55 protein-coding genes and 1 tRNA gene (2 of these 56 cut by a window edge) are annotated in these 56,129 nt (G+C 58.1%); 28 read left to right on the forward strand and 28 right to left on the reverse strand.

The genetic code is table 11. The features are described 5' to 3' along the window. The 8 genes from obgE to Q1A34_RS02550 all read right to left on the reverse strand — a co-directional run. On the reverse strand, positions 1–384 hold the 5' end (the start) of the coding sequence (obgE, locus tag Q1A34_RS02515; protein WP_300030290.1) for a GTPase ObgE. It extends 651 nt beyond the left edge of the window; 384 of the gene's 1,035 nt are visible here — the first part of the coding sequence; its start codon is at positions 382–384; the stop codon falls past the left edge of the window. A 35-nt stretch (positions 385–419) separates the two neighbouring features. After that, entirely contained in the window at positions 420–956 is a 537-nt protein-coding gene (locus tag Q1A34_RS02520) for a GNAT family N-acetyltransferase (RefSeq protein WP_300030293.1), read from the reverse strand. Between the two features lie 2 nt (positions 957–958). Next, positions 959–1,561, reverse strand: a complete 603-nt coding sequence (locus Q1A34_RS02525) for a LysE family translocator (RefSeq protein ID WP_300030296.1) — start codon at positions 1,559–1,561, stop codon at positions 959–961. After that, the gene (locus tag Q1A34_RS02530; RefSeq protein ID WP_300030299.1) at positions 1,558–2,058 is read right to left on the reverse strand and encodes a GNAT family N-acetyltransferase; all 501 of its coding nucleotides are present in this window, start codon (positions 2,056–2,058) and stop codon (positions 1,558–1,560) included. Before Q1A34_RS02530 ends, Q1A34_RS02525 begins: the two co-directional genes overlap by 4 nt. A gap of 90 nt (positions 2,059–2,148) precedes the next feature. Further along, complete coding sequence (gene rpmA, locus Q1A34_RS02535) at positions 2,149–2,418, reverse strand: 50S ribosomal protein L27 (RefSeq protein WP_300030302.1); 270 nt, start codon at positions 2,416–2,418, stop codon at positions 2,149–2,151. An 11-nt stretch (positions 2,419–2,429) separates the two neighbouring features. Then, a complete protein-coding gene (locus Q1A34_RS02540; RefSeq protein ID WP_300030305.1) occupies positions 2,430–3,095 on the reverse strand; it encodes a 50S ribosomal protein L21 in 666 nt (221 codons plus the stop codon). Between the two features lie 187 nt (positions 3,096–3,282). Next, positions 3,283–4,095: a DUF2059 domain-containing protein gene (locus Q1A34_RS02545; protein WP_300030308.1), complete on the reverse strand. Its 813-nt coding sequence runs from the start codon at positions 4,093–4,095 to the stop codon at positions 3,283–3,285. 1 nt (position 4,096) lies between these two features. Next, positions 4,097–4,936, reverse strand: a complete 840-nt coding sequence (locus tag Q1A34_RS02550) for a DUF2059 domain-containing protein (protein ID WP_300030311.1) — start codon at positions 4,934–4,936, stop codon at positions 4,097–4,099. A gap of 147 nt (positions 4,937–5,083) precedes the next feature. Here Q1A34_RS02550 and Q1A34_RS02555 point away from each other — a divergent pair. Beyond that, a tRNA-Ser gene (locus Q1A34_RS02555) sits at positions 5,084–5,173 on the forward strand. Between the two features lie 543 nt (positions 5,174–5,716). Then, positions 5,717–5,953 (forward strand): serine hydrolase, encoded by a 237-nt coding sequence (locus tag Q1A34_RS22025; protein ID WP_366942797.1) that lies wholly within the window; start codon positions 5,717–5,719, stop codon positions 5,951–5,953. Between the two features lie 116 nt (positions 5,954–6,069). On the opposite strand, the gene Q1A34_RS02560 is transcribed toward Q1A34_RS22025, so the two are convergent. The 3 genes from Q1A34_RS02560 to Q1A34_RS02570 are packed head-to-tail and all read right to left on the reverse strand — an operon-like array spanning position 6,070 to position 8,200. Further along, positions 6,070–6,654 carry a uracil-DNA glycosylase family protein gene (locus Q1A34_RS02560; RefSeq protein WP_300030314.1) on the reverse strand — a complete coding sequence of 195 codons (585 nt, stop codon included), beginning with the start codon at positions 6,652–6,654 and terminating at the stop codon, positions 6,070–6,072. A gap of 57 nt (positions 6,655–6,711) precedes the next feature. After that, the gene (locus Q1A34_RS02565) at positions 6,712–7,158 is read right to left on the reverse strand and encodes a hypothetical protein (protein WP_366942798.1); all 447 of its coding nucleotides are present in this window, start codon (positions 7,156–7,158) and stop codon (positions 6,712–6,714) included. Positions 7,159–7,189: 31 nt separating this feature from the next. Further along, positions 7,190–8,200, reverse strand: coding sequence for an AraC family transcriptional regulator (locus Q1A34_RS02570; protein WP_366942799.1), 1,011 nt, complete (start codon positions 8,198–8,200; stop codon positions 7,190–7,192). Positions 8,201–8,284: 84 nt separating this feature from the next. On the opposite strand from Q1A34_RS02570, the gene Q1A34_RS02575 reads away from it, so the two are divergent. The 5 genes from Q1A34_RS02575 to Q1A34_RS02595 all read left to right on the forward strand — a co-directional run bounded on the left by Q1A34_RS02575 (position 8,285) and on the right by Q1A34_RS02595 (position 11,761). Continuing rightward, entirely contained in the window at positions 8,285–8,809 is a 525-nt protein-coding gene (locus Q1A34_RS02575) for a DUF4142 domain-containing protein (protein ID WP_300030317.1), read from the forward strand. Beyond that, entirely contained in the window at positions 8,809–9,174 is a 366-nt protein-coding gene (locus Q1A34_RS02580; protein WP_300030320.1) for a cupredoxin domain-containing protein, read from the forward strand. The genes Q1A34_RS02575 and Q1A34_RS02580 overlap by 1 nt, the downstream gene beginning before the upstream one ends. Before the next feature lie 588 nt (positions 9,175–9,762). Beyond that, positions 9,763–10,347: a YceI family protein gene (locus tag Q1A34_RS02585; protein ID WP_300030323.1), complete on the forward strand. Its 585-nt coding sequence runs from the start codon at positions 9,763–9,765 to the stop codon at positions 10,345–10,347. Positions 10,348–10,509: 162 nt separating this feature from the next. Further along, positions 10,510–11,040, forward strand: coding sequence for an RNA polymerase sigma factor (locus Q1A34_RS02590; RefSeq protein ID WP_300030325.1), 531 nt, complete (start codon positions 10,510–10,512; stop codon positions 11,038–11,040). After that, positions 11,030–11,761: a hypothetical protein gene (locus Q1A34_RS02595; RefSeq protein ID WP_300030328.1), complete on the forward strand. Its 732-nt coding sequence runs from the start codon at positions 11,030–11,032 to the stop codon at positions 11,759–11,761. Before Q1A34_RS02590 ends, Q1A34_RS02595 begins: the two co-directional genes overlap by 11 nt. A gap of 52 nt (positions 11,762–11,813) precedes the next feature. On the opposite strand, the gene Q1A34_RS02600 is transcribed toward Q1A34_RS02595, so the two are convergent. From Q1A34_RS02600 to Q1A34_RS02610, 3 genes are all read right to left on the reverse strand, one after another. Beyond that, the gene (locus Q1A34_RS02600; RefSeq protein WP_300030330.1) at positions 11,814–14,426 is read right to left on the reverse strand and encodes a bifunctional diguanylate cyclase/phosphodiesterase; all 2,613 of its coding nucleotides are present in this window, start codon (positions 14,424–14,426) and stop codon (positions 11,814–11,816) included. After that, the gene (locus tag Q1A34_RS02605) at positions 14,423–15,673 is read right to left on the reverse strand and encodes an ABC transporter substrate-binding protein (RefSeq protein WP_300030333.1); all 1,251 of its coding nucleotides are present in this window, start codon (positions 15,671–15,673) and stop codon (positions 14,423–14,425) included. The genes Q1A34_RS02600 and Q1A34_RS02605 overlap by 4 nt, the downstream gene beginning before the upstream one ends. A 152-nt stretch (positions 15,674–15,825) precedes the next feature. Beyond that, a complete protein-coding gene (locus tag Q1A34_RS02610; RefSeq protein WP_300030336.1) occupies positions 15,826–18,876 on the reverse strand; it encodes an ABC transporter transmembrane domain-containing protein in 3,051 nt (1,016 codons plus the stop codon). A 284-nt stretch (positions 18,877–19,160) separates the two neighbouring features. Between Q1A34_RS02610 and Q1A34_RS02615 the strand changes: the two genes are divergently transcribed. Then, a complete protein-coding gene (locus tag Q1A34_RS02615; RefSeq protein WP_300030339.1) occupies positions 19,161–19,343 on the forward strand; it encodes a hypothetical protein in 183 nt (60 codons plus the stop codon). Positions 19,344–19,386: 43 nt separating this feature from the next. On the opposite strand, the gene Q1A34_RS02620 is transcribed toward Q1A34_RS02615, so the two are convergent. The 3 genes from Q1A34_RS02620 to Q1A34_RS02630 all read right to left on the reverse strand — a co-directional run bounded on the left by Q1A34_RS02620 (position 19,387) and on the right by Q1A34_RS02630 (position 21,903). Then, the gene (locus Q1A34_RS02620; RefSeq protein ID WP_300030342.1) at positions 19,387–19,959 is read right to left on the reverse strand and encodes a hypothetical protein; all 573 of its coding nucleotides are present in this window, start codon (positions 19,957–19,959) and stop codon (positions 19,387–19,389) included. Positions 19,960–20,056: 97 nt separating this feature from the next. Continuing rightward, positions 20,057–20,788, reverse strand: a complete 732-nt coding sequence (locus tag Q1A34_RS02625) for an RlmE family RNA methyltransferase (protein ID WP_300030345.1) — start codon at positions 20,786–20,788, stop codon at positions 20,057–20,059. Further along, entirely contained in the window at positions 20,788–21,903 is a 1,116-nt protein-coding gene (locus tag Q1A34_RS02630) for a Ppx/GppA phosphatase family protein (protein WP_300030348.1), read from the reverse strand. The genes Q1A34_RS02625 and Q1A34_RS02630 overlap by 1 nt, the downstream gene beginning before the upstream one ends. 267 nt (positions 21,904–22,170) lie before the next feature. Between Q1A34_RS02630 and Q1A34_RS02635 the strand changes: the two genes are divergently transcribed. From Q1A34_RS02635 to Q1A34_RS02680, 10 genes are all read left to right on the forward strand, one after another. After that, positions 22,171–22,467, forward strand: coding sequence for a virulence factor (locus Q1A34_RS02635; protein ID WP_300030351.1), 297 nt, complete (start codon positions 22,171–22,173; stop codon positions 22,465–22,467). A 47-nt stretch (positions 22,468–22,514) separates the two neighbouring features. Next, positions 22,515–23,441, forward strand: coding sequence for a methylenetetrahydrofolate reductase (locus tag Q1A34_RS02640; RefSeq protein ID WP_300030354.1), 927 nt, complete (start codon positions 22,515–22,517; stop codon positions 23,439–23,441). 16 nt (positions 23,442–23,457) lie between these two features. Beyond that, the gene (locus Q1A34_RS02645; protein WP_300030357.1) at positions 23,458–24,537 is read left to right on the forward strand and encodes a methyltetrahydrofolate cobalamin methyltransferase; all 1,080 of its coding nucleotides are present in this window, start codon (positions 23,458–23,460) and stop codon (positions 24,535–24,537) included. 232 nt (positions 24,538–24,769) lie between these two features. Beyond that, positions 24,770–25,045: an STAS domain-containing protein gene (locus tag Q1A34_RS02650; RefSeq protein WP_300030360.1), complete on the forward strand. Its 276-nt coding sequence runs from the start codon at positions 24,770–24,772 to the stop codon at positions 25,043–25,045. After that, on the forward strand, positions 25,042–25,407 hold the full coding sequence (locus tag Q1A34_RS02655) for a response regulator (RefSeq protein WP_300030362.1): 366 nt from the start codon (positions 25,042–25,044) through the stop codon (positions 25,405–25,407). The genes Q1A34_RS02650 and Q1A34_RS02655 overlap by 4 nt, the downstream gene beginning before the upstream one ends. A gap of 10 nt (positions 25,408–25,417) precedes the next feature. Further along, complete coding sequence (locus Q1A34_RS02660; protein WP_300030365.1) at positions 25,418–27,709, forward strand: chemotaxis protein CheA; 2,292 nt, start codon at positions 25,418–25,420, stop codon at positions 27,707–27,709. Then, positions 27,706–28,164 (forward strand): chemotaxis protein CheW, encoded by a 459-nt coding sequence (locus Q1A34_RS02665; RefSeq protein WP_300030369.1) that lies wholly within the window; start codon positions 27,706–27,708, stop codon positions 28,162–28,164. Before Q1A34_RS02660 ends, Q1A34_RS02665 begins: the two co-directional genes overlap by 4 nt. Next, positions 28,164–29,012 carry a protein-glutamate O-methyltransferase CheR gene (locus tag Q1A34_RS02670; protein WP_300030372.1) on the forward strand — a complete coding sequence of 283 codons (849 nt, stop codon included), beginning with the start codon at positions 28,164–28,166 and terminating at the stop codon, positions 29,010–29,012. The genes Q1A34_RS02665 and Q1A34_RS02670 overlap by 1 nt, the downstream gene beginning before the upstream one ends. A 28-nt stretch (positions 29,013–29,040) precedes the next feature. Then, complete coding sequence (locus tag Q1A34_RS02675) at positions 29,041–29,427, forward strand: response regulator (protein WP_298835784.1); 387 nt, start codon at positions 29,041–29,043, stop codon at positions 29,425–29,427. Beyond that, positions 29,428–29,805: a hypothetical protein gene (locus Q1A34_RS02680; RefSeq protein ID WP_300030376.1), complete on the forward strand. Its 378-nt coding sequence runs from the start codon at positions 29,428–29,430 to the stop codon at positions 29,803–29,805. Positions 29,806–29,962: 157 nt separating this feature from the next. Here the strand turns inward: Q1A34_RS02680 and Q1A34_RS02685 are convergent, their stop codons facing one another. The 7 genes from Q1A34_RS02685 to Q1A34_RS02715 all read right to left on the reverse strand — a co-directional run bounded on the left by Q1A34_RS02685 (position 29,963) and on the right by Q1A34_RS02715 (position 39,396). Further along, the gene (locus Q1A34_RS02685; protein WP_300030379.1) at positions 29,963–30,481 is read right to left on the reverse strand and encodes a chemotaxis protein CheD; all 519 of its coding nucleotides are present in this window, start codon (positions 30,479–30,481) and stop codon (positions 29,963–29,965) included. Then, on the reverse strand, positions 30,478–31,608 hold the full coding sequence (gene cheB / locus Q1A34_RS02690; RefSeq protein ID WP_300030382.1) for a chemotaxis-specific protein-glutamate methyltransferase CheB: 1,131 nt from the start codon (positions 31,606–31,608) through the stop codon (positions 30,478–30,480). The genes Q1A34_RS02685 and cheB overlap by 4 nt, the downstream gene beginning before the upstream one ends. A gap of 133 nt (positions 31,609–31,741) precedes the next feature. Next, on the reverse strand, positions 31,742–32,896 hold the full coding sequence (locus tag Q1A34_RS02695; protein WP_300030385.1) for an acyl-CoA dehydrogenase family protein: 1,155 nt from the start codon (positions 32,894–32,896) through the stop codon (positions 31,742–31,744). Positions 32,897–32,969: 73 nt separating this feature from the next. Next, positions 32,970–35,228, reverse strand: coding sequence for a molybdopterin cofactor-binding domain-containing protein (locus Q1A34_RS02700; RefSeq protein ID WP_366942800.1), 2,259 nt, complete (start codon positions 35,226–35,228; stop codon positions 32,970–32,972). A gap of 43 nt (positions 35,229–35,271) precedes the next feature. After that, positions 35,272–36,282: a lipocalin-like domain-containing protein gene (locus Q1A34_RS02705; RefSeq protein WP_300030389.1), complete on the reverse strand. Its 1,011-nt coding sequence runs from the start codon at positions 36,280–36,282 to the stop codon at positions 35,272–35,274. A gap of 52 nt (positions 36,283–36,334) precedes the next feature. Next, on the reverse strand, positions 36,335–38,713 hold the full coding sequence (locus Q1A34_RS02710; protein WP_300030392.1) for an FtsX-like permease family protein: 2,379 nt from the start codon (positions 38,711–38,713) through the stop codon (positions 36,335–36,337). Next, positions 38,710–39,396: an ABC transporter ATP-binding protein gene (locus tag Q1A34_RS02715; protein WP_300030394.1), complete on the reverse strand. Its 687-nt coding sequence runs from the start codon at positions 39,394–39,396 to the stop codon at positions 38,710–38,712. The genes Q1A34_RS02710 and Q1A34_RS02715 overlap by 4 nt, the downstream gene beginning before the upstream one ends. 434 nt (positions 39,397–39,830) lie before the next feature. Here Q1A34_RS02715 and Q1A34_RS02720 point away from each other — a divergent pair, with 434 nt between their 5' ends. Next, positions 39,831–40,517 carry a fumarylacetoacetate hydrolase family protein gene (locus Q1A34_RS02720; protein ID WP_300030397.1) on the forward strand — a complete coding sequence of 229 codons (687 nt, stop codon included), beginning with the start codon at positions 39,831–39,833 and terminating at the stop codon, positions 40,515–40,517. Positions 40,518–40,527: 10 nt separating this feature from the next. On the opposite strand, the gene Q1A34_RS02725 is transcribed toward Q1A34_RS02720, so the two are convergent. Continuing rightward, entirely contained in the window at positions 40,528–41,517 is a 990-nt protein-coding gene (locus tag Q1A34_RS02725) for an NAD(P)-binding protein (protein ID WP_300030400.1), read from the reverse strand. A gap of 61 nt (positions 41,518–41,578) precedes the next feature. Next, positions 41,579–42,985 carry a glucuronate isomerase gene (gene uxaC / locus Q1A34_RS02730; protein WP_300030403.1) on the reverse strand — a complete coding sequence of 469 codons (1,407 nt, stop codon included), beginning with the start codon at positions 42,983–42,985 and terminating at the stop codon, positions 41,579–41,581. A gap of 236 nt (positions 42,986–43,221) precedes the next feature. Between uxaC and Q1A34_RS02735 the strand changes: the two genes are divergently transcribed. The 9 genes from Q1A34_RS02735 to Q1A34_RS02775 all read left to right on the forward strand — a co-directional run bounded on the left by Q1A34_RS02735 (position 43,222) and on the right by Q1A34_RS02775 (position 52,992). Beyond that, positions 43,222–44,028 carry an enoyl-CoA hydratase gene (locus tag Q1A34_RS02735; protein WP_300030406.1) on the forward strand — a complete coding sequence of 269 codons (807 nt, stop codon included), beginning with the start codon at positions 43,222–43,224 and terminating at the stop codon, positions 44,026–44,028. A 239-nt stretch (positions 44,029–44,267) separates the two neighbouring features. Then, entirely contained in the window at positions 44,268–45,533 is a 1,266-nt protein-coding gene (locus tag Q1A34_RS02740) for a serine/threonine-protein kinase (RefSeq protein WP_300030410.1), read from the forward strand. A 37-nt stretch (positions 45,534–45,570) separates the two neighbouring features. Next, positions 45,571–46,719, forward strand: a complete 1,149-nt coding sequence (locus Q1A34_RS02745) for an FHA domain-containing protein (RefSeq protein ID WP_300030413.1) — start codon at positions 45,571–45,573, stop codon at positions 46,717–46,719. Then, positions 46,712–47,611 carry a protein phosphatase 2C domain-containing protein gene (locus tag Q1A34_RS02750; protein WP_300030416.1) on the forward strand — a complete coding sequence of 300 codons (900 nt, stop codon included), beginning with the start codon at positions 46,712–46,714 and terminating at the stop codon, positions 47,609–47,611. The genes Q1A34_RS02745 and Q1A34_RS02750 overlap by 8 nt, the downstream gene beginning before the upstream one ends. 10 nt (positions 47,612–47,621) lie before the next feature. Then, positions 47,622–48,752 carry a hypothetical protein gene (locus Q1A34_RS02755; RefSeq protein ID WP_300030419.1) on the forward strand — a complete coding sequence of 377 codons (1,131 nt, stop codon included), beginning with the start codon at positions 47,622–47,624 and terminating at the stop codon, positions 48,750–48,752. A 146-nt stretch (positions 48,753–48,898) separates the two neighbouring features. Beyond that, positions 48,899–50,968: a dynamin family protein gene (locus Q1A34_RS02760; RefSeq protein WP_300030422.1), complete on the forward strand. Its 2,070-nt coding sequence runs from the start codon at positions 48,899–48,901 to the stop codon at positions 50,966–50,968. After that, positions 50,965–51,885: a dynamin family protein gene (locus tag Q1A34_RS02765; RefSeq protein ID WP_300030425.1), complete on the forward strand. Its 921-nt coding sequence runs from the start codon at positions 50,965–50,967 to the stop codon at positions 51,883–51,885. Before Q1A34_RS02760 ends, Q1A34_RS02765 begins: the two co-directional genes overlap by 4 nt. Position 51,886: 1 nt before the next feature. Continuing rightward, positions 51,887–52,276 carry a hypothetical protein gene (locus Q1A34_RS02770; protein WP_300030428.1) on the forward strand — a complete coding sequence of 130 codons (390 nt, stop codon included), beginning with the start codon at positions 51,887–51,889 and terminating at the stop codon, positions 52,274–52,276. Then, positions 52,273–52,992, forward strand: a complete 720-nt coding sequence (locus Q1A34_RS02775) for a hypothetical protein (protein ID WP_300030431.1) — start codon at positions 52,273–52,275, stop codon at positions 52,990–52,992. The genes Q1A34_RS02770 and Q1A34_RS02775 overlap by 4 nt, the downstream gene beginning before the upstream one ends. Before the next feature lie 12 nt (positions 52,993–53,004). Here the strand turns inward: Q1A34_RS02775 and Q1A34_RS02780 are convergent, their stop codons facing one another. Together Q1A34_RS02780 and Q1A34_RS02785 are read right to left on the reverse strand one after the other, a co-directional pair. Further along, entirely contained in the window at positions 53,005–56,052 is a 3,048-nt protein-coding gene (locus Q1A34_RS02780; protein ID WP_300030434.1) for an efflux RND transporter permease subunit, read from the reverse strand. Positions 56,053–56,055: 3 nt separating this feature from the next. Further along, a protein-coding gene (locus Q1A34_RS02785) for an efflux RND transporter periplasmic adaptor subunit (RefSeq protein ID WP_300030437.1) crosses the window boundary here: on the reverse strand, positions 56,056–56,129 show its end. 1,171 nt of this gene lie beyond the right edge of the window; 74 of the gene's 1,245 nt are visible here — the last part of the coding sequence; its start codon lies beyond the right edge, outside the window; the stop codon is at positions 56,056–56,058.

A 56,129-nucleotide genomic window follows, 5' to 3' on the forward strand; every position in this document is an offset into this window, starting at 1 on the left:
CAGGTTGCCAAAACCGCCGTTACCACCGCGGGCAAGCTGCACACGCTGGCCCACTTCGGTCAGATCGCAGACAACAGTTTCCTGATCCTCATCCAGGATCTCTGTCCCTACGGGGACGCGCAGAACAATACCTTCACCGTCCTTGCCCGTGCGCTGGCGCCCCATGCCCGGCTGCCCGTTTTTCGCAAAGAAGTGCTGCTGGTAGCGGAAGTCTATCAGTGTATTGAGCCCTTCGACGGCCTCCGCCCAGACAGACCCGCCTGTCCCGCCGTCGCCTCCATCCGGGCCACCGTATTCGATATACTTCTCGCGGCGAAAGCTGACACAGCCACCCCCACCGGCGCCGGACCGGATATAGACTTTGCAAAGATCGAGAAACTTCATGGCTGTTTCCTAGCGTGACAGGGTCCTGGCCTCAATCACAGTTTTTTCAGGTATGTCCAGGTGGGCACGGTGGTATCCCGGGCCACACAAAAGCTTTCAGCATCCCCGAGATATTCAAATCCGCAATGCGTCAGCACACGTGCCGACGCTGGATTATCCTGAAACACACTGGCGAACATGGTCTTGTTTTTCATCGGATTGGCCCCGACAAGCGCCTGCACCGCATCGGACGCCAGCCCGGTATTCCAGTAGGGCGGCGCGACCCAGTACCCAACCTCGGACTGCTCGCGGTCCATCCGCTCCAGAGATATCAGCCCCATCAGTTCCGAGGCGCCGCCTTTTGTGCCATCCATCGCCCAGATGTCTTCTTCGCGCGCGTCAGCAAGCGCGCGATCAACAAACGCCTCTGTCATACCGGGTGGTACCGGATGCGGGATCGAGGTGGTCATGCGGGCAACCCGTTCGTCGCTCCAATAAAGCTGGATCAGCCCCATGTCAGAACGGCGCAGCGGACGCAGATCAAACCGCTCCGTCTCGATGACAGCCTGAACAGGTATTTTCTTCATTTCCATCGTCATGTTCCTCCTCCGAACAGTACGAAAAGCACCGATGCAACCGTAAGGGCAGCAAGGGTCCACATCAGATAAGGTTCCGCGCGCGTTCCCGCTACGGTGCGCGCGATGCCCTCACCAGCAAGTGTCCACATGGGATGCAAAAGCAGCTGGCAGGCGAGCAATATCGCAGCAATAGTTGCTGTTGCCTCAAGAGTGGGCGTGCCCGGGGCAACAAATGCGGTAAAACCGCCGACAATCATCGCCCAGGCTTTGGGGTTCAGCGGATGCACAATCAGTCCCGCGGCGAATCCGGGTGCGGCCCCCTGCCCTGTGTCGGTTCCCAGACGCAGGTTTGCCACCTTCCACGCAAGCCAGATGATATATGCGGCCGAGAGGTATTTGAGCATTTCGAACACCCAGGGGGCCCTGTCCGCCAGCTCCATCAGTCCGAAACCCACAGGCCAGATGACCAGCTGTTTGCCCAGTGCGACGCCAGCGACAAAAGGCAGCGCAGGCCTGAAACCAAAACGTGCACCGGTCGCCATCAGCGCCATATTCGCGGGGCCCGGAGTGCCGATCTGACTGGCGGCAAAAACCGCAAAACTCGCGACTGCGACACTCATTGAACTGCCGCCCACCGATCCGCAGGAAGCATCATATGCTGGACCTCAATCTCTGCATCTTCCAGAAGGCTGTGGTGCCACGCACGGTCCGTATCCGTGAAGCCAAGCCCGCAGAGCACCCGGCGCGAGGCCGCATTGCCGATCCGGTGCCCTGACATCAGCGGCGCCTGCGTCTGTTCAAAGTATCTGTCGATCAGTGCGCGGGCAGCCTCGCTGGCGTATCCCTGACCCCAATATGGCTCGCCCAGCCAATAGCCAAGCTCCTCATCAATCCCGCAACCGCCAATCAGCACGCCGTCCAGGGTGATGGCAAGGGCCTCATCCCGCTCACGACGCCGGGCAAAAAATGCCTGCGCGTCAGCCTCGGTGTAGGGATGCGGCACATGCGGCAACCAGCGCGCCACATTGCGATTGCCAATGAGCGCTACCAAAGCCGCCGCATCCCCTGCCTGATGGGGACGCAGCACGAGGCGTTTGGTCTGGATGCATTCTGACATCGTCTTGGCCTAACACTTGGGTGTGGCAGAAATAAAAAAAGGACCGGCGGTTCCGCCGATCCCGTGATTTTCAAACCTTGTGGGTGCGGCTTACTCTGCGGCCTCCGCCGCTGGCAGAACCGAAATAAATGTGCGGTTTTTCAGACCTTTGTGAAAGGTCACTGCGCCATCAACGGTTGCAAAGATTGTATGGTCTTTGCCCATACCAACACCTTCGCCCGGCCAGAACTTTGTCCCGCGCTGACGGACAATGATGTTGCCGGGGATCGCTTGCTGACCACCGTAGAGTTTCACGCCAAGACGGCGACCCGCTGAGTCGCGGCCGTTACGGGATGAACCACCTGCTTTTTTATGTGCCATCTGGTCTCTCCTTAGCCTTTAGCCAGTTCTTTGGCCTGTTCGATCCAGCCTTCGCGCTCGATCCGGCCTTTGAACGACAGTTTCTCGTCCATAGCAGCAACGTCCTCTTCGGTCCATGCTGCAATCTGAGCAAAGGTGGTCACGCCGCCTTCGATCAGCTTTTTCTCAAGCGCCGGGCCAACGCCGGACAGCTTTTTCAGATCATCCGCACCTGCAGCCGCCTTGGGCTCTGCTTTGGCTTTCGGAGCCTCCGATTTGGCTTCGGCTTTCTTCGGCGCTGCTTTCTTCGGTGCAGCCGCTGCAACAGCAGATGCCGACACGGAGCCTGCGCCCATAGCAGCTTTCACGCCCGACTTGTCAGCGCCGGATGCCAGGATGTCTGTGACTTTGATCAGTGTCAGCTTCTGACGGTGACCTTTCGTGCGCTTGGAAGAGTGCTTCCGGCGGCGCTTGACGAAGTTGATAACCTTTTCGCCTTTGACCTGGTCCACGACCTCGGCCTGAACACCTGCGTCTTTCACGAAAGGTGCGCCCACAACGGTTTTGTCGCCGCCGAGCATCAGAACTTCGTTGAATTGTATTGTTTCGCCTGCGTCAGCTGCCAGTTTCTCGACACGGAGCATATCTCCGGCCTGAACTTTGTACTGCTTGCCGCCGGTCTTGAGAACCGCAAACATGCGTCTTTCCTTTTCTCTGCCGCGTCCTGTGGTCCCCGGAACCGGGTGTTTCGGCCTGATGGCCACCTCGGACTGCGCATCCCGTCTGGGGATGTACGTTGAAAACAGACCTGCCGGTTTTATCCGCCCGGCCTGAGTGAAGCCGCCAGATGCACCAGTCGGCCCGCTTTGTCAAGCGCCGCATCGTTCAGATGTCGTTGCCAGCCGCACTGAGCGCAACGGCCCTGCCCAGAGCATAGGAAATCTCGCTGAACATACCGTCAAAACCTTCGAAAAGCGCGGCATTCAGGGCCCGACCGCTGTCTGAGACAGAGAACTGCATATAGGCGTCCAGATCCTCTGCGCTCACCGGCTGATAGGCCATCAGCAGAAAGGCCCCCAGCCAGCTTTCTGTGTCAGCCTGAATTTCGTCGCGCTGGGAATAGACCTCGGCCAGCATCTGGTCTTCGGTCTGCTCAAAAAGCCCACCATCTGACAATCCAAGAAGAAACTGGTAGTTTGACGTCATGGTGCCCGACACATTGCGCGTGATCAGATCGAGGTCTTCCATGTATCCCACGACCAGTGCCGCATTACCGTCATCTGTGTCGATGTTCTGCTCCCATGCTGCGCGCGCGGCTTCCTCAACCGCCGGATCAGACATTGCGCGCCTGGCTGCGTTCTCCAGTGCCACGATGCGACTGCCTGTGTCAGACCCGAACCACTCAATCGCCGCATCGGCCTGCGCAGAGGTCATTCCGACACTCAGCGATGCATAAATGTGCTCGTCCATGCGCGACTGGCTGTAGATCTGCCCGACATGCTGGTTCAGAAAACCACCACCGTGGCCATTCAGCATTTCCGCATCAATTTCGCCCGCATAGTCCAACCCTTCACTGCGCAGAATTGCCGTGACCTCGCTGACGCGGAGCAGATCCATCAGAACCGTGATACGGGCGTCTGCGAGAACAGCTGTGCCCGGCCAGACCAGCGTTACCGCGAGCAGGACGGCGCGCAGCATCTCACAGCTCCTGATCGGGCTGCAGATTTCGCATCCGCTTTGCCAGCGCCTCATAACGGCCCGCCATGATCTCGAACTGAACCGCATTCATCAGTTCATAGACCGTTTGCATCGTGGGATGTTCCAGCGCATCGGCATAAGCAGAAATATCTTCGTCGGGAAAGGCCTGGTAGGTATAGGCAGACCCTGACAGCGCGGACATCTGCAGACTGCGCCGCAACTCGCCCTCCTGACGCTCAAGGTTCTCACGCAGATCGGCCTCGTCCATCTGCAACTCGATCACGCCGGCCACAGCTGCGGCCATGAGAAACCTGACCTGAACCTCGTGGATTGCGTGTACCGATGCATCCTCCGATCCGATTGCCGCGTTCAGTCGCTTGATTTCAGCAAGGCGGGGCGATCCCAGCCGTACCAGGCCCGCAACAATCGCTTCACCTGCTTCTTTTTTCAATTCATCATCATCCTTGAGATGAGACGCGTTTTCGACCTCGACCAGCCTGCGCCCGAGATCTGAGGCATAAAAGCTGACCGCATGCTCCAGCATTTCCTCGTCAAGGGTCTGCGACAGCATGCTGATCGCCTCTTCATGCATGATTTCTGTATCGAACACCTCGTCAGCGAGGCGGGTCCAGCGGGTGCCAAACGCATCCGCTTCCAGCCCCAGCATCAATGGCGCGCTTTCCGCAGAAAGCCGGATACTCTCAAGCGCCACGTCAAACCCGGTCACTTCCAGAAACGCCTCCAGACGATCGGTATCACTGACAGCGGCGACACCCGGGCCCGTCACCATACCGCTCATCATCACCAGCGCCGCAAAACAGGCGCGCAAACTGAATGTCATGTTTTTTTCCTCACTGGCTCGTTGCCCCGGAAGGTAGTTGTTTAAGGATAAGGAGCAATGAAAATTCCCGTGTGGCGCCCGAAATGGCCATTCTTCCCTTGCCAGCGGCAGGAAAGGCGCATAAATCCGCCTGCACCAGACCCCCGCGGAGAGGTGCCGGAGTGGTCGAACGGGGCGGTCTCGAAAACCGTTGTGGGTGCAAGCCTACCCAGGGTTCGAATCCCTGTCTCTCCGCCACAGGCTTTTCTGAATCAGAAACGCCAGCTCCCTTCAGATCGGAGAACTGATCGGCAGTAGCATCGCAGATGCAATGAGAGCGTCCAGGGTTGGAACGATATCACGTTTGCTGCGCCGCACCATCTCTTCAAGCGATCATGTGGGTACGGGTATTGAATTCTCAAAGACTGTTTGCTGAAGTCGCCTGCCCTGCGCGAGCGAATAAATTTGTGGTCTATTTGCGGCCTTTTGCCTGGCTTCCATCGCGTCCGGCTTGGTCGATCATCCTCCTTCGTGTCCGTCCCACCGTTTTGTGACAAATCAGCCGATAACGCCTTTGGGAGCACCTCTGCTCTCAGGCGTTCCTGTACTCCAGCACAACGCGCCAGAATGTTTCTCCGAAGGGTTTTCAAATGCCTTTCCGTTTCCTTCCGGCGGCCCCCCACTCTGCGGTGCTATTCTTGTACAGGTCTATCCGTGTGAAGCGCCCGTCCTTGCGCAGACTGCGGATTTCGATTGCGTAGCCGTTGTGAAAATATCCTGTGAACGATTGAGCGTGATCAGATGCCGCGTGCCGCCGTTGCGATTTTCCGGCGCTCTGCCGTTCTGTTTCTGAAAGGATTTGGCGCAGACGGCCGTGGTGTTTTTGCAGACGATGATACCATTTTCTCCGTCGGTTCGATAAGCAAGGCCGTCACTGCACGCGTCGCAATGCGTTCAAAAGAGGCCGGGAGACTGACACTGGAAACGTCTGTTGGCGCAAGCATACCCGAGCTCAGGAATACAGATGCAGCTGGCTGACGAACCGCCCGTTCCTGCCATTACTGTTCGGCTGTGTTCACTGGTCACTTAGTGGCTGTCCTACGGGAACATTCACTTAATAGATGAATATCCATACGTGAGACTCGGCGAAGCAGTCAGATCAGTTCCCGCGTGCGTTGTTGCAGTGCAGGAATGACCTCATCCTCAAACCATGGATTGGATTTCAGCCATCGATTGTTTCTGGGGCTGGGGTGCGGGAGAATGATCTGTCTGGGCCAAACGTCGGCCCATGATTTAACGGAAGAAGTCACGGTTTGGCCTGAATATTGCGGCAAGTGCCAGTCGATCGCGAAACGCCCGATGATCAGCGTAAGTTCAACCGCTTGCAGATGTCGCAGAACGCGGTCGCGCCATGCTGGCGCACATTCGGGCCGGGGCGGAAGATCACCCCCTTCTCCAGTGCCCGGAAAGCAAAACCCCATGGGAACAATGGCGATTTTTGACTTGTCGTAGAAAGTCGTGCGATCCACCCCTAACCAGTTTCTCAACCGGTTGCCTGAGGGGTCATCAAACGGGACGCCCTTGTGATGCGTGATCCGCCCCGGAGCCTGCCCGACAATCAACAATCTGGATGACGCGCTGAATTGCAAAATAGGGCGTGGGCCCAGGGGGAGACTTTTGCATATGGAACAGGAACGGACTTCATCCAGAAGATTTTCAGAGGCCGGGTCGTTTCCCATGCTTTGTCCTTTGTGAGACGGGGCCGCAGATGTTTGCGGCCCCTGAAGGAGTTTCGCTTAAACTGTTGCCGATTGTTCTTCGGGCTGGTGCAGCCCGACAACTGCAAGAACCGTCAGGCCGAGACCAAGGTAGTACCAAAAGTCCAGGCCAGAGAACCCCAGCACAAGGGGAGCTGCCACAAATGCAATCCCGACGAGACCGTCAACGGTCAGATGGAGGCTGTAGGGCAGAATGCGGATGACACCCAGATGATGGTCTGTCAGCAACGTCAGACCTAACGCAGCAATCCCGGTTACAACCGACAGCCAGAACGCCAGCGGAGCAGTTGCGCCGAGCCCGAACAGAAACGGCATGGCGATCAGACCAAGGGCAACAGGATAGTCCAGATAGGCGTGGATCGTTTTTGTGATGAAACGTGGAAACATGGTGTTGTCTTTCTCTATGAGGTGCCGTTTGCCGGCTTCGATAGAGTAAACCTGGTCGCGATCCGTTCTCAAAAACATGCCAGATAGTTCGCCTTTTTGTGCAGATCGTTCAAAAGTCAGAACGAATTGAGTTATCGACTTTGCGGAACTCAGCTGGTGTCACTCCGGTCTCCTTTTTGAAAGCCCGGGTAAATGCGGAATCGGAGGCATATCCGGCGCTTTCGGCGGCATCGGTGAGGGAGGCATCGCTCTGTTGCAGAACCCTCTTGGCAATTTCCATCCGCCAGGCAGTCACATATTCCATCGGCGGCATCTGCATCATCTTTTGAAACTGAACCGCAAAGCCGGTTCGCGACATACCTGCCGCAATGGCAAGTGTTTCGACCGTCCAGCGCTCTGCGGGCGCTTTGTGAAAGGCATCCAGCGCCCGGCTCAGGTTCTTGTCGGAAAACGCACCGAGGGCCCATTCGTTTGCTTCGCCGTTTTCAATAAAGCTCCTGATGGCCTGGGCGAGGATCACTTCGGACATCTTCAGCGCAATCAGGTCTCCTCCTATTTTGCGCCCGCCGGCCTCTTCCCCGATCATACGCAGGGTCGCTTCCATCCAGCGGCCCGCGCTTTCACCGTAGTTCATCAAATGGATGTAGGGCGGCAACCTTTCCATCAGGATGTGCCGGGATCTCGGCTCAAACGCGAAATGGCCACAGATGAGCTGGGTCTCGCTTTGTGGCTCATCTCCGCCATAAACCAGCACCCCTGAGCCATCGAAACCGGACCGCTCCAGCACGACATCCAAAGGCATGATCGTGCGCTCCGGGTCGTGTCCACAGTAGAGATCATGTGATGCACCGTGCGGGATGATGATGAGATCGCCCTGGTTCAGCGATACAGGATCCGCCACATCTTTGACCCTCACCATGCAGCTCCCCCTGTGGGCAAAGTGAAACCGGGCCACATCTTCGTAACTCGGTACCGCAACGCCCCAGGGTTTGGTGAAGGAGGTGCGAAAGTACAACGTACCACGCATCGACAGGTTGGTGAGAATATCACTGAGCAGATCAAGCATGTCACTACAATAGGGCGCCATGCGCACCTGTACAGACATCTGAACGATCTGCATGAAAGTTGGGACGTTCAGGCATGTATCCCGCGTCCCGGTTCGAATTACTGCTGTTGGATCACAACAACCAATGGAGTATTCAAAATGAAAATGCTGATATCCGCAATTGCCGTGGCGGTCGCCATGACCCTCGCACAGGCGTCTGCGCAGGACGTTGCAGAGATGAATGATCTGGAATTTGCGCACATCGCATATACGGCCGACAATATCGACATCCGCTATGCCCATCTGGCGCTTGCTTTGTCATCGAATCCGGACATTCATGAATTCGCAAACACGATGATCCGCGACCACACGGCCGTCAACGCAGCGGCGCTCGGCCTTCTCGACAAACTGGGTGCGACCGCACAGGACAACCCCGTCAGCCAGACGCTGAATGCAAATGCTGAAGAAATCATCGATGGTTTCGTGAAGTTGCGTGGCGCGGAATTTGACGCGGCCTATGCAGCCAATGAACTCGCCTATCACCAGGCGGTCAACGACCTTGTCGAAAATACGATGATTCCCAACATCGACAATGCCGAAGTGAAAGCGCTGTTCGAGCAGGGTCTGGAGATATTCAGGGCCCATGAAGTGCACGCTGAAATGATGGTCAAAGCCTTGCAGTGATGGAACGGCTTCACTCACGTCGCAACGTATTGGTGGGGGCGGTCGTGTCAGCGACCGCACTTGCCTTCACCCGCAAAGGTGCGCACGCCCAGGAACCCGGAATTCACGTTGTGCAGATCACCAAGTTTGCATTTGTACCGGATCGGCTGGAGGTTTCTGTTGGAGATACAATTCGATGGACAAACCAGGATCTGGCTCCCCACACCGCCACCGCTGGCGGATTCGGTTGGGACAGCAGCGAAATCGTGAACGGCAGCAGCGCCGAGATTGTCGTCACCGAAGGAATGGAAACTTCCTATTTCTGCGTTTTTCATCCGCATATGAGGGCCACGCTCGAAATTTCGGGGAACCGGGAACCACGATGAACCGGATGAAACCCGCGGCTCCGGCGCTTTCCGTTTCTGACCCTTCCGCCCAGGCAGAGAATTTCCGGAACCCTGTCAGCAGTATCGCAACCAAAGACAGCTTGTATTCTAAGTGTCTGCCGCGCTGAACGTCGTGCCCGGAAGTACGGTGGCCGCCAGGGCAAAATTTTCCCGGTTGTGGATTGATTTGAGCTTTGCGCACCAAGCGAGCGCACCTTTCCCGGTTCCGTTCCCGTCATTACACCGTTTGCCGCATTTTTCCCCTTTTGGATGCCGGGCAAATTTGGGTGTCTGAGACTTTTCCCACAGCAAAGAGCGACTTTAGTGAACATCTAACAGTTGCTTAAAGTGCACTCCTGACCAGTTTCGCCTGTTCAAACGACAACCTGTCTCGCCGCAGGAAACGCTCCGTGCACCGGGGCTTCTGTTTCACCGGAGTTTCGCCTTTGGCCTGAAAACTGCACGCTCTGATGCACGAAAACCGCATTACTATTTAAAAAATTTCCTGATGCATCGAATAATTCGTTTGCCCGGCGCGTTCTCAGAACATGTGGACGCGGTGTTCACCTGTACCGGGAGGAAAGAAGTATGAAGTTTTTAACTGGGGCTGTCTGTGCATTGGCCGTCACAACGTCTGCAGCACTGGCTGGTGGGCACGCAAACTGGTCTTCTGTTGACGACCAGTCAAGTGTGGCCTTTGGATCTGTCAAAAATGATGATTTTGGCGAGGTGCATCACTTCACAAAAGTTACCGGCACCGTCAGCGAAACGGGAAAGCTGGAGATCAGCATCGATCTGGCTTCTGTGCAGACTAATATCGACATCCGGAACGAACGGATGATCGAATATGTTTTCAAGGCAGCAGGACCAACGGCGGTGATTTCGGGGCAGATCGACATGGAGAGCCTCGCCGCTCTTGAGACCGGTGACACCATGATCTCCGAAATTGAAGCTGACCTGAGCTATGCCGGAACCGAAAATACCATTGATGCCGCGATGCTGATCGCCCGGCTGGGCGAAGACCGCGTTCTGGTCACGACGGCGGACTTCATCATGCTTTCGACTGCTGATCTGGGTCTGACGGCCGGGATCGACAAGCTGATGGATCTGGCCTCTCTGGACGGGATCACGCGCGTGACGCCTGTTGCAGTGCGTATGGTCTTTGAAAAGTGATCGCTTGTGTAATGAGTTTGCCCCTGCCCCGGTTTTCGGCTCTGGTGCGGGGGCGGTTTTTGACACAGTCTGGTCGGGCGGCAGGGTCCGGTGTGCAGATACAGCAGACAAGCGGGCGCTGTTCAGAGGACCCAACCCTGCGAAGAGGCACATGTACAACGGATGAAAATCTGGTCCGCAAAGGCGGCGGCTGAAAGTGTTCGGCATGCAATGCCGGGCGTCTTCCCGCGCATCTGGCGCTACAGTCTGTCGCTGACCGGCAACCGGGACAGCGCGGACGATCTGGCTCAGGCGGTCTGTCTGCGCGCGATGGAGCACGCTGACCATTTTGAGCCCGGCACCAGACTGGACAGCTGGATGTTCCGGATCGCCCATAACCTGTGGGTGAGTGGGTTGCGCAAAACTGCCGTTCGCACGGGTGGCGGACTGGTCTCAGTCGATGACACGGTCATTCAGGACCTCTCGCCTGGTCCGGAGGAAAGTACTCTGAACAGGGAAGTTCTGCGCGCGGTCCTCAGATTGCCGGAAGCTCAGAGAGAGACCGTCTTACTTGTTTATGCCGAAGGATACAGCTACCGGGAAGCAGCCGGTATTCTGGATGTCCCGATCGGGACAATAATGAGCCGCCTTGCGACGGCGCGGGCCACGCTGGGCAAAAAGTTCAGCGACGAGGAGACGCAGAATGCAGGATAAGCGCTTCACAGATGAACAACTGGTTGCCTTTCTGGATGGAGAAAACGACCACGCGCCGGTGCAGGAAATTGCTGAAGCACTCACACACGATACGGCGCTTGCAGCACGTGTCAAGGCATTGCGCTTGGACACAGCCGGGCTGGCGCTCAGCTATGCAAGCCTGCTCAAACCGGACAGCGCACCGCCGCAGTCTAAACCTGTGGCCTCCGGAAATGTGCGTCAGATATCGCTCGCGGCCAGCGTCGCTCTTGTGGCTGGCATTGCGATCGGAAGCCTCTGGCCGGGCGAACGCGGTACTGGCTGGCGGGACTATGTAGCCGCTTATCAGGCGCTTTACGCCACCAGCACTCTGGTGGGTATCAATTCCGACGAAGCCATCCGGGCCGCCGAACTCGTGAGAGTGGGTACGGCAATCAGCAAATCAATCGAACTGGCACAGCTCGAAGCCTTTCCGGAAGCCGAGTATAAACGGGCGCAGCTTCTGAGTTTTGAAGGCAATGACCTGGTGCAGCTTGCGTTTCTCACAAAAACCGGTGAGCCGCTGGCGCTGTGCATCATCCGATCAGACAAAACATCGCCTTCGGTCCCGGTTACCGGACAGATGGAAAACATGCAGTCCGCGCACTGGTCAGACGGATCGCATGAATATCTGCTGATCGGCGGAACGGACGAGGACCTGATCGGGCGGATGGCGGCGCAGTTTGCCAGCATGGGGGTATAACCTTCCGCGTCGACCCCGAGTAACAGAAAAACAGCCAGCCGGGCGGACCCCGTCACTGCGCGCCGGCGGCACCCTCGGAACTGTTGTCAACCATCTCGGAATGCCCGGCACGCAGGAAATCACTCAGCTCCTCGAAGCTCAGAGGTTCAGCAAAGTGGTAGCCCTGCAGAGTGTTGCACCCCATTTCCATCATCAGATCAGCATGTTCCGGGGTCTCAACCCCTTCCGCCGTAACAGCGATACCGAGCGACCTGGAAATGTCGATAATGGAACGCACCATGTCACGACATACGTCAGAATCCGGCGCCCCCAGAACAAGACGCTGGTCAATCTTGAGCACATCCGGGTTCACCTGCATCAGACTGATCATGGAAGCATGGCCAGACCCAAAATCATCAATTTCCAGCAGCAGCCCCTGATCGCGGATCAGGTCGAGTGCAAAATCAAGATATTCAGGGCGATCATCCAGGAACACAGATTCGAGAATTTCAAATGAGATCCGTGTCTGCCGCAGATCCTGCCTGCTGACCATTGCAACCAGTTCGGGATCAGCGATCCGGTCCGCCGTTACATTGAACGAGATCTTGGGAGGGGCCAGTCCCGCATGTTCGAGGATTTTTATATCATCCAGCGCTTTTTCGGTGACCATCCTGTCCAGTTCATTGAGCAGGGACAACTGTTCGGCAACATCAAGAAAGGCAGCCGGCGTTAACAGGCCCTTGTCTGGCTGTTTCCACCGGGCCAGTACTTCCACGCCCGAAATTTTTCGCGTGCCCGCATCAAACTGGGGCTGATAATATGGTACGAATTCACCACGACCGAGACCAAGGCGGATGAGCTCCGCGGTATCGCGTGTTTCAATCGCCGAGCGGTGCAACTGCTCGTCATAAACAGCCAACTGGTTTCGTCCGGCAGATTTGGCCGCATAAAGGGCGGAATCCGCAGCCCGCACAAGATCGGGTGCATCCACAAGTCCGCAGCCTGAACAGGCAATTCCAAAGCTGGCACCTGTCTGAATCAGCTTGCCGTCGTAAGGGATAGGTGAGGTAATGCGGGCGCGGATCGTTTCGGCGACAAAGCACGCCCTTTTGATGTCCGCACCCGGCTCGAGAAGGATGATGAACTCGTCTCCGCCGACCCGCACCGCCAGATCCTTTTCCCGCACTTCTTCGCGCAAAATCCGTGCAACTTCACAAAGCACATGATCGCCGGCTTCGTGGCCCATGGTATCGTTGACGTTCTTGAAATGATCGAGGTCAATGCGGATCACCGCGATCGCGGCTGCGCCGTGGAAAAGACTGCGTTTTTCGAAGACTGCGTTGAACCGGCGGCGGTTGGCAAGGCCGGTCAGCTCATCATGCAATGCCTGATGTTCGATGGCCTCGCGTGCTTCGCGCAACCGGGTTTCCTGTGCTTTTCGCTCACTGACATCGCTGGAAATCGACATGTATCCATAGGGATTGTTCTGCTCGTCAAAAAGCGGCGCGATACTGATACGCGCCCAGTATGGAAAACCAAGTTTACTGTAATTGACCAGTTCCACGCGCACCGGCTCTGTTGATTCCAGCGCGATTCTGATCTGATCAACCTCGCGCTGATCTGTGTTTGGTCCCTGCAGCAGAGCGCCCGGTTTTTTACCGATCAGTTCGTCGCTGCGGTAACCGGTCATGCGCGAGAAAGCCGGATTGCTCCAGACGATCTTCTCTTCCATATCCGTAATAAGAATAGCCTCTTCGGCCTTGCGGGCGATTGAGGCGAGTTCGGTCAGTTCTTTTTGTTGTGCGCGCAGCTTATTGCGGGAGGCTTCCAGATCTGCGTGCGGTTTCAGAATGGTGTGCCGCCCGGCCCAGCCAAAGGCTGCAAAGGGCAGGAACAGCGCCAGCGCAACCGCAAGTACAGTGCTGGAAATAAGTTCCTGGCCAATCCTCGAAATCAGCGACGGGTCCGTGCGCAGCACCATGGTCAGGCCAGGAACCGCCAGCTGGACCCTGTGATCAGCAGACGCTGCTTCTGAACTGGTGGAGTCAACGATCTTAAACAAAGCGCCCATACGCGCCGCGCCCGGTCCGTCCGTACCGGGGGTGATATCCGCGACGGCAACGACAGCGCCTTCTGGCAGCCCCCCATTGAGCACCGGAACTGCGATCATGATCTGTCCCTGCTCTACTGTTCCTCTGGCTTCCGCGGCCATCCAGCTGGACTGTTGCATGCCGGTGCCAAGCACCCGCTCGGCGAGCCTGCCTGCCTGCGCATCCAGCCTTTCACGGCGCGGCGCACCAAGAGCGTCCGGCCGGATTGGGGCATCGTAGCGCGCTATGACATCCGCGCTGTAGTCAAAGAAGTAGATCTGCCTCAGTCCGACCGGCAATGAGAGGTCGTCAAGACGATCGAGCGTCCGATCGATGGAAATCGTATTGCCCATCACAAACGAAATCAGCTGAGGTTCAGAGGCTATATACACCGACAGGCTGGTAACCGGTTCAATGCGCTGATCAAGCCTGGCCGCCTCGCGTTCCACCAGAATCTCCGCTGCATCCCGCTGAGACTGAACAAGATATGGTCGTGACGTCAGCCAGACAGCCGCAGCTGAGCTGAGTACTGCAAACAGAAAAACGCCGCTGAGCAGCATCCAGAAAACATGATAGATTGTAATCCGGGTTTTCATTGGCCGGGCCTGGCCCCGCGTTCTGCAACTGGCAAAACCAGATGTCCGCTTGCTGAATATGCGGCGACACACAGGTCATCACCCCCAAGCGCCTCGTGCGCATCGGCATCCGCCTGACTGAATGGTCTGAAAGGCCGCCTGTATGTTTTAAGAATACCATCCACCGGGGTTTGCAGGTTTTCCAGAGCACCGCGTACGGCCCGGCGTTTTGCATGAATATCTGCGTCAGCCCAGTTCGGAGACTGCATCGCCTGCCCAGTCGCTGCGAGGAAAATACGCGTTATATCATAAGCGTGTACAAATCCGGTCATTGCAGGCACGTCAGACAGAGACTGAAACCCGCCCTGATCTTGGCCCGCCAAGGCCAGAACACGTTTCACCTTGACCGTTCTGATCTGTTCGGCTGTCAGGGCGCATGTCTGCAGCACTTCAATCCGCATTTCTTCGCGGATTTCATGTGCTACGGTTTTCTCAAAGTCGCCCGCCGTGATGCCCCAGTGGCTCAGGATACGCGGCGACACATTCTGCCTGAACATCTCACGTACCAGCAGGCTGCCGTTGTTGTCAGAGGCGAGCATGATCAGGCAGTCGCGTCCCGCTGCACCGATCTCCCCGGCGATACGTGCAGCTTCGGCCTCGCCCACCGCGGCAGGGAACGTCCAGACCTGCGGGACCATGTCGGACCGGGCCGAAAATCTTTCCAACAGTGCAATCCGGTTTACGCGCCCCCACCCTGTGTCGACGAGCAGCAGTCCGGGCGCTTTGCAGTCATGTACTTCTATTGCCCGGCGCACAAAGAAATCGGCCGACTTTGTATCATCAATGGACAACCGGAAAATCCAGTTTTCCCGGCTTTCCGGAGATCTTGTAATCGGACCTGCCGCGGACCACGGCAAAAGCATAAGCCAGCCTTCTTCGTTGATCAGGCGACGGTTTGTCAGATAGGGCGGCGAATTCACCCCCCCGATCACAGCCAGTGCGTTCGGATCCGAACCATAGGTCTGCAACGTTCGCAGAGAACGTTTCACATTTCCACGGTGATCAATTGGCCGGACCTCAATACTGTGCCCGTCAACCTCATTGCCGGATTCAGCAAGAGCTGTCCGCACACCCAGCTCAATCGCATCGGCCGCCTGGGTCCCGTGCGAAAAATCCGCGTCGATGTAGAGCCGCAAGGGTTCTGCCTGAACAGAAGCTGTCCACAACAGGCAAAAAGCTGTCAGTTGTCGTAATCCCGGCAGCTTCATAACACTCTCTTAACCCGCAAAACCCACGAAGACACCGCTCCGCACAGCTGCATCATACCGTGACAGCAGGTTAAAAAGTATTAATCCGTGCGCTTCAGAAGGGTGCGCCCGGCAACTCAATAGTTCGCATTTGGTGTAAAATCAGACGGACGTCAGGAGGTGTATCCGGCGACCACCTGCAACAGCCGGAAGGATGTGGCCGCATCATTTTCAACGACAGCCAGGAATTCTTCGGTGCCGAGTCTCAGGGCTTCAAACTCACTGGTGGCGCGCATTGTCAGCGCCCGGGGGACATTCCGGATCAGTCCTAACTCACCCACCAGTTGTCCGGGGCCCACTTCGGCGACCAGATCCTCGCTGCCGTCTTCCTGCGGATTGTAGAGACCGGCTGTTCCGGACAGAACCATGTATGCGCCGTCCACCGGATCGTCGTTCTTGGTAAAAATTGTCTCACCAGGGGCCGCCCCGTACCACCGCGCGCCAAAAGCCAGAAGCCGCAGCTGACGCCGGCTGAGACCAGAGAACATATCGGTGGCCTCCAGTGCACGCACCTTGCGCATCAGATCTGCACCTGCCGCTGTCTCCGCGCTGCTTTCCTCTGCAGCACCGTCAGTCACAAGACGCCCCTGGACCACCTCAAGATGCACATCAAAAATGTCGGGCGTCTCAAAACTGTCGGACAGATAAATCAGCATTGTGTCCGGCAACAGACGCCGCAGGTTCCGGTGCATTTCAATGCGAACAGACTGATCAAACCCGGCAAGCGTTTGTTCCAGAACCAGAATGTCCGGCTTCTTGATGGCAGCACGGCAGAGCGCCAGAGGCTCTGCAAACACAGTCGGAAGGTTGCCCCCGTTCAGCCCAAGCGGCAGATCAAAGATCAGCTGCATGACCTGTGGGCGCAGTCCTGCAGCCTCAAGGGCGTCTGAAACGATACGGCGCAGCTCATCTGACCGGGCACCGGCAGCCTCAGAAATACGGCCAAACAGAGCGTTCTCGAGGACCGTGAGGCCAGGTGCCGCATGAGCCGGATCGAGGGGCGCATAGAGATCCGTCAGCGCATCCAGAACCGGGCCGGATATGCCCTTTCGGCCCTCCAGAACTTCACGCCGGATCTGCTCGGGGAATGCCGGACCAATCTGCTCGGCCGTGATCTGAGCCGGCAGGGACATCAGCAGACGTTTTTCCGCATCCGGCAACTGTATCGTCGGGCGCGACCTCTGGCGGCGTCTGATCTGAACGGCCTGCTCGTAAAGCGACGGATCCAGACCCAGTTTTCGGAACAACGGATGCTCTGTTCCGTCCGTGCCAAAGGTCTGGTTCAGCAAATCCACGATCTCAAAGGCGAGCCGCAAAAGACTTTCTTCCAGCTTGAGCTTTGAAAGCAGATCAAAGAGTTCGGACTGATCCGCAAGTTCCGCCTGCGACATGGGGCGACGCGGTGATGCAAAAAACAGGTTCCCGACCACGGTCAGCGAAGGGTTATAGGTGTCGCGATCGAACGGGTAGACGTGTTTGTCCAGACCTGCCGCCTTTACCGCATCGCGGATTGCCGGACGGGCGGCAATTATTCCCGTAAGCAGTTCGGCCTGTTCTTCCCCGGTCAGCACCTGATCGAGTGATCTGCGGAAAAGCATGTCGCCGGACCCGGTGGCGTCGACCAGTGTCAGCCACCATTCGCGCAGTTCATCAGTGGAGGAAAGTCCCGCAACCTCCGGATCAAGCCAGTCAGTGCCCAGAATGTCGGGACTGTTCCCCGCCAGAACCGCTTCCCGGGCCAGTCGTTCTGCGTCCGGATCACTTGCAGAGCCTGGTGTTGCCCGCAAAGCTGTCATCACATTGTCGCCAAACGATCCCTGAAAAAGCACCGGGCGCGCGCCTGCGTGTCCGATACGTGCCGAAAGAACCAGCTGATGCAGTTCCGACAACGGATGGCCAGCCACCGTTATGTCACCGCCGACAGGGATCACTTCCCGGATCAGCACATCCGCAAGCGCTCGCCGGTCCTGTTCGCTGGCAGCGGCAATGCCGACAACCGAACCTTTCGGGAATTGCGCGGAAACACCATCCAGAACCGTGTTTCCATCCGCGTCAGTCACGGTAACTGCGTTAAGCTCCACCGCCCCGTCCAGACGCGGAAGAGTGGCTGGTGTGCCGCTCATCAACGCTTCTGGAATGACGCCGGAGGGCGAGAAGCGCTCCATCACGGTCTCCCACCTCAGGCTCATGTCCTGCGCCTGGTTGTAGTACGTCAGCAGCTCCTTCCAAGGGGAGCTGAGGTCTTTGTACGCAGCAAGAGCGGCCACCAGCGCGCCAAGGGATACCGCGCCCTGAATGACCAGATACCCTCCGATCGCAAAGAAAAAGAACGGTGTAAGCTGGGTAATGAAGTTGTTGATAAACTTCATGAAGAATTTCTTCTGGTAGATCTGGAAACGGATCCGGTAGACCACGCCCAGCCGGTCTGTGATCATCGCCAGCCTGTACCGCCAGCCACCGTGCGCCCGCAGGTCGGATGCCCCCGCCGCACTTTCTCCGATCAGCGCCGCCAGTGTCCGGACTTCACGGATACGTTTTTTGTTCATCAGGTTGATCTGGCGCTGAAGCCTTGGGATCAGCCACGCCTGAAGTGGAATGAGCGCAACCGCGGCAAGCCCGAACCAGACACTCTGCAGAAAAAGGAAAAACAGAATGGTGAGCATCTGGCCGGCCTGAAGAACGGGCTGTGTCAGCGCATCACCCATCATCCCGCCCATCGGCTCGGTTTCGCCCGTGATCATCGCGACCAGCTCACCCTGGGACGTGCGCTGAAAATAGGGTCGCGGAAAACGCATCATCCGTGCAATCAGCCCATAGCGCAGACGCCGCAGCATCCGTTCAGACAAAACGCCTTTCATCGTGTTGATCCGCATCTTCAGCAGCCCGTGGCACAACACAGCCAACAGGAAAACGCCGCACAGCACCCAAAGGTAAGACACCTGATCCAGCGTCATACCCAAAAGGCTGATCTGGGAGGTCTGGGATCCGATCGCATCGTTGATGATGCGTTTGGGAAGTTCGAGTGTCAGGAAGAGAAACGGGAAAAGGGTGCAGGTAAAGGCCAGCAGGATAAACTGATCCCGCCTGGAGTATTTCCAGATGAACTGAAAAAGTGTCTTTTCGATCCTGCGTACCCCCCCTGTGCCGGGGATTTGTCCCTGCATTCCTTGTAGGAGCGGGACGGCCACCTCGCAAAGCTTTTTCGCCATACATGCCGAAATTCAGCGTTTCACTGCACTCTGTGGTTGAAGTTACTGATTTCAGGCCGGTTTCAGCAACAGGGAACTGTTCGCGGCCCGCGATGTGCGCCGCTCAGAGCCTGCGTTCTGAACGCGAAGACCTGCGTCGGAATTGTCATTGGCCCGCCCCATCACTGTCAGAACTCTGCCGCAGTCTGCGGGCATAAGTGCACGGTGTGCGGCGCGTCCGCACCGGAAGGAGCATACAAATGCACATAAACCATTGTGAGAAAAACCGCCGGCACGGCCAGCTTTTTGAACTTATCCGACAGGAAAGTCAGGCGGCCAATACCGGAAAGAAAACCCGGAACACCAGGGCCCGGGTCACCACATCAGCGGATATGGAAAGGCTGCTCAAGGCAGCACAGGAATCGCTGCAGGCGTCCGTGTAACGAACGCCTGCACAGTACCATTCAACAGGCGATCAGGCCCTGATCAGAAGAACGCCTCGGCGTTAAGGCCGATTGTCATCGCGCCAACCAGTTCGCCGGTCGCCGGGTCTGTCAGAGAAACCGAGATCTGACCCTGATAGCTCTGCGAGCTTTCGTCGAATTCAACCGCGTCCACAAACACTGCTCCGGAACCCGCACCGTAGCTCTTGGAATACTTTGCTTCGTCACCCTGCCAGTAGTCGGACGTGACGTCGCTGGCCGCGACATTCAGACCAAGGGCGTCCATCACAAAGATTTCGGTGATCCGGCCGCCGGATTCGGCAACCTTTTGTTTGAGCATGGCCGAAAGCTCGCGTCCCATAACTTCGCTGATGAGCGGCTGATCCGATTGTCCCACCTCAGCGCGCCAGGCGGTATCCCAGGCCGTGATCTGATCTGCAGACGCCCCTGCGGTTTCCGCGTTCTGTGCGACCACGGCAGAGATCACTTCCGGGCTCATCGCCCATTCCATGACGTTGCTGTCCACGAATGTTCGCATGGCTGGCGGCGCATCGACAGCCTGTGCCATGCTGGCGGCGATCACCAGCGGTGCTGAAAGAATAATTTTACGGAACATATACCCGTCCTTTGCGTTGCATCTGGCCCACGCACACGGTGGGTCCCTGACGGGATGCTAGACACAGCGGGCTTAAGAGAAGGTAAAGCCTGACCCGTCAGGCGCGAAATCCCGTTGCCACAACAAATTTTTCTGAACTGTCGGAGCGCGAAGATGGTGGTTTGATGTTTGCCACTTTCGCGAATCGCTGTTTCAGCAGCTTTTGCAACTCGCCTTCCGCACCACCGGCCAGAACTTTGGCGACAAATGTTCCACCCTCGTCCAGAACATCAAAAGCAAAGTAGGCGGCGGCTTCGCACAGAGAGATAATCCGCAAGTGGTCGGTCTGCTTGTGACCGGAGCTGGCCGCCGCCATGTCAGACATCACAACATCTGCCTTGCCACCGAGCCATTCGCGCACCTGCTGATCTGCGTCCTCGTCCATGAAATCGAGCTGGTAGAGATCACAGCCGGCAATCGGCTCCATCTCCTGCAGATCAACACCCAGAATGCTGCCAATCGCCTTGCCCTGCTTTTCACCCAGGGCATTTACACGCTTAACGGCCACCTGGCACCACCCGCCTGGTGCTGCACCCAGATCTACCACGCGGGCGCCCGGCACCAGAAACCGGTACTTGTCGTCCAGTTCCATGATCTTGAAAGCCGCCCGGCCCCTGTACCCTTCGGCCTTTGCCCGTTTCACATAGGGATCATTCAGCTGCCGCTGCAGCCAGCGCGTTGAACTGAGTTTGCGGCCGCGCGCGGACTTGACCTTGACCTTGAGATCACGCTGACCGCGGCCGGAAGTGTTCTTGCCGGTCGGAGATCTGCCAGTGGGTGTCTTCGCCATCAGAATTCTCCGTCTTCGAGAACGCCATCACCGCTCATCTGCGCATAAAGCAGCCCTTCACGCAGCCCTCTGTCCGCCACAGACAACCGATCTGTCGGCCAGCACCGCATCAGGGCCTGCAGAATGGCTGCACCTGACATGATCAGTGCCTGTCGGTCCTGCCCGATCCGGGGGTCAGCGCGCCGCCCTTCCGGTCCAAGGGCCAGATACGAGCGAATGACGCGCTCAATTTCCTCGGTTGTCATACTGAGACCGTCCACCTTGGTTCGGTCGTACCGTTTCAGGCCCAGGTGGCATGCGGCCACGGTTGTCACGGTCCCGGATGTGCCGACGATCTGGAATTTCTCGTGTTTATGGGTGTCATGGTAGGGCGAGAAATCTGACAGGTTCTCCTCAAAGAACCAGCTCATCAGGGCAAACCGTGCTGCATCATCATCCACATCGCTGAACTGGTCCCTGAGTGTCGCAACCCCCAGGGGCACGGAAATCCAGTCGACAACCCGCGCCGAAGGCTCTCCGGACAGGCCGCCGCCAAACCCGCTGTGAAGGCGCATTATAGATGCAGGCCGCTCACGCGGTGGTACTTCGCTCAGATCGATCCAGACCAGTTCTGTGGATCCACCGCCGATGTCGACAACCAGCAGGTTTTCCGTGGTCCGGCTGACCAGCGGCGCGCAGGAAATCACGGCAAGCCGGGCTTCTTCCTGCGGTTTGATGATATCGAGAAGCAGGCCTGTCTCGCGTTTGACGCGCCGGATGAACTCGCCCGCATTATGCGCCCGCCTGCAGGCCTCGGTGGCAACCAGACGCATGCGGCGGACCTTGTTGCGCCGCAGTTTCTGCTGACAGATCCGCAATGCCTGGATCGTACGACCCATGGACCCGTGCGACAGGCGTCCGGTCTTTTCCAGGCCCGCGCCAAGCTGCACGGACTTTGAAAAGCTGTCCACAACACTGAACCCCGAACCTTTTGGCTGGGCGATCAGCATGCGGCAACTGTTTGTACCAAGGTCCAGTGCAGCATAGAGCTCACCAGGCCTCGGCGGAACTGGCGCGGGGCTCAGAGCCGTCGTATCGTCGAGCACGCCCGCACCTCTGGGACGCTGTGGCGCCATCGTATGCGCCTTTCATATCGGGTTGAGTTTAACCTAGACACTGCCCGGCTCCAGCGCAAGCGCCCGCATACCAGTGAAGCGAACTGTATGACCGGGGCTCAGCAAGATGATGAGAATTTCAGGCCGACGTGCCCCTCGCCGCCGGACACTGCGCAGGTTACAAGATATACGCAGGTCGCGGAAAGCCTGCGTTCTGTCGAAAAAGGACGCAGAGCACAGGAATGCAGCCGTTAGACAGATGCCAGAGACGAATGAGGAATCAACCCGATGCCCGACGTAACCATAGTGTACTGGCGTGACATCCCTGCCCAGGTGATTGTGGGCAAGGGACGCCGCGGATCAAAACGCCCCCTGCCCGAGCGTTTTGAGCAGGCAATTGACCGGGCGGCAATGAAAGTTGGCGCAGAGGACACGGATGCCTATCTCGCAGAGTGGCGCAAGGCCGATCCGTTTGAGGTCGCAGGCGACCCCGATGAGATTGCGGACGCCGAAGCTGCGCGGATCGACGCTGAATACGACAAGGCCCGCATAAAGTCTCTGATCGATAACGATGGCTGGGCCTGACCCTGCCGCCCCTGTCTGACACCCTTTTGTCCGGGAAGGATCGCCTGATGGCGCTTTTGAATTTCAAACGCAAAGATACCGGCGCACCCAAAGGCGTCACGCCGGAGGTAGAAGCCTTTCTGCAGGATTACTCCATCGAGGTCATGCCGCGGACCGCAGAGAAAGTTGATAACTTCCGCGATCTGCTGCCTGGTGGCACGCGGGTGTACATCGCACATATCGAAGGCACGCCCATCGAAGACATGGTCAGCACAGCGGCACGGCTGAATGACGACGGTTTTCAGGTCATGCCGCATTTCCCCGCGCGCATTATCAAAGACAAAGCAACACTTGCCGACTGGATTGCCCGTTACCAGGGCGAGGCCGATGTGAAACAGGCGCTGCTGCTGGCGGGTGGTGTTACCACGCCGCATGGCGACTTTGACAGTTCGATGCAGTTGATGGAAACCGGATTTTTTGACGCGGCAGGGTTTACCCGTCTCCACGTGGCTGGCCACCCGGAAGGTAACCGCGACATCGATCCGGACGGCGGCACCGGCAATGTAGATGCAGCGCTGCGCTGGAAAAACGATTTCCAGTCCCGCACAGATGCTCAGATGGCGCTGGCCACACAATTTGCCTTCGATGCAAAACCAATCATCGCCTGGGCTGACGGCCTGAAGGCCGCAGGCATCACCCTGCCCGTTCACATCGGTATCGCCGGGCCTGCTAAACTACAGACGCTAATCAAGTTCGCAATCGCCTGTGGTGTGGGCCCGTCGCTCAGGGTGCTGCAGAAACGTGCGCTGGACGTCACCAAACTGCTGCTGCCCTACGAGCCGACAGATGTGCTGAACGACCTGGCCGCGCACAAAGCTGCTAATCCGGATTTCAACATCTCCAACGTGCACTTTTTCCCGCTGGGTGGCATCAAGACCAATGCCACCTGGGCCATTGAAAACGGCGGCAGCGCAGCTGTCCCCGCCAACGCCTGATCCAAGGACACTCTGAATGACCCGGACAATCGTCGAATCCAAAACCAAAACCGCTATTATCGGTTTTGACCAGCCCTTCTGCGTGATCGGCGAGCGGATCAACCCGACCGGCCGTAAAAAGCTGGCGCTCGAACTTGAACAGGACGATTTCAGCACTGTTGAGGCGGACGCGATCGCGCAGGTTGCGGCGGGAGCTACTGTTCTGGACATCAATTCCGGCGCTGTCTTTACAAACAAAATGGCCGAAGACACGCGCTATGCGGACAACAACTTTGTTGAACCTCCCCTGATGAAAGCGCTGATAGAACGCGTCCAGGCAATCGTAGACGTGCCATTGTGCATTGACAGCTCTGTGCCCGGCGCACTGGAGAGCGGCCTTGAGGCCTGTGAGGGCCGTCCGCTCCTTAACTCCGTGACCGGCGAGGAAGAGCGCCTCGAGCTCGTGCTGCCGCTGGTGAAAAAATACAACGTGCCCGTCGTTGCAATTTCGAACGACGACACCGGTATCTCTGAAGACCCCGAAGTTCGCTTTGCGGTGGCAAAGAAAATCGTTGAACGCGCGGCCGACTTTGGCATTCCCGCGCATGATATTGTCGTTGATCCGCTGGTCATGCCCATCGGTGCAATGGCAACGGCTGGAAATCAGGTGTTCACCCTTGTGCGCCGCCTGCGCGAGGAACTGGGCGTCAACACCACCTGCGGGGCGTCGAATATATCTTTTGGTCTGCCAAACCGCCACGGCATCAACAATGCCTTTCTGCCAATGGCCATGGGCGCTGGTATGACATCGGCAATCATGAACCCCGTTGCACTGCCGATTAATGCGGCGAAAATCGAAACCAAAAAACTTGAACTGGCTGCGACAGGAATAATTGTCCCGGATGATATGGATGATGAGCTTTTCTGTCAGACCTTTGGCATGGGCTCGACAAAACCGCGCCCTGGCAAGGAAATGGAGGCCATCCGCGCGGCAAACTTTCTGACCAATAATGATCCGCATGGTGGTGCATGGATCGCCTTTAACAAAGAAGCGCCAAAACCGGGGCAGGAAGGCCGCGGCCGTGCAGGCCGGACGGGTGGACGCCGTCGGCGGTAAAAATTTTCCACCGGCTGCTTGCCAGCGAAACGATCATGAAAAGAAAGGCCAGAGCACAACTCTGGCCTTTTTCTTTTTGTTTTTCCGGCATCCGTTTCGAGGTTCTTTTCGAAATGACGCTGCGGGTAACCGAGTCTTAACGGAACGCCCCATACAACCCCTTTACGCACCTGTTCGGCCGACGTGGAGGAATCAATGCACCTGAAAATACAAACCGTCGCAGGAGGTCATGATGAGTGAACCTTTTATTGCAGACCCGAAACTTGATCTGTCAGCGGCCGCCGGTCTGGCCACGGCACTCGGGGAACGCGACGACGAAGAACTGACGGTGGATCTGTCAAAGGTAAAACACCTCGGCGCACTTGGACTTCAGGTTTTTCTTTCCGCCGCCACGAGCGCAAACGCGCAGGGCCGGAAAATACTTTTCATTAATGCCTCGGATCGCGTCATCGATCAGCTTCGCGTCATGGGCATGACACCGGAAATGATTTCAGGGGGTCGCCAATGACTTTGGAAATTCTGGCCGTAGACGACAGCCGCACGATGCGGGACATGATACGTCTTGCGCTGACACCGGCAGGCTTCAATGTTCATACCGCTGATGACGGTATTCACGGCATCGAAGTGCTGGACGGTATTGAGCCAGACGCAATCATCACCGACATCAACATGCCGCGCATGGATGGATTTGGGTTTATTGATGCTGTCCGCGATCAGGAACAGCACCGGGCCACGCCCATCCTTGTTCTCACGACTGAGGCCGCGCCCGAACTCAAGGCCCGTGCCCGGAATGCAGGCGCGACCGGATGGATTGTGAAGCCCTTTGATCCCGCCAAACTGATCAAAGCGCTCCAGATGGTAGCCGGATAAGGGGTACGACATGGCAGACAACAATGACCCGATGGCAGAAATCCGCGCCTCGTTTTTTATTGAGTGCGAAGAACTGCTCGAAGCTCTTCAGGACGGGCTGCAGGAACTTTACGACGGCGCGGATGATACCGAAACGATCAACGTTGTTTTCCGGGCCGTGCACTCCATCAAGGGCGGCGCCGGCGCTTTCGGGCTGGAAGCGCTGGTCCGTTTCGCGCACCGTTTTGAAACCGTTCTGGACGAGGTTCGCGCAGGCCGGATGTCACCGGACGCTCATGCGCTGAAAGTATTTTTTCAGTGCGCTGACCACCTCTCCGACCTGGTCAGGATTTCGCGTGATGACGGCGACCTGCCATCTGACCGCACAAATGAACTTCTGGGTCTGCTGAACGAAATACTTGGTGAAGACGCTGACAGCGCCGACGCGGAGCAGGAGGAAGAAGAGGAAGATATTGACTTCCAACCCGCGACCCTGTCGCTGGATATGGATTTTGGTGACGACGACGGCGATGACGGCGACTTCTCACTACCGGATCTTGATCTTCCTGATCTGCCACCCGCCCCGGGTCAAAACGAATACACGATTTTGTTCCGACCGGAAAATGAGCTGTTTGAGACCGGGAACGAGCCATATCATATGCTTCGGGCTCTGGACGAAATGGGCACATCCCGTGTCACCTGCCATATGGATAAACTTCCCGATCTGAAGGGACTTTCTCCCGACACCTCATATCTCTACTGGACGATAGAGCTCACCTCCGAAGTTGATCTGGCGGAAATAGAGGCTGCCTTCGAATTTGTCGAAGGGCTTTGTGAGCTGTCTGTGACGAAGGCAGGACATCCTGAAGAGACGTTGCCCGAACAGGAGCAGCCAGACGCAGAAACCAGTGCCGAAACAGGTGATCTGCCAGCGCTCGCATCTGACGAGCCGGAAGCTGATGTGCCTCCCCTCGAAACACAATTGGACTCACTTCCGGAACCCGCGACGGAAAAGACGATTGCGCCGCCTCCGCCGGCTGCCCCAACGGAAAAACAAGCCGCTCCGAATGCTGGAAAAAATACAGGTGCGGCTTCAAACTCTGCAGCTGCCAAATCGGTTGTACGCGTTGATCTTGATCGTATCGAACGTCTTGTAAATCTCGTTGGCGAGCTTGTCATCAATCAGGCAATGCTTTCCCAGAGCCTTGAGTCTTCCGGCCTCTCTCCGCACTCAGACGCAATGAACGGGCTCGAAGAGTTTCAAAGACTTACCCGGGACATTCAGGACAGCGTGATGATGATCCGGGCTCAGCCTGTAAAGTCCTTGTTTCAGAGGATGTCACGGATTGTCCGCGAGTCCTCCGCATCGGTAGGCAAGGATGTAAGACTGCACACAGAGGGTGAAAACACTGAAGTCGACAAGACCGTAATTGAACGCCTTGCAGACCCTTTGACACACATGATCCGGAATGCAGTGGATCATGGCCTCGAAACATCTGAAGAGCGTCTGGCAGCCGGCAAACCAGAACAAGGTCGGGTTAATCTGGTTGCAGCACATCGTTCGGGTCGGGTCGTTATCGACGTGTCCGATGACGGCGGTGGCATCAACCGGGAAAAAGTGCTGAAAATTGCGGTCGAAAAAGGCCTCGTACCCGAAGACGCATCACTGTCCGACAGCGAGATTGACAATCTTTTGTTTCTTCCTGGCTTTTCGACGGCCACTGTCGTTTCTGATCTCTCCGGACGGGGCGTCGGAATGGATGTTGTCAGAACAGCCATTCAGGCACTGGGTGGACGGATTACGATTTCTTCCACGCCGGGAGTTGGCACAACCTTTTCAATTTCTTTGCCACTGACTCTCGCAGTGCTGGACGGAATGGTTGTTCAGGTGGCCGATGAGACGCTTGTCTTACCACTGAACGTCGTTATCGAGACCCTTACTCTTTCCAAGAACGATGTAGAAATGGTTCGCCCTGGCTCGTTTGTGGTCCGTGTCCGAAGCGGATTCGTCCCGATCTTCGATCTTGGAAAGGAACTGGGATACCGGGAATCAGTGGAAGACTTTGAGGGCTGCGTAGTTCTTTTGATTGCTCATGAGGATGACAGCCACGCGGCACTGATTATCGACAGCATCCAGGACCAGCGTCAGGTTGTCATCAAGGGACTTGACGACAGCTTTTATCGGGCACCCGGAATAGCAGCCGCCACTATACTCGGCGATGGTCAGATCGCGTTGATCCTCGACACATCCGATATCATCTCAAATGCGCTTGGCTCGGTTGGAGCCGGCAATTCAGCAACTGCAGCGGGGATTCCGGCATGACAGAAAAAGACACATCCACATCAATAGAGCTTCTTACATTTCAGTTGGCTGACCAGGAATACTCGCTGGACATAATGTCCGTGCGGGAGATTCGGGGCTGGACACAAACAACACCCCTTCCACACGCTCCAAGCTATATGAAGGGTGTGATAAATTTGCGTGGAACTGTACTGCCTGTGATGGACTTATCGCAGAGACTGGGGCTCAAAGCCCGTGAGCATTCCGACCGCAACGTGATAATTGTTGTGAATCATGAAGACACTATGACCGGACTGCTCGTAGATGCGGTTTCAGATATCATTGCGATTACAGATGATGATCTCCAACCCCCACCCGAAGTCCAATCCGGAAGCCTCCCGAATGTAGTAAGCTCGCTTACTTTGATTGATGAAAGAATGATCCGTGTTCTCGATCTTGGAGCAGTTGTTGAATCCGTACAAAGCTCTGCTGCATAATGAGTGCACGTCGCGACATGATCCTCAGCCCTGAGGACTTCGATGTTATTGCCAAACTGGCATACCGGGAAAGCGGGTTGCAACTCGTTCGGGAAAAGTCATCCATGATCCAGTCCCGCCTTCGGCATCGCGTAAATGCGCTCGGGTTAGACGACTTTCATCACTACACTAAATTGGTGTGCTCAGAGGCGGGTCGTCCGGAAGTTCGTCACATGATTTCGGCCCTCACCACAAACGTGTCGCACTTCTTCAGGGAAGAACATCATTTCCGAATTCTCGAGGAAAAGATTGTTCCTGGCCTCAACAAAAAAATGAAATCCGGAGAAAGAGTGCGAATTTGGTCCGCCGGCTGTTCCAACGGACAGGAAGGCTACTCGATCGCCATGACACTGTTAAAGAGCATTCCCGATCTCCACTCTTTCGATGTCAAAATTCTGGGCACCGATATAGATCCAAAGGTTGTAGCCTTTGCGCGGCAGGCAAAATATCCTGAAAGACTGATCACGGGCGTACCTCAAGATTTGCTGAACCTGTATTTTGAAGAAAGCACAGAATCCGGGGATCGCGTGTTCACGGCGGGGGACTCACTGAGAAAACTGCTCTCTTTCAACGAACTGAACCTGCTTGCCAAGTGGCCAATGAAGCATGAATTTGACGTAATTTTCTGCCGAAACGTCGTCATTTACTTCGATCTGGAAACTCAGAACGCATTGTGGCCGCGTTTCAGACAAGCCCTCAGCAGAGATGGCTATATGTTTCTCGGCCACTCCGAACGGATAAACGACCACCAACACGTCGGCTTTATAACAGACGGACCAACTACTTACAGACCCTCCGCCAAAAACTGACCAGATCTGATTAACTGAAGGAAACGAAATGTCGTTGCGAGATAAGATTCGAATAATGGTTGTCGATGACATGTCCACAAGCAGAGGTCTGATAACTCAGGCGCTGGATGCTTTTGGCGTAAGGAACGTTTCGACTGCGGAAAACGGCGTCGAAGCATTGCAGTCTTTGGCGACCCATCCGGTACATCTGGTGATTTCTGATTACAACATGCCTCAGATGGACGGTCTGCAACTTCTTCATCAGTTGCGCGCGTCTCCGAAAACCAAAGGTGTTGGATTTATTCTTATTACGGGCCGGGCAGAACAACAGATTGTAGACCATGGCAAGAAACTGGGAATGAACAACTATCTTAAGAAACCGTTCGAGCAGGCGGGACTTCGCAACTGCATAGAAGCCGTGGTTGGACGTCTCTGAATGAAAAATGCCCAAATCAAATCAGTCAGCCTGGCAAAGGTTATGGAGCGCGCATCCAATCAGCTGGATCTGCTCGCCGCGCAGGTATTTGATCTGGAAGAAACTATTGGATCGACTTTGTCTGACGATACTATTGCAAGAGGCTCAGACATTACGAGGTTACAAGCGTTGGATTATCTCCGGCAGTGTCTGGAAGATCTCGCGTTGCTTACAATGTTACTGAACCGAGATCCGAAGCAGAAAGACATTTTGATAGCCGATGCTGAGCAGTTAGCATCGAAACTCAAACTGGAAGTCACACGAGGCCTTCTAAGCCCGGAAAAATCTGAATCTGAAGCGCCCAGAAAAAGGGTCGTCGGAGACGTGGATCTCTTCTGACCTGTCAGAATCCTGTCGAGTGAATTTTCTGACACGCGCAGCCGCAGCAGTCGTTAAAAGGTTCTATGATGTCAGGCTCAATGGCTTGACCCTGTGGGACTGGGTCAGGTGCCGCGTCAGGATCGCGCTGTCTTAATTACAATCTGCGCTTTTCAATTCAAAACAACTCGAGATCGTTCCCCGCCGCCTGAGCCACTGGTATTTCCGGGCGAATTTCCGGTGGGGCATCCTTGCGGATTTTTTGCATCACACGGCCTGTTGCCGGCCAGAACATAACGTGACGGGCAGTTTCCCCACCCAGCGAATGACCTTCACACTCGATCCCTTCCGCCTTTAGGAATTCGAGGGTGAAACTGCTGTTCGTTTTACCGATATCGCTGAGACCGCTGACCATCCGTGCACCCCCGAAAGCTTTGGCCTTCAGCCTGTGGCGCTGCCCGCCAAGCTTTAGGATGTCATTTATCAACAACTCCATCGCGTTGATACCTGCGAGGTTACAGATCCCGCGCTCGCCCGAGCTGACTGTGAGCAGCATATGGTTCATGCCGCCAACCCCGGCAACAGGATCCCACAAACAACAGGAGACACAGGACCCTAGGATCGTACTGATGACTACCTCCGGGTCACCGCTGACACCGCGCTCGCCCTGTGTGATATGAATGCGGGAACCGGTCATTTGCCAACAACACCTTCGCGATTGGGTGACGAGCGACCAGTTCTGATGCTGTCGCGCATCGCGTGACCTATGCGATCCAGGGACAGTTCTCTTTGGACGGCGCCCATGGCCTTGGCGGCTCTAGGCATACCATAGACCACGCAGGTATCTTCATTCTGACCAAATGTGCGCGCGCCGCCGTCGCTCAGTTGTAAAAGGCCTTCGGCACCATCTTTGCCGAGGCCAGTAAGAATGGCAGCTGTCACGTGTTTGGCCTCGCTCACTGCAGACTTGAACAGGATGTCTACAGCTGGGCAATGCAATGCCGGCGGATCATTTGGTTTAAAAGTGCAGGTCCAGGCGTCCCGGGTCCTGCGAATTTCAGTATGCTGCCCCTGCCCCGGTGCCAGAACGATATCTCCGCGGCGCAGGATCATACCTTCTGTGGCCAGGCAGACGTTCTGTTTCAGATATCTCCCGAGTCTTTCGGAAAAGCTGACAAGGAAATTTCCTGGCATGTGCTGCACAATAACAACCGGTGGGCCGCCGGGATCAAGCATTGGCAAAACGCTTTCAAGGGCGGCTACACCGCCAGTCGATGCCCCGATCAGAAAGATGTTTTTGCGCCGGCAGCCAGCGTAGGGCTGTGAATCGGTATCACCGGGTCTTTGAACGGCCGACTGCAAGGCCCCCTGGGGCACACGCAGACGGGACGTTGTCGTGCAGGCGGCCTGATACACGCGTTCGCAGATATCATCGGTCACTTCACGACCGTATGCGCCGTTCGGCTTGACCATGCAATCGACCGCGCCGCGAGACAACGCCTGGATCGCCGCATCGCTGCCTGCCGATGTCAGGCTGGACATCATGACCACAGGCATAGGCCGTGCCTTCATCAGCCGGGTCAGAAATTCCAGGCCGCTCATCCCCGGCATTTCGATATCCAGCGTCAGAACATCTGCGGGCTGTGCGCGAAGAAAGTCCCGGGCGGCAACCGCGTCTTCGGCTTCCCCTACAATTTCAAGGCGTGAATCCGCTTCCAGCGTTGCGCGCAGCCATGCACGTATGGTGCGGGAATCGTCGACGATCAGGACCCGTTTGCGAGGGCCATGAAAAGCACTTTCGGAAGCATGTCCTGTGGATATCACACAATCACCCTGGCTGACGGTACAACAGGGTCGAAACAACGGACCCTTTCCAGACCGTTATGCCAGGCAGGAGTAAATCGAGCCTTAATGCCGATAATTTAGAACGCAAACGGGCCAAAGGCCGTGCGGGATTTTACATCCCGTTGTCCCGGTCCGAAAGCATCTGGCGCGAAATGATCATTCGCATGATCTCGTTCGTGCCTTCAAGTATCTGGTGAACCCGCAGGTCCCGCACGATTTTTTCCACGCCGTAGTCTGCCAGGTAGCCGTATCCACCATGCAACTGCAACGCATCATTGGCGACATCAAAGGATGCATCTGTCACAAAAACCTTTGCCATGGCGCAGAATTTCGTCGCATCCGCCGCGTTTGAATCCAGTTTCCAGGCTGCCTGGCGCAGGAAAACACGCGCCGCCTGAAGGCGTACTTCCATATCGGCCAGTCGAAACTGCAGGGCCTGGAACTGATCGATCGATTTTCCAAAGGCCCGACGCTCGCCCATATAGGCGAGCGCTGCATTCAGCGCCGCCTGTGCCCCCCCCAGTGCAGAGGCCGCGATATTCAGCCGGCCACCGTCCAGACCAGCCATCGCGTAGGAAAACCCAAGGCCCTCCTCGCCCACCAGATTGGCGGCTGGCACGGCGCAGTCGTCAAACTGCACCTGCGCTGTCGGCTGCGACCGCCAGCCCATTTTGCTTTCCAGACCGCCAAAGGACAAACCCGGGCTGCCATCTTCGACCAACATTGCAGAAATGCCCCTGGGTCCGTCATCACCGGTGCGCACCATGCTCAGGTAGACGTCAGAGTATCCGCCACCGGAAATAAACGCTTTGGTCCCGCTGAGACTGTAGCCATCGTTGGTGCGCACTGCGCGGGTGCGCAGCGCCGCTGCATCAGAGCCCGAGCCTGGTTCCGTCAGACAATAAGAAAAGATTTTTTCCATGCGGCATAAGCGGGGCAGCCAGGTGTCTTTCAAGGCGTCAGAGCCGAATTTCTCGATCATGCCGCCACACATATTGTGGATCGACAGAAACGAACCAACAGACGGGCAGGCCATGGCCAGCGCTTCGAACACCAGTGTTGCGTCAAGGCGGCTCAGCCCCGATCCGCCATATTTTTCCGACACATAAATGCCACCCAGCCCAAGTTCCGCGACCTGTGGCCACAGCGCTTTCGGGATCGTGCCGGCGGCTTCCCATTCACGGGCAAAAGGCGCGATGTTCTCCTGGGCGAAGGCAGCCGTCATGTCAAAGACAGCCGTCTGTTCTTCTGTCAGAGCGAAATCCATTCCGAGCCTCCTGTTACCCGTGCAGCCGGGGCCTCACAGATACCGGGCCGTCAGGACAGCATCAAGCCCGGGCTCACAAAAAGCGCATGTGTCGCGCAAACGGCATTTCCCGCAAACGCTGCCCGGTCGCATCAAAAATTGCATTGGCCAGAGCGGGCGCTGCAGGTGGTACGGGTGGCTCGCCAATGCCGCGGATTTCCGATGCAGACTCAAGGGCCCGAACCGTAATCTGAGGGCACTGATAAAGCCGCATACCCTCTGCATCGTGGTAATTCGTCTGTTCAGGCTTGCCGTCTGCAAAGGTGATTTCGCTGTTTATCGCGTGCCCCAGCCCCCAGATGATACCACCCTGAACCTGCGCCTCAAGATTAACCGGATCAACCACCGGACCGGCATCAACAGCGGCAAAAACCCTGTCAATACGCAGGCCATCGGGTGTTTGCGTCACCTCTACAACCTGTGCCGCCGGCACTCCGAAGGATGTCACCAGGGCAACGCCGCGCCCCCGGCCCGATTGCATCGGTGTGCCCCAGTCCGACATCTCGGCCACGGCCTCCAGCACGCCGCGGGCAATGGGGTTGTTCACAAGGCGCAGCCGTTCTCCCATCGGATCGGCACCTGCCGCGCGGATCACTTCATCCAGCAGACTTTCGGCAAAGAACCCGGCGGTCGACGCGCCGACGGACCGCCATGAGCTGACCGGGGCCAGTCCCGATGCTGCACGTCCGGTCACCCGCAGACCAGGGATGTCGTAGGGCATATTCCAGGCACCGGCGACAATCTGCACATCAGGTCCGGGCACAGCCAGACCGAGGCGGCCCATCTGGGACGCCGTGACCGAAGGCGTTGCTATCTCCAGTGCGAGGTGGGTTACCTGACCGCCGCGCCACCCGCCTGCACCACGCGCCATCCCGATCTGCCTGGGGTAGTCCTGCGCAAAGTCTTCTTCGCGGCTGAGCACAAGGCGAACGGCCTGGCCGGGCAGTTGCAGCGCAATTTCTGTTGCGGCATCGACCACATCAAACTCCAGGCGGTGCCCGAAACTGCCGCCCGCCATCTGGTTGTGAAAAACAACGGCTTCCGGCTCCAGACCAGCCGCCTCGGCCACGCGTTGCTGAACGATGCGTGGCATCTGATGCGCACACCACACCTCTGCACGCTCTGACGATATCCGCACGGTGGCGTTCAGAGGTTCCAGCGGCTGATGCGCGACATAGGGCGCGCGGTATTCCAGCTCAACTGTTACGCCGTCTGCTGCCACTTCTTCGGGGTCGCGGTCGTCCCGCCAGATCCTGTCGGGTTTTTCCTCGTCAAAAGCAAAGCCCAGGACGCGCCAGTGATCTTCCTGCTCAGCCGGATAGGGCGCACCTCCCCAGTCGCAATCAATATCAGCCAGCGCCTGAAAGGCATACCAGGTATTGTCCGCAACAACCGCCACCCCATTTTTCAAAGGCACGATTTGCCGCACACCGCGCATTTTTGCTGCGCGTCGCGCGTCAAAACCCGTCAGCCCACCACCCTTTCGCGGGTTGAGCCGGGCAGAGGCGAACAAAACACCTTCGGGCTGCACATCAATACCGTAGGTCTGTGCGCCCGTTGATTTGGCAACGATATCCAAACGCCGGTGTGTCTGCCCGATCAGCCGCCACGCAGAGGGGTCGCGCAGCGTCACATCAGTCACCGGATCGATGCGACCCGCATCCGCCGCAAGATCTGTATAGGCGATGCTGTCACCACCCGGCAGAACCACGGCACCGTCGGATGTTTGCAATTCAGTGGCCGGAATACCCGTGCGGGCAGCGGCAGCCGCCCTGAGCGTTTCGCGCGCCACAGCACCCGCATGCCTGAGTTTCTCAAAACTGTCAGGCACCGAAGTGGAGCCACCTGTTATCTGAAACCCGGCCAGCTTTATCGCCGCCCCAACCGCCGCGCGCGCAGAACCTGCAACAACGCCGGTATCTGTCGACATAAAAGGAACGGCATCCGCTGCCAGTGCCCGGTTGTAATAGGCCGGATCAGGCTGGCCAAAGGAAACAGAAAACCCGCCCGGTTCCAGATCCATTTCTTCTGCAATGAGCATTGCCTGCATGGACATCGCACCCTGCCCCACATCTGCATGCGGCGTGATCAGGGTGATGTCGCTGCCCGTCACGATCACAAACGGGTTAAAGGTCGCCTCGTCCGGGCCGAGACCGGCGGTCAGCGGATTGTCGTGCGGTCGCCTGATCTGCCACACACCAAAAGCCACGCCGCCCGCGACAGCAGCCGCCCCGATCAATACACCTCTGCGGGTGATCCTGCGGCGGCCTGACATGGCTTTTCTTTTCTGCATGCTCATTGTGCCCTTACAGTTTGGCGGCCCGCTCCGGGGCGGATCAGTACCCGGTCATCTCCAGATACCCCTGACCGGTGTGGCTGCCGGTGATCGTTACCGGACCCTCCCAGTAGGATACCAGCGTGTCCATCCAGGCCTGGGGATTGAGCGCCCGGACGGTCACATCGACACCTTTATCCGGCAACCTGGCACGCCAGACAACAGGAACGCTGCGTCCGGCGACCATGGCCGTCTCAAGCGGCTCGGACACAAAGGCACCGTCGGGAAAAGGTGTCGCCTCACCCTCGGGTGTAATCCAGGTGGCCGCAGTGAAATCGCCTGCTTCGCTGTCGTGCAGGGTAAAGCCCATCATCCGCGCGCCATCATCAAAAACCATCGAGAACCAATCCCAGCTGATCTGCGTTTCCCCCAGAGGCTGAGAGGCCCACTCCCGGTCCAGCCAGGCGGTGCCGCTGACGTCTACATCCCTGTCCGGCAGCTGCAGGGTGCCGCGGATGGCGTAAAAAGGCTGGGAATAATAGTAGCTTGCCCGTCCGGAAGCCGATTTGACCGAATATCCGGCATCCCCTTGCAACACCAATGGCCCACCGGCGCTCAGCGCCATGTCATACCCGAAATCAGCACCCCGCGCCCGCAGATTGAGGTCGGCTATCCCGTCGCCCGTGGCCGTCATTTCCCAGTCATCAATCCAGGCTGTGAAGGGAGCGGCAATTGCACCCGCCTGCCCGATCCCGCCCCGCGCAAGACGTTCGGCGACGTAATGGGCGTCCGCAGTTGTCACGGCGGCGTGCCCCATCCAGACCTGCGGGCTGGTCCATCCCGGTGCGTCACCTGGTTCGAGAGCAGAGCGAAAGAGTGTCCATTGCAACCCGTACGCTATGCCGTCTGCGTCTTTGAGGTTGGCCGTCAGATACCACCATTCAATCCGGAAATCCGGATGGGGTCCGTGATCCCGGGGGAAAACTATCGGCAGATCTCGGGCCGGATGGCTGAACCCTTCGGCGTCAGCGCCCAGCCCGGCAAAGCCCTGTGCAGATGCGGGTGCAGTCATGCCAAGGCAAACGCAGCAAATGGCCAAAGTGCGCATCACGTAACCTGCAGAGTTATCTTTCATTGCTGAACACCTTTAACAGCATCTGGGGCGGCGTGCGGGCAAGGCGAATGGCAGGCCAGAGCGCCGCGAGAAAAGCCGCCAGCATGGTCAGCACACCCAGTTGCAGCATGTCCCAGGGAAAGAGGAACATCGGCAGGCGCCAGCCAAAGGCCTCAACGTTGACTACGGCCAGCAGCACCCAGGCCAGTCCGAGACCGAGCGGCACCGCAAGAAGCCCGGTCAGAGCGGCAAGACAAACAGCCCGCAGCAGCTCCAGACGTGCCAGCCGGCGGCGGGTCAGGCCGAGCGCCCAGACAGGCGCCAGCTGCGGCAGACGCATCGTGGCCAGCGTCAGCAGGCTGATCAGGATCGCCAGACCCGCAACCGACAGGGTCAGCAGGTTCAGCGCCGCTGTCACAGAAAAGGTCCGTTCGAAAACACTCAGGGAAAAGTCTTTGAGGTCGCGCTGGTTGATCAGCGCATCCGCGGGCAGCTCAAACGTATTGCGCAGGGTGCGCGCCAGCTCATCGGGCGTTTCTGTGCGCAGCCCGAACTGACGCGGAGAGAGACCGGGATAACGAGCACCGAACTGCTGTTCGGAAATGATGATCTGTCCTGCAGGGTTGCCATAGTCACTGTAGACGCCCAGAACCACGTCGCCGGTTCCGAGCGTATCGCCGGGGCTCAGATTCTGTCGTCTTGCCAGCTGCTCATTGATCAGCGCGCCCTGACCTGCCGCAAGACGGTCCCAGACGCCGTCCACTGCACTCAGAAGCGGCCAGTTGTCCCGGTATGTCGCATGATCGCGCAGGCCAAAAAGCTCGGCAGGCAGACCGCCCTCCCGCAGGTCAACAGAAACAATGGGCAGAACGGCAACGGACCAGGCCACAAGAAACTGTTCTATTTCAGCGGCCTGCTCAGCAGAGCTCACCCTGAGATACAGTTCCGAGGACAGCCGCTGGTCAAGGTAACCGGTGAAAGTTAGCCGGAAGCTGGAAACCATGGTCGAGACACCGATGTTTGCGGCCATTGCCAGGAGCAGAGCCATCAAAGCCATGGACAACCCTGGCAGTTGCTGTCTGCTGTCCGCCCAGAACCATTCTGACACCGGGCCACGGCTGATCCGCCCGGCAAGCGACAGGCAGACCGCCAGCACCCAGGGCAGGCACAGCGCAGCCCCGGTCAGCAGGCAGGCCAGCAGCCCGAAACCGGCAAACAGCCCCTCTCCTACCTGAGAGATCAGTGCCCCCGTGCCGAAAAGAACAAGAGCCAGCAGCAACATCCAGCGACCCGCATTGCCTGCGTGCAGGCTCATCGCGCGGGGGTGATTGAACGACAAAAGAGGCATCCGGGCCAGTTTGATGAGCGCTGAACCGGCCGCAATGGCCGTCCCGCCGAAGGCCATCCCTAGACCGGACAGCCACCACACAGGTCGAAGCTGTAGTTGTCCCGTCACTTCTGCGCCATAGAGCCCACGCAGGGTTGCAGCCACGTCCGGCAACAGCGCGGCGGCAATGAGATACCCCAGCGTCACACCAAGCGCTCCGGCCACCAGGGCAAAAAAGGTTAGCTCAACCGCCAGAAGCGCCATAAGCCGGGTCAGCGGCAGCCCAAGCGCGCGCAGAGTACGAAAAACGGGTCTGCGCTGCTCAAAGGCGAGCCCGACCGCACCGTAGACGATAAAAATGCCCACGGCAAAGGACAGCATTCCAAACGCGGTCAGATTGACATGAAAACTGCGCGTCAGCCGGGATACGTCTGTTTGCGCCAGCGGTTCGGAAATCGTGTAAACATCCGGCAGCGGCACAGTTTGTGGCGGCTGTGCCGGTGCCACCACGAGATAGCGCAGCTGCCCGTCTCCCTGCAGCAACCGGTCCGCCAGCGCGATATCCGCCATTGCCTGCCCCCGGGGGCGTCTGTCATCGGGGCGGACGTCTGTATCAAACCCTGTCAGGAGCGGCACATCATCCGGGTGGGCAAAAAGCACAGGCCCGTCGTCTAACAGCAGGTTCTGCATGGGGCCGGTTGCGCTTGGTCCGGCACCCGCAGGTGTCGGAAAAGTCAGCGGATCAATTCCGGTCAGCAGCACGACACCGCCTGGTGTGCGCAATTCTCCCTCCATCACCGGGCTGACCAGCCAGCCGTTGCGGCGCAGCGAGACGTATTCAGCGACCGTCAGCGCCTGGCCATCCCGCCGGGTCAGTCGCGAAAGATCACCGGCTCCCAGTGTATCTGACGCTGCGGCATAGCTTGCCCGGGCCTCAGCATTGATCGCCTGAACACCGGACCAGAGCGCCGTCGCCAGCGCGAGCCCCGTCACCAGTGTCAGCAACTGCCACGGATTACGCCGCCAGTGCGACAACAAAGCCGTCAGCCCGGCCCCCGTCATGTACCACCAGCTTTCAATCGTTCCCGCACAACGGTCTGGCCAGCCGACAGCGTCAGCCGGTTGCCCATGCGGGCCGCCTGGCGCGCAGAGTGCGTGACCATGAGAACTGCCGAGCCGGCCTCAGAGGCCGTTTCAAGCAACAGGTCAAGCACGCGGTCGGCAGATGCTTCATCCAGGTTCCCCGTCGGCTCATCGGCGAGTATCAGTCGCGGAACTGCCGCGAGTGTTCGCGCGATGGCCACACGCTGCTGCTGGCCGCCGGACAGAGCCTCAGGGTACTTTTGCAGGTGATCACCAAGACCAAGTTTATGCGCCAGATACTCTGCGTGTTCCGGGTCATGTTTTTGCGACAGCCTTGCGTGAAAAGCGATGTTTGCTGCCACGGTCAGACTGGGTATCAGGTTGAACTGCTGAAAAACCAGACCGACAGTACCGCGCCGCACTTCGGCGCTTTCTGCGTCACCGAGTACCGTAATGTCGCGGCCATCCAGCAAAATCTGCCCGCCCGACGGTTTGTCGAGACCGGCAATAAGGTGCAGAACCGTACTTTTGCCACTGCCGGATTCCCCCTCCAGTGCCAGTGTGCCACCAGCCTGCAGATCAAAGGTCACATCGCGCAAAACCTGCTGTGCCATGGCCTCCTGGCCATAGGTCTTGCTCAGCTGACGGACCTGTAAAAGCATCACGGTTTAACCTTTTGACCGCAGCGGCGCGTGTTTTGAAACCAACACTGTCCGGCCAGCCGCAACGGGTTCAGAGGGATGTGTAACCCCAGGACAGAACAAAAGGTATGCGACACTTTCCGTTGGGGTCTGGCCGTGTGATCTGGTCAACTGGTGAAGCACCATAGCTGAAGGCTGCCCGTTCCGCTTTCTTGCAATTCTGGTGCGGGACTGATGGCCGAAAAACACAGGTGCGGTTACCCGAAGAAGGGAACGTTCCCGGCCAATGTGCATCGCGCTCACTCCTTCAGCAAAGACCGGCCTTGTGAACAATATGCTCCATCAGCCCGGCCTTTTAACCAGATAGCGGATCGCTGTGGAATGACCAGCGCTTCCCAATCCAAAAGGCAGCGGATACACCTGTGAAACCCCCACACCGCTGCCCGGGAGCTTTCATGACCGACTATGCCATTGCACCACCCCCCCTGACCGCACTTCCCATCGCAGGATCCAACGCTCTGTTTCCTGTCCGCCGGGTCTATTGCATCGGGCGTAATTATGCCGCCCATGCCATCGAGATGGGCCATGATCCGGACAGGGAGCCGCCGTTCTTCTTTCAGAAAAACCCGGACAATCTGGTCACAGACGGCGTGTTTCCATACCCGCCAAAAACAGCGGATGTGCACCACGAGGTGGAACTTGCCGTCATGCTGAAATCCGGCGGGCGCAATATACAGGTGCATGATGCCAGCACCCATATTTATGGCTATGCGCTGGCGCTCGACATGACCCGCCGCGATCTGCAGGGCGACATGAAAAAAGCGGGAAGACCCTGGGAGATCGGCAAGGCCTTTGAGGCCTCAGCACCTGTGGGTCCGGTGCATCCTGTCTCCGCAACAGGTTTGCTGAGCGAGGGCGCTGTGACGCTGCATGTGAACGGTGAGCTGCGCCAGGAGGGTGACCTCAATCAGTTGATCTGGAAGGTGCCGGAAATGATTTCCTATCTCTCAGAATACTTTGAACTGGCACCGGGCGATGTGATCCTGTCGGGAACGCCTGCAGGTGTGGGCCCGGTCGTTCGCGGTGACGTCATGGAAATCGCAATTGCCGGCCTCGGCAGCATGTCCGTACGCGTTGCCTGACGTCGCTGTGTCAGGATAAATGCTGCAAGACGCGGTTTGCCAGGGCGGTTGCGCTGTCAAACGCGGCCTCGACCCGGCCTGCCCCGCACCAGTCACCAGCCGCACCCAGACCCAAGCGTTCATCCAGAAGAAACGGGGTTTCAGCAGGACAGGATACAGCTGCATAGCGCCACCGGTGCAGGCTGATGTGATCCGCCCGCGCAGCATCGATCTGGGTCACATCGGACAAGGCACGCAAAAGTACCTCCTGTACACGCCTCTGATCCTCTTCCAGATGCGCTTCGGCCCAGCTGTTTGACGTCTGACAGATGAGCGCAGGCGGACGCGCCCTGCCCGGTTTGCTGTGATTGGCTGCGATCCAGGCCAGCGGCGCGCCATCTGCTGAAATTGCATCCCAGCCGAGGTTTGGAAGCGTTTCAAAGCCGCACATCAGTGTGTAACAGCCCTGCATCTGAATTGCGTCCGGCATATGCACCTGTCCGAAATCACCCGGCATCAACCGGCGTGTCTGCACCGAGGGCGCAGTCGATAACACCATGTCAAAACCCGAATACTCGGACGCGTCCTGCATTCTCAGTGTCCAGCCGCTTTCGCCTGCCGATACTGACGCGACTTCGACCGTATGAAGCACGTTCAGCTCCTCAGCGGCGGCCTTGCACAGGCTGTTCATCGCAGGCGTGCCCACAAAACGCGGCGCGGTCCATGCTGGCGCGTCCGACAACCGGCCCGCCTGAAACTGAAGCAGTCTTGGCTGCCATTCCGCCACCTGTCCACGGTCGATAAATGGTGTCAGAAACTCCCGAAACGTGGCTCCCTTCGCGGTAAAGTACTGTGCGCCATGATCAAAACTGTGCGCACCCGCGCGGCGCGTTGACATACGCCCGCCCGTGCCACGGGATTTCTCAAAAACGCGGACGTCTGCACGGCCGCTCAGCATCCCGGCCAGCCGCACACCTGCAAGGCCCGCGCCAATTACCGCAATTTTTATACCAGCTGCCATATTCGTTCGTATCCCACCTGTTCTGTGACACAGCTAATGCCACGCGGTACATGGGCAAGGGTCACAGACGGTAAGTGCGCCGCGCAAGCCCGCAGGAGAGTTCCTCAATCATTTCAAAGGCCTCATCTTCTCGCAGGCGGTGATCTGCAACAAGACGTGCAAGCCAGGCACAATCCACACGCCGGGCCACCTCATGCCGCGCAGGTATCGACGGAAACGCGCGGGTGTCGTCATTGAAACCGGCGGTATTGTAAATGCCCGCTGTCTCGGTTGTCATTTCGCGGAAACGGCGCATGCCCTCGGCACTGTCATGAAACCACCACGCAGGCCCCAGCACCAGTGACGGCCATGCACCTGCCAGAGGGGCCAGTTCACGCGCATAGGCTGTCTCGTCCAGCGTAAACAGCACAATCCGCAGATCAGGCGCGTCCCCGACCGCATTCAGAAGCGGCGCGAGGCTGCGGGTAAATTCTGTCTGCACGGGGATATCAAACCCCTTGTCCCGGCCGTATCGCTCAAAAACTGCCCGGTTGTGATTGCGTGAAGAGCCCGGGTGGATCTGCATCACCATGCCGTCCTGTGCGCTCATCCGGGCCATTTCGGTGAGCATCTGCGCGCGGAAGAGAGCGACGTCATCACCAGTAGCAGCATCACGCCTTATCCTGTCAAAGAGTGCCGCTGCCTCGCTTTGGGCCAGATCCGCAGTCCGGGCGTCGGGTATCCCATGATCGGTTGCGGTCGCCCCCATGCTGCGAAAGAAGTCACGCCGGCTCTGGTGGGCTGCCAGATAGCCTACCCAGGTGCCGGTATCCTCTCCCGTCAGTTCGCCCAGTTGGTCGAGCGCCCGGGCAAAACCCTCGTGGTCCGGATCGGTCACCTGGTCGGGGCGATATGTCGGGATCACCCGGCCCGTCCAGCCGCTCTCTTTTATACTTCTGTGATGCGCCAGATCATCGAGCGCGCTGTCGGTGGTCGCAAGAACCTCAATATTGAATGTCTCATAGAGCGCCCTGGGACGAAAACCCGGAGAGGCCAGAGCCTCTGCAATGCGATCATACGCGTCATCAGCCGTTTGCGCACTCAGTGGCTGCTTCAGGCCAAACAGCCTGTCAAACGTGATATCGAGCCACAGCCGCGTGGGTGTTCCGCGAAACAGATGATAGTTACTGGCAAACCGCTGCCAGATCGCCCGGGGATCCGGCGCATTTCCGGTACCATCAGTTCGGGCAACGCCAAAATCCTCGAGGCTCATGCCCTGACTGGCGAACATGCGGGTGATATAGTGATCCGGCGTCACGATCAGCGCGGACGGATCCGGGAAGGCATGATTTTGGGCAAACCATGCGGGGTCCGTATGCCCGTGCGGGCATATGAGTGGCAGGTCCCGCGCAACCTCAAAAAGTGCCCGTGCCAAGCCATCGGCGCCGGTGTTTTTCAGAAGTGTATCTTCGTGGAACAGACCTGTCATGAGCAGATGGGCAAACGGGTTCTGAGCGGGGTTCTTGCCATAGTGGGCCTGCCTTTCCGGTCTGTCTGGATGAGGACGGCACAGGCCGGTCCGGTCGGCAGATGGTGCGCAAATCAGGTCAGCGGTGTCAAGCGGGGCGGTCCGGAATGACAGGCAGCGCAAAGAGGCTCTTGCCTCTGGCGCAGGAGTATAGAGTATCGCGCCTGAAACATGCTCCGCCCAAAGAGGATCGCCTGATGAAAACCGAGTACGCGCTGGCCGATGGAAAACTTCTGATCCGCAGCGAGGGTGCGGTAGGGCAAATCACCTTCAACAGGCCCGACAGGCTGAATGCCATGTCACTGGATATGTGGGACGGGCTGGCGTTGGCGCTGAAAGAATTTGCGGATAACGACGACATCCGCGCTGTGATCCTGAGCGGTGCAGGCGAGCGGGCTTTTGTGTCCGGGGCAGATATCTCAGAATTCGATGAAATGCGGGCGACAGAAGCGGGCATTCGCAACTACAACGACCGCTATGAAGGGGCCGATGCCGCGCTCTACAACTTTCCAAAACCCACCATCGCGCAGATACACGGGTTCTGCGTCGGCGGTGGCATGGCAATTGCCCTGAGTTGCGACATCCGCATCTGCTCAGAAACTACACGCATGGGCATTCCTGCGGCGAAACTCGGCCTTGGATATGGATACGCTGGCGTACGCCGCCTGACGGATGTGGCCGGACCGGCTGTCGCGTCGGAAGTTCTCTTTTCTGCTCAGATGTTCGACGCGGCAGGTGCTCTTTCCCGAGGGCTCGTGAACCGTGTCGTGCCGGAGGCCGACCTCGCATCCGAGGTGGCCGCCCTCGCAGACAGGATAGCGGCCAATGCCCCGCTCACGGTCGAGGCCGCCAAGGCCGCGATCCAGGCCGCTACCGGCCCCGATCCTGAAAGCCATGCTGACCACATCGATGCTCTGGCTATGGCCTGTTCGACCAGCGCAGATTATGCCGAAGGGCGGGCCGCATTTGCGGAAAAACGAACCCCGGTGTTTCGCAGAAAATAACGGCCAGCCTGACTTCGGGAATTGTCCTCTGGTGATCCGCTCGCCAGGCACAGAATGCGTATCAATACCGGACACAATCCGCGAAGTTTCAGATTATTGCATTCAATTCAACCGGATGCCACGCGCCCGCCGCCGGGCCGCCATGTTCTGATCACATTCAGGGCTGACATATTCAATTGTACTCAAATGAATCTAAAGGCCGACGCGCTCGGCCCGTGACTGCGAACTGGTATCAACAGATGACACGTGAGAACGCACTGGAAGGACTCAGCTGGGAGGACGAACTGCCACTAGGCACGACGCTTCTCAACGGTCAGTATAAGATCACAGGCCAGCTGCAGCGCGGCGGCTTTGCAATTGCCTATATTGCGCGCAACAGTCTGGATCGGGAATTTGTCATCAAAGAGTGCTTCCCTACGGACATGTGTCGCCGCACAGGCGAAGCTGTTCAGCCCGTAGATACCCGTTTTGACCGTGCGATGAATGCCGTTCGCCGTCAGTTCATCCTGGAAGCGCGCCGTATGTCGCGATTGCAGCATCCCGGCATTGTGGGCGTGCACCAGGTTTTCGAGGAAAACAACACGGCCTATATGGCGCTTGATATGGTGCAGGGCCAGGACCTGCTGAGTATTGCAGAAAACAACCCCGAAAGGGTGACACCTGCGTTTTTCGCCAGTGTGCTCGACCAGATGCTGGATGCGCTGTCGTATACGCACGCCCATGGTGTTTTGCACCGCGACATTTCTCCCGACAATATTCTGGTCGATGAAAACGACTGTCTCACGCTGATTGATTTCGGCGCAGCCAGCGAACACAACCCCGTGGACAGCGGCGCGCAGACCATGATCGCTGTCAAAGATGGCTACTCACCGCACGAGTTTTACAGGCCTGGCACAGGACACGACTTTTCCAGTGACCTCTATGCCCTTGGCGCGACCCTTTACCATATCATTACAGGCGGGGTAGCGCCGGACTGCCAGACCCGCATGCGTGCTGTCTCAGACGGCAAGCCTGACCCGATCATTCCGCTGGCACTTCATAGTTGCAACCTGGACCCGGTTATTCTGCGCTCGATCGACCAGGCGATGCAGATCGAACAGGCGATGCGGTTTCGCGGCGCAGAAGACTGGCGTGCCGCACTGGACGGAGAAACACCACCAAATCGCCCGCCCAGACCCGCAAACACTGACCGGATGCTGGAAACGCGCATTTCAGAGCTGGTCACCCAGATCAATCCGCTGATCGAAACCGGCGCGCCAGGGGAAAAAGATATCGCGCCAGCCCTTCCGACCACGCAGTCGGAACCTCGCCGGGTCGTTGATATATTCGGCAACCCCATCGATGACGTGGACGCCTGGCTGCGCGAACAGGACGCAGAAAGCACCCTGCCCCCCGCCCGGGCGCCTGCCGCCGACCCGCTGGAAGATCAGGCAGCCGAGACCAACCCTGAACCCCGAAAATCCCTGCTGGGCAAGCTGATGTCCCGCTGTACAGGTCGCAGATAAACCTGAGACCCGCCAAGATAAACGAACGGAGAACCCGATGAAATTTATACGCGATATCATAAACGAAAAGCGCAGTTCCGGACCGGTCAGCGCGTCAATGCCTTCCGAGGAAACTCAGCTGGACTTTGAGGGTGAAACCCCTGCAACCGGGACAGCGCCTGCAGCCCTCAATCTGGGGCGGTATCTGGAAACGCCGGGCCATGATCTGCACGAAGACGCCCCGGACCCGGCGTTCTATGGAGATGAAAACACCGGATACGCTTCCGATGACGATACCTGGGCTGAGGAAAACTGGTCTGACGAAGACTTCTCAGAAGATGACGTCTACACCGACGGCTGGCCAGATGAGAACGACGCGGAAGCAGACGAGATGACCCTCGAAGCAGCCCGCCGCGCGATCAATCCCGATGGGGAAACTGCGGAAGCCGGACTGTCTGATCCGCTGGATCGTCTGTTTGCTGAAACGCATGCCACAGGCTCCGACACGACCCCCGACGAAGAATTCGAGGACGAAGCCCAGAGCGAGACCTGGGAAGGTTACGACGACGAAGAGGGAATGTCGCCGGCACCCACGCCCGCCTCACTCGCAGAAATGCGGCGCACTATGGCAAGCGAACGTCCTGCACCGGTGACCCCCGCCGCTGCTGCAGAGCCTGCCCGGACGTCTGGGGCTGATCTGCTGGAAATGCCCGCCCCGGCGCCTGGTCGCGCCGCTGGCAGTACAGGCCGCGTCAAAACCCGCCTGCTCGGTTTCAGCACCGGTGTTGATGCCGCGGCTGATCCCATCGAAAAAGCTGCCCGCACGGGCCAGGCCCGCTTTCCTGTGGGCTGGATGATCGTTGTCGAGGGACCTGGCCGCGGGGCGTCCTTCACGCTGCAGGACGGTGTCTCGCGCATTGGGCGCGCAGAGGATCAGACGGTCGCCCTGAACTTTGGCGATACAGCTATCTCGCGCGAAAACCACGTCTCGGTTGCCTATGACAGCGAACAGAACAGTTTCTATGTCGGGCACAGCGGCAAGGCGAACCTTGTGCGTGTAAACGACAAACCGCTGCTGAGCACCGAAACTGTCTCGAACGGCGACCTGATCCGCATCGGCGAAACCACTCTGCGTCTCGTCACGCTGTGCGGTGATGATTTCAGCTGGGACACAGACGGTGAAGAAGAAGACGCCAGATATGCCTGACCCCGAAAACCTTGTATGTGATGCGGCCCCTGCAATCAGCCTGGGCCGCCGCGCCTGCCAGGAAGACGCCCTGGCCGTTGATTTCACAGCCGGCGCAGGTTTCGGCTTTGCAGTGCTGTCTGACGGCATGGGCGGTCATGCTGCCGGCGAAATCGCCAGCAAGGTTGTCGTGACCGAGATGTTCAGCGAACTCAAAATGCAGGCCGGAAACCCTGTGGATACGGAAAAGAACATCGGCGCGATCCTGCGCAATGCCGCACTGGGCGCTAACGACTGTCTGGCCTCCTATACACAGCGCTTTCCCGAAACCAGAGGTATGGGCGCTACACTGATAGCACCCGTTATTGCGGCCAATCGCCTTTACTGGATTTCCGTGGGGGACAGCCCGCTGTTTCTTTTTCGCGGCAACCGTCTGTTCCGACTGAACGAAGAGCATTCTTTGGGTCAGCAACTTAAGATCCGTGTCCTGGAAGGCAGGCTCTCGCAGGAACAGGCCGACCTGATCGAAGACCAGGACTGCCTGACATCCGTGCTGATGGGGCGCAACATTCAGCACACAGATTGCCGGGAAATTCCCGTAACCCTGAGACACAACGACATCATTGTAGCCGCAAGTGACGGGCTGCTGTACCTGACCGAAGACCAGATTGCCCGCATCCTGCACGACAACTGCTTCCGCAGCAGTGCGGAAATCTCTGAAAAGCTCATGCAGGCCGTGGCAGCACAGGACGATCCTGAACAGGACAACATCTCCCTGTGCACGATCAGGATAACCGATCCTTCTGTTACAGGCGCGAGAGGCCCTATGGACACCCGCCCGAAACGCCGGCTTTTTCTGAACCTGCATGAAAACAGCGAACCGGCGGCCGGAACGCTGCGCGTTCTGCGCTAAGGCGGCAGAGATGGCACCCGATTGCATTGAAAAACTGCGCACGGCGGTCGCATCCGGCGCTCTGAACAGCCGGGACCGTGCTGCTGCACGGAGGCTGATCACAACACTGAGCCAGCCTGCCAGGATCGCGGTTATTGGCAGACGCGGCGCTGGCAAGACCAGCGTCGTGAACATGCTTGCGGGCGCGACCCTGATGCCCGAAACCGACGGGCTGACCATTACTGAACTGTGCTACCGTACGCCGGAAAAAATGACCTGCGAATATGCCAATGGTGACGTGGTTGATTTTGACGGAATTCCGGACGATTTCACGCTGCCTGAACAGGCGATGCGCCTGCGTTTCGATCTGCCGGAACCGGCACTGGCAACGCGCACTTACATCGAAGTGACCCTGCCTGATGTGCCCGAAATGGCGCGTGACGTTCTGGAAATGGTGGCAGCACAGGTTGATCTGGCTCTCTGGTGCAGCCCGTCACCATCACAGGCTGACGCCCAACTGTGGCAGGTCGTGCCTGACCAACTCAAAGATCACAGCTTCTTTGTCCTTACACACGCGGACCGTGCGGGCAAAGCAGGTCATCTGGACGCCCTGATGCACCGTGCGCAGACACGGTTCGATGGCGCATTTCTGGGTATCTACCCGCTGGTTGCTGCAACCGCCGCCCAGGCCGCTCTGGCGCCGGATCACGCCGGGTCCGTGCTGTGGCGCACATCGGGTGCCCGTGCATTGGTGCGGGATGTGGAGCGTACAATCCTGCTGTCGCGAAAGTCGGACGAAGGGACTGCAGCAGCTTTACTCGACCGTGTAGACACCGTCTGCGCGCCCGCAACGGCCAGCGATCTCACGAACACGCTGACTGCAATACTCTCCCGCACGTCGGGCGAGCTGTCAGCCGCGGATATGAAAAAGACGCATCACGAAGTCATAGAAACCTGCCGCAAGGCGGTGAAATCCATGATCGATGCGCTGCCTGTCGACGCGCCGGTTGGTTCGGCGCCTGAACGTCTCCACACCGAATTCAGTGATGCAAGCACCCGGCTCAGAAACCTGATCCAATTCCCTGCAGATGCCTCGGCCAGACAGGCCGTCGCCATCATACTTCAACTAAATCGGGAACTATACGGCCGCATACACGCGTGAAGTGACCGATCCGGAAACAATGCCGGACCCGCGCCACAATTCAAACACAAGTACGCCAAACCTGATGCTTAGACTTTTAGTCAAATGCAGTACAAATCCGGGCCGGAGATGACATTCCTGCCCGCAAAGCTCCCGGGCGCCAAAGAATGAACACCAAAGAGAATTTTTCGGAAGATCAACAGGAAACGGCCGAAACGCCAGCCGGATACGTGGCACCGCCGCCGGACGCGCTGGCAGATTTCGCCGACCGCAGGAGCCGCCTGTCTGCAGCTCTTCAGGAGCTTACGGGCCTGTCCGGGGATTCCGCGCGCAAACCAATTGCAAAACTTCAAAAAGACCTGTCCGGGTTTGAACCGGCAGTCACCTTTCTGGGACAGGTCAAATCCGGCAAAACCACTCTGGTAAACGCGATGGCCGGATGGCCGGGTCTTCTGCCGTCGGATGTCAATCCATGGACCTCGGTTGTGACATCAGTCCACCTCCAGCCCGGACAGAACCGCACCGCACAGAACGCAACCTTTCAGATGATGAAAGAAGCAGAATGGGACCGGCTTGTTCAAAAAGGCGGTCGACTGGGTGAGCTAGCCGAGAGAGCCGGCGCTGAGGACGAACAGGACAAAATCCGCGCCCAGGTCGAGGCTCTTCGCGAGAAATCCAAAAAGCGTCTGGGCCGCAAGTTCGAGTTGCTGCTCGGGCAAAAACACGAATACGGGTATTTCGATTCCGAACTGCTTGAACGCTACATCTGTCTCGGTGACGACCCCGAAGCAGATGACATGCCATCCCGCGACACGCAGGGAAAATTTGCAGATATCACCAGCTCAGCCGACCTTTGGCTGAGCACACCCACGGTGCCCGTACCACTTTGTCTGCGCGACACGCCTGGTGTGAACGATACATTCATGATGCGCGAGCAGGTGACCATCAACGCCGTGCGCACCAGCCGTTTTTGCGTTGTCGTCCTGTCAGCCCATCAGGCGCTGAGCTCTGTGGACATGGGGCTGATCCGCCTCATCTCTGCCATGCCCTCCCGAGATGTGCTGATTTTCATAAACCGAACGGATGAACTCGCGGACCCGGTGGCAGAAATGCCGCAGATTGAAACCGGCATCCGCAAGGTGCTGGCCCGCAACAACGGACCCGAAGAGGCCGTGATCCTCTTTGGCAGCGCGCTCTGGGCAGAAATGGCCTGTTCCGGAGATATCCCACAGAGCGATCTGGAACGCGCGCGCGGCCGTGAGGACAAGGTTCCTGCCGGACAGACACGTGCCGAAACCCTCTGGCTGGCATCGGGCCTGCCCGCGCTGCAGCAGGCCATCGCCGAACAGATCGTCGGCACGACTGGCAACAGTCTGCTGCGCCGGATTGCATCTGATGCTGCGACCGTTGCCAGTGGACAGCAGGCTGCAAACAAAATCCGCATCGAAGGAGATCAGCAGGCCAGCGGCCTGACAATGCAGGACATTCGCAAGGAACTGGACCACTTGTCCGAACGCCATGTCGGAGCACTTGCAGAAACGCTTGGCCAGCTCACAACAGGGTTTCAGGAACGTGCTGAACGCGCGCATGACGGGTTTCTGCATAACGCATCAGCAGCGCTGGTACGGCACCTCGAAAACTATGGCCCCGAACAGCCCTGGCGGTTCAGCCCGGACGGGCTGCGCAGCCGCCTGCGTTCCGCGGCATCCGTCTATGAGACGCGGGCCCGGAATGCCGCACACAGGCACTATACCGAAGCTGTAACCGACATCGCAGAATTCTATTTCCGTGCGTTCGGCAAAGCGGTGGAAGGGGTGCGTCTGTCGGTGCCGGAAACACCCGATCTGCCTGCACCGGTCAGCATCGCCGGCAGCATCGCGCTCGACTTCAATCAGGGCTGGCTGACCAGCTGGTGGCGCCGAACGCGCGGCTATAAAGCTTTCTCCAGACAGTTCAGTGATCTGATCTCTTCAGAAACGGCGGAATTCCTCGGCGGCATCAAGGGCGACCACACAGCCGAAGTCACAGGACGGCTTTGTGAGGTGCTGGCCGCTTTCATGGCTCAGAACCGGGATATCCTCTTTGAAATCGGAGACAGCCGCGGTGACAAAGCCGGTCTAGAGACCCTTTGTCTTGGCGCTGATGAAGCCCGCCGAACACGCGAAACCGACGCGCTGATCGATGTATTCGAAGCCTTCATCCATGACACAGATACCGTGAGGCACGCAGCACAATGACAAGTAAGTTCAGCGACAGCCTTATGCCACAGCCCAGCGGGCGCAAACCCCGCGTTGCGCTGATGGGAGAATTCAGCGCCGGCAAAAGCACGCTGTGCAACATTCTGCTGGGGCGGTCACCACTTCCCATGCGTGTAACGGCCACCCGCCTGCCCCCGGTTCTGATGACCTATGGTGCGCCCGGTGCGGCTGTCGTTGATATGCAGGGGCTGCGCAGTGAGGTCCCGCTCAGTGATCTGGACAGCGTCTCTTTTGACGACACACGCTATATTCACGTCATGATGGAAGCCGATACCCTGGCGCTCTGTGACCTCATCGACATGCCAGGCATTTCCGATCCGAATATGCCGCGCAACATGTGGGAAACCGTGGTGGGAGAGGCCGATCACGTCGTCTGGTGCACCCATGCAACGCAGGCCTGGCGACAGTCCGAAGCGGCCATCTGGGACGCGCTGCGCAGCCGCACACGGTACGAAAACCTGCTTCTGATTACGCAGTATGACAAACTGCGCTCACCGCGCGACCAGGACCGGGTCATGAAACGTATCCGCAAAGAAACCGAAGGCCTGTTTGCCGAGGTCTTTCCGGTCAGTCTGCTGGAAGCACTCAACGCCGAAGAAGATGTGAATGTCTGGGCGACAAGCGGTGTGGCGGCCTTTTGCGAGCATCTGATCGAGATACTGATGCGTTCCGCACCCGACATGCCTGCACCCGAAGAAGACCCGACAGGTACAGATGAGGTTTTCGCGGGCATCGAACGCGCCGCATCGATGAGCGCGGAAGAGGAGAGCGCTGCTGAAACACCACAGAACAGTTCGGACGATGGCGTTGTCAGACCGCGCCGCGTCCGCATGAACGCACGCCGGGCCAATCAGCGCCGCGCTGAGCGTCAGGTCTGGTCCGGGGCGGCAGAATAAAATGCCAGACAGACCCCCTGCTGACAGTGCGAAATCGATCAATGACCACCTTGAACGGTTTTGCAATATGGCCCCGGATTGCGACCTGGTGGTCTGCGCAGATCTGAACACCCGGTTGCCGCTGAGACATCTCAGCGATCAGGCATTGCCACGTGAAGGCCTCGACCGGCTGACGACACAGGCTGCTGACGCTTTCATGCTCGTGGATGAAACCGGTGCTGAAGCGGACACTGTGATCCTGTTCGGCTCGTCCGACATCCAGATCTGTACACGCTCGGGCGAGGACAAATCAGATCTGCTTTTCGCAACGGCATATGGTCCGAAAGACCTTGTCGGGCTCAGCGATCTGGCCGCAGAAACTGCCCGGCAAATTTCAGAGGCCAACACATGAACGCGCAAACCCGTATACCGTTTCCCGCCCCGGATCAGCCCGATGGTCTTTCAGAGCTGCTCGCCGCCCTGGCCGGTGAACCACCAGAGGCCTGTGCAAAGACCCAGATGCTGCCCGATGATCTTCTGTCGCGTATCGACCGCCTGAGCGGCATGGCCCTGGACACTGTACTGCCACGCAGATTTGACCTGCTCTCAGACGGGCAGCTGATCGCCGGTCTGATCCTGGGTGACAGTGCCTTGCTGGGATTTGACCGCGAACAGAGTGATGCGCCCGCCGCAGCGCTTCTCAGGCTGCTGTCAACGCCCGGACCGCTTGCGCTGACATGTTGCGGACGGCCTGCGCAGGGGACAAACCCGTCCTGTTCTTTGTCTGCGGATCAGATTGCCAGGGTGCCGTTTGACGAGATCACGCCCGGGGACCTGTTGCACCGGACGCTGACGCCCCTGGCCCTGTCTGTTACCGCCTGGACATCACGGACGGACAACAGCAAGGCGCCGGACGATCCGGAGCTGTCGACACTTGCCCGGGGGTTCCGCGAGGATGCCCCCACGCTTGAGCCACGCGGCATTGTCGTTCCGCACAAGGATCAGACAGCCGCGTTTATCTACGGCACCGTCACCAAAGGATTTGCTCTACGGGCAAAGAAAGACGCAGGCCTCAGAGCCCTTGCGCGCTGGCAGCAGAGCGCGGCCAGATCACCCAGCAGGCCATAGTACGCACGCCCGTCAGTTGCCTGTGTTCCCCCTGGGCGCAATGCGAAAAAAGATCGTGTAGAGCGTTGGCACAACAATCAGTGTCAGCAGGGTCGCAAAACTCAGACCACAAATGATAACCACCGCAAGGGACTTAAAGAAAGGATCCCACAAAAGCGGTATCACCCCAAGAACGGTGGTCAGAACGCCCAGGGACACAGGCCGCACGCGGCTGACAGCGGCGTCCACCACGGCCTGCATCCTGTCTTTACCTGCACCGATCTGACTGTCTGTTTCATCAATCAGAACGATCGCATTCTTGATCAGCATCCCGGCCAGCGACAGCACCCCAAGGATCGCCATGAATTCCATCGGTGTGCCCGAAAGGGCCAGCCCCCAGACCACTCCGATCAAAGCCAGCGGCACAGTCAGCCAGATGATCAAGGGCTGGCGAATGGCATTAAAGAGCAGCAGAACCACGATGATCATCGCTCCGATGCCCAGTGGCATTGTCGCGGCAAGTCCTTCGTTTGCCTCTGCGCTGCTGCCGTATTCTCCCTCCCAGCTCAGCGTGTAGCCCGGCGGCAGGTCGATGGCCTCAATCGGGCCGCGGACCTGCTCGAAAAGATCCCCGGACAAAACACCCTCCGGGTTGTCCGATTGAGCGGTGATCCCCAGCGACCGATCAAAACGCTGCAGATTTGCCGCTTCATAGACAAGGGCAAACTCATCAACCACCTGCGCGATGGGGACATACGCGCCCGCCACCTGGCTGTAAATCTGCACATCCTGCAGGCGTGCCGCGTCATCGCGCTCTGCCTCAAACGGGCGCATGATGATCGGGCGCAGCTCTTCAGCCTCGCGGTAAATACCGATCCGCGTACCGTCCAGATGGCCATAGATGGCCGAAACGATCTCTCCCTGCGTCAGACCAAGACGGCGCGCGTTTTCCGTGTTGATGACCGGGCGGATCACCGGACGCAGGTCGCCCCAGTCATCCTTGATCGCAATCGCACCATAATCCGCCATCACCTGTTTGGCCTGTGCTGCCAGGTCGCGCAGAACCGCAGGATCATTGCCAAAGAACCGTGCCTCGATCTTGGCGCCACCCCCGGGCCCCAGCATGAACTTCCACACTTTGGCGTTGGCCGCAGGAAAGTTCTCGTCGATCCAGGGCTGCACCTGCTCCACGAGGCCCGCAATCTGGGAAAATGCCTCTACGTCCACAAGGATCTGACCATAAGCCGAGCTTGCGTCGGCAGCCTCATAGGTCAGCATAAAGCGGGTGTGGCCCTGGCCGATGACGGTGTTTGTACCCGTGACACCGGGCAACTCCCGGATATGCGCGGCGATCTCCGTCAGCTGCGCTTCGGTGACCGAGATGTCTGCGCCTTCCGGCAGGAAATAATCCACCACGAACTGCTCGCGGGTCGAGGCCGGGAAGAACCCCGGCGGGACCTGCGAGAACATGGCCATTGCAGAGGCAAAGAGCGCCACCACGATCACAACAGTCACATAACGGATGCGGATCGCATGACCCAGGAGCACCCGGTAACCGCGCAGAATGATGTTCTCCCCCTTTTCCTCGGCCTGGGTCGGCTTGAGAAGCAGCGTACAGTAGTAAGGCGTCAGCCATATCGCCACGAGCCAGGAAAAGAGCAGCGCGATGCTGACAGTCCAGAACAGACTGCCCGCATACTCACCGGTGTTGTCAGGAGAAAATCCAATCGGGGAAAAAGCCAGAAAGCCCACAATTGTGCCGCCCAGCAGCGGCCATTTCGTCTGGTTGACGATGGCGATGGATGCGTCTGCCGGGCTTTCACCTTTCTGGACGCGGACCAGCGTCCCCTCGACCACCACAATGGCATTGTCGACCAGCATACCGAGCGCAATGATCAGCGCGCCCAGCGATATGCGCTGCATATCCAGCCCGTAAAGATACATGCCCAGCAATGTGCCCGCGACCGTAATCAGCAGGATGCCCCCCATCAGGATGCCAGACCGCAGCCCCATAAAAATGAGCAGCGTGCCCACAACAATCGCCAGCGCCAGAACCACGTTCATGACAAAGTCGTTGACCGATACCCGCACAGAGCTCGACTGGTCGGAAATGGTTTCGACGTCGATGCCAATGGGCCGCTCGGAGATCAGCCCGGCCATGCGTTCTTTGACCAGATCGCCCATATTCACGACGTTGCCGCCGATGTTATTCGATATCCCCAGCCCGATGGCAGGGCGGCCGTTGCGGTACAACAGACTGCTCGCCGGTTCGATATACCCACGCGAAACCGTCGCGATATCGGACAGCTTGAACGACGCGCCATTCTGCGGGTTCACAATCACGAGGTTTTCGATGGCTTCGATCGAGTCCACCGCAGCCGGTGCACGCACAGTCAGGCGCGCTGGCCCGGCCTGGACCGAGCCGCCGGGCGAGACAAGGTTCTGACCTTCCAGCAGGCTGGCGATCTGTGCGGGTGCCAGCCCCAGTTCGATCAGCCGGGCGGAGGCGTATTCGACATAGATCACCTCTTCCTGCACACCGCTCAGAACCACCTTGGACACGCCATCCACGGTCACCAGTTCGCGCTGCAGATCCTTGCCGTATTCGTAGAGCTCACTGATCGAGTAGTCGTCACCGACAATCGCGAAATAGAGCGCGTACACATCGCCAAAATCATCGTAGACAATACTGGGCAGCGCATTCGGCGGCAGTTCGCCCTGCATATCGCTGATCTTGGCCCGCATCTGCGTGAATTTCTGAGCAAGCTGGTCACGCGTCTTGGTGCTCGCAATGGTGAATTCAATTTTCACCGTGCTGCGCCCCGGTGAAGAGACCGAGGTCACTTCCTCGACACCAGAGAGCTGTTGGAGTGCGTTTTCCACGACTTCGGTGACTTCACCCGCCACTTCCTCGGCGCTGGCGCCGGGATAGGGTGTGATAATCTGTGCCTGACGGATAATGAATTCGGGGTCTTCAAACCGTGGCAGAGCGGTATAGGCGAAATAGCCGCCCAGCAGGATCAGAAAGGTGGCCAGCGCCGAGATCAGACGCTTTTCAATGGCGAAACGTGCGAGATCCATGGGTTATTCCCCGATCCGGGATACCGGACGGATCACCGCACCCTCCCTCAGGTAGGAAACCCCGGCAGTCACGATGA

This window comes from uncultured Roseobacter sp., assembly GCF_947491795.1.
Lineage (GTDB): Bacteria > Pseudomonadota > Alphaproteobacteria > Rhodobacterales > Rhodobacteraceae > Roseobacter.

Excerpts from the sequence above, each read along its gene's own strand:
- Q1A34_RS02560 (WP_300030314.1), bottom strand. The coding sequence starts at position 6,654 with ATGGGAAACGACCCGGCCTCTGAAAATCTTCTGGATGAAGTCCGTTCC.
- Q1A34_RS02740 (WP_300030410.1), top strand. The coding sequence starts at position 44,268 with ATGACACGTGAGAACGCACTGGAAGGACTCAGCTGGGAGGACGAACTG.
- Q1A34_RS02760 (WP_300030422.1), top strand. The coding sequence starts at position 48,899 with ATGAACACCAAAGAGAATTTTTCGGAAGATCAACAGGAAACGGCCGAA.
- Q1A34_RS02670 (WP_300030372.1), top strand. The coding sequence starts at position 28,164 with ATGAGTGCACGTCGCGACATGATCCTCAGCCCTGAGGACTTCGATGTT.
- Q1A34_RS02550 (WP_300030311.1), bottom strand. The coding sequence starts at position 4,936 with ATGACATTCAGTTTGCGCGCCTGTTTTGCGGCGCTGGTGATGATGAGC.
- Q1A34_RS02735 (WP_300030406.1), top strand. The coding sequence starts at position 43,222 with ATGAAAACCGAGTACGCGCTGGCCGATGGAAAACTTCTGATCCGCAGC.
- rpmA (WP_300030302.1), bottom strand. The coding sequence starts at position 2,418 with ATGGCACATAAAAAAGCAGGTGGTTCATCCCGTAACGGCCGCGACTCA.
- Q1A34_RS02575 (WP_300030317.1), top strand. The coding sequence starts at position 8,285 with ATGAAAATGCTGATATCCGCAATTGCCGTGGCGGTCGCCATGACCCTC.
- Q1A34_RS02660 (WP_300030365.1), top strand. The coding sequence starts at position 25,418 with ATGGCAGACAACAATGACCCGATGGCAGAAATCCGCGCCTCGTTTTTT.
- Q1A34_RS02570 (WP_366942799.1), bottom strand. The coding sequence starts at position 8,200 with ATGCAGATCGTTCAGATGTCTGTACAGGTGCGCATGGCGCCCTATTGT.
- Q1A34_RS02770 (WP_300030428.1), top strand. The coding sequence starts at position 51,887 with ATGCCAGACAGACCCCCTGCTGACAGTGCGAAATCGATCAATGACCAC.
- Q1A34_RS02780 (WP_300030434.1), bottom strand. The coding sequence starts at position 56,052 with ATGGATCTCGCACGTTTCGCCATTGAAAAGCGTCTGATCTCGGCGCTG.
- Q1A34_RS02725 (WP_300030400.1), bottom strand. The coding sequence starts at position 41,517 with ATGGCAGCTGGTATAAAAATTGCGGTAATTGGCGCGGGCCTTGCAGGT.
- Q1A34_RS02540 (WP_300030305.1), bottom strand. The coding sequence starts at position 3,095 with ATGTTTGCGGTTCTCAAGACCGGCGGCAAGCAGTACAAAGTTCAGGCC.
- Q1A34_RS02520 (WP_300030293.1), bottom strand. The coding sequence starts at position 956 with ATGGAAATGAAGAAAATACCTGTTCAGGCTGTCATCGAGACGGAGCGG.
- uxaC (WP_300030403.1), bottom strand. The coding sequence starts at position 42,985 with ATGACAGGTCTGTTCCACGAAGATACACTTCTGAAAAACACCGGCGCC.
- Q1A34_RS02775 (WP_300030431.1), top strand. The coding sequence starts at position 52,273 with ATGAACGCGCAAACCCGTATACCGTTTCCCGCCCCGGATCAGCCCGAT.
- Q1A34_RS02580 (WP_300030320.1), top strand. The coding sequence starts at position 8,809 with ATGGAACGGCTTCACTCACGTCGCAACGTATTGGTGGGGGCGGTCGTG.
- Q1A34_RS02620 (WP_300030342.1), bottom strand. The coding sequence starts at position 19,959 with ATGTTCCGTAAAATTATTCTTTCAGCACCGCTGGTGATCGCCGCCAGC.
- Q1A34_RS02715 (WP_300030394.1), bottom strand. The coding sequence starts at position 39,396 with ATGCTTTTACAGGTCCGTCAGCTGAGCAAGACCTATGGCCAGGAGGCC.
- Q1A34_RS02655 (WP_300030362.1), top strand. The coding sequence starts at position 25,042 with ATGACTTTGGAAATTCTGGCCGTAGACGACAGCCGCACGATGCGGGAC.
- Q1A34_RS02645 (WP_300030357.1), top strand. The coding sequence starts at position 23,458 with ATGACCCGGACAATCGTCGAATCCAAAACCAAAACCGCTATTATCGGT.
- Q1A34_RS02610 (WP_300030336.1), bottom strand. The coding sequence starts at position 18,876 with ATGCAGGGACAAATCCCCGGCACAGGGGGGGTACGCAGGATCGAAAAG.
- Q1A34_RS02600 (WP_300030330.1), bottom strand. The coding sequence starts at position 14,426 with ATGAAAACCCGGATTACAATCTATCATGTTTTCTGGATGCTGCTCAGC.
- Q1A34_RS02700 (WP_366942800.1), bottom strand. The coding sequence starts at position 35,228 with ATGCAGAAAAGAAAAGCCATGTCAGGCCGCCGCAGGATCACCCGCAGA.
- Q1A34_RS02650 (WP_300030360.1), top strand. The coding sequence starts at position 24,770 with ATGAGTGAACCTTTTATTGCAGACCCGAAACTTGATCTGTCAGCGGCC.
- Q1A34_RS02710 (WP_300030392.1), bottom strand. The coding sequence starts at position 38,713 with ATGACGGGGGCCGGGCTGACGGCTTTGTTGTCGCACTGGCGGCGTAAT.
- Q1A34_RS02675 (WP_298835784.1), top strand. The coding sequence starts at position 29,041 with ATGTCGTTGCGAGATAAGATTCGAATAATGGTTGTCGATGACATGTCC.
- Q1A34_RS02695 (WP_300030385.1), bottom strand. The coding sequence starts at position 32,896 with ATGGATTTCGCTCTGACAGAAGAACAGACGGCTGTCTTTGACATGACG.
- Q1A34_RS02565 (WP_366942798.1), bottom strand. The coding sequence starts at position 7,158 with ATGTTTTTGAGAACGGATCGCGACCAGGTTTACTCTATCGAAGCCGGC.
- Q1A34_RS02630 (WP_300030348.1), bottom strand. The coding sequence starts at position 21,903 with ATGGCGCCACAGCGTCCCAGAGGTGCGGGCGTGCTCGACGATACGACG.
- Q1A34_RS02525 (WP_300030296.1), bottom strand. The coding sequence starts at position 1,561 with ATGAGTGTCGCAGTCGCGAGTTTTGCGGTTTTTGCCGCCAGTCAGATC.
- Q1A34_RS02530 (WP_300030299.1), bottom strand. The coding sequence starts at position 2,058 with ATGTCAGAATGCATCCAGACCAAACGCCTCGTGCTGCGTCCCCATCAG.
- Q1A34_RS02755 (WP_300030419.1), top strand. The coding sequence starts at position 47,622 with ATGGCACCCGATTGCATTGAAAAACTGCGCACGGCGGTCGCATCCGGC.
- Q1A34_RS02640 (WP_300030354.1), top strand. The coding sequence starts at position 22,515 with ATGGCGCTTTTGAATTTCAAACGCAAAGATACCGGCGCACCCAAAGGC.
- Q1A34_RS02595 (WP_300030328.1), top strand. The coding sequence starts at position 11,030 with ATGCAGGATAAGCGCTTCACAGATGAACAACTGGTTGCCTTTCTGGAT.
- Q1A34_RS02545 (WP_300030308.1), bottom strand. The coding sequence starts at position 4,095 with ATGCTGCGCGCCGTCCTGCTCGCGGTAACGCTGGTCTGGCCGGGCACA.
- Q1A34_RS02625 (WP_300030345.1), bottom strand. The coding sequence starts at position 20,788 with ATGGCGAAGACACCCACTGGCAGATCTCCGACCGGCAAGAACACTTCC.
- Q1A34_RS02635 (WP_300030351.1), top strand. The coding sequence starts at position 22,171 with ATGCCCGACGTAACCATAGTGTACTGGCGTGACATCCCTGCCCAGGTG.
- Q1A34_RS22025 (WP_366942797.1), top strand. The coding sequence starts at position 5,717 with ATGCCGCGTGCCGCCGTTGCGATTTTCCGGCGCTCTGCCGTTCTGTTT.
- Q1A34_RS02765 (WP_300030425.1), top strand. The coding sequence starts at position 50,965 with ATGACAAGTAAGTTCAGCGACAGCCTTATGCCACAGCCCAGCGGGCGC.
- Q1A34_RS02685 (WP_300030379.1), bottom strand. The coding sequence starts at position 30,481 with ATGACCGGTTCCCGCATTCATATCACACAGGGCGAGCGCGGTGTCAGC.
- Q1A34_RS02745 (WP_300030413.1), top strand. The coding sequence starts at position 45,571 with ATGAAATTTATACGCGATATCATAAACGAAAAGCGCAGTTCCGGACCG.
- Q1A34_RS02680 (WP_300030376.1), top strand. The coding sequence starts at position 29,428 with ATGAAAAATGCCCAAATCAAATCAGTCAGCCTGGCAAAGGTTATGGAG.
- Q1A34_RS02585 (WP_300030323.1), top strand. The coding sequence starts at position 9,763 with ATGAAGTTTTTAACTGGGGCTGTCTGTGCATTGGCCGTCACAACGTCT.
- Q1A34_RS02590 (WP_300030325.1), top strand. The coding sequence starts at position 10,510 with ATGAAAATCTGGTCCGCAAAGGCGGCGGCTGAAAGTGTTCGGCATGCA.
- Q1A34_RS02720 (WP_300030397.1), top strand. The coding sequence starts at position 39,831 with ATGACCGACTATGCCATTGCACCACCCCCCCTGACCGCACTTCCCATC.
- Q1A34_RS02605 (WP_300030333.1), bottom strand. The coding sequence starts at position 15,673 with ATGAAGCTGCCGGGATTACGACAACTGACAGCTTTTTGCCTGTTGTGG.
- Q1A34_RS02615 (WP_300030339.1), top strand. The coding sequence starts at position 19,161 with ATGCACATAAACCATTGTGAGAAAAACCGCCGGCACGGCCAGCTTTTT.
- Q1A34_RS02750 (WP_300030416.1), top strand. The coding sequence starts at position 46,712 with ATGCCTGACCCCGAAAACCTTGTATGTGATGCGGCCCCTGCAATCAGC.
- Q1A34_RS02665 (WP_300030369.1), top strand. The coding sequence starts at position 27,706 with ATGACAGAAAAAGACACATCCACATCAATAGAGCTTCTTACATTTCAG.
- Q1A34_RS02705 (WP_300030389.1), bottom strand. The coding sequence starts at position 36,282 with ATGACTGCACCCGCATCTGCACAGGGCTTTGCCGGGCTGGGCGCTGAC.